The organism is Crossiella sp. SN42, from assembly GCF_023897065.1.
Taxonomy (GTDB): Bacteria; Actinomycetota; Actinomycetes; order Mycobacteriales; family Pseudonocardiaceae; genus Crossiella.
In genome coordinates this window covers 57672-113692 of record NZ_JAMHIV010000018.1, presented here as the reverse complement: position 1 = coordinate 113692, position 56021 = coordinate 57672, and the positions used below count along the sequence as shown (strand labels likewise).

Genomic DNA, 56021 nt, shown 5'->3' with positions numbered 1-56021 from the left:
CGCGTTCAGTTCTGTTTCGTGGCAACGGTTTGCATTGTTCAGTCCGGCTGCGCGTCGAGCTCGGCGATGAGGCGGCGCAGCGCGGGCAGCGCGTCGGTGATGGTGTCCAGCTCGGCCGCGGACATCCGGTCCATCGCCTCGCCGACCACCCGGTTGCGGTGCCCGTCGAACTCGGCCAGGCGGCCCAACGCGAGCTCGGTCGGCCGCAGCCGGGCGCTGCGCCGGTCCGTCGGACAGACCCGCCGTTCCAGCAGGCCCTCCGCGCTCAGTGCCGCGACCAGTGTGCTCACCGTGTTCGCGGCCAGCTGGAGGGTCTGCGCGGCCTCGCGCACGGTCAGGCCGGGGCTGGCCGCGACCGTGCGCAGCAGGTTGGCCTGGGCCTCGGGCAGCGGCGGGTGCGGGAAGTGCCGCCGGGTGTTGCGCAGCACCGCCATCCGCAGCCGCGGCAGCACCGCGAACAGGTCTTCGGCCAGGGCTGACCGGTGGTCGGCGGGGCGGGCGGGATCACGTTTCCCCGGCGCGGGCATTCCCGTATCTTAACCCCTATATATCGTTCGCAGAGGTAATGAGCTGGGGAGCTTCCGTGGTTGACCTGCAGACCGCACCGGCGACAGCGAAGTCCAGGGCGGCGACCGCCTTGCTGGCGGTGCTGTTAGGTGGCTGCACCGCCTTCGGGCCGCTCACCATCGACATGTACCTGCCCGCGTTCCCGCAGATCGCGGCGGATCTGGGCAGCACGGCCGCGCAGGTGCAGCTGACCCTGACCGCCTGCCTGATCGGCCTGGCCCTGGGCCAGCTGGTGATCGGCCCGCTCAGCGACATCCTGGGCCGCCGCCGTCCGCTGCTGGCCGGGCTCGCGGTGTACGCGGTGACCTCGGTGGCCTGCGTGTTCGCCAACAGCGTCGGCCTGCTGGTGGGCCTGCGGTTCATCCAGGGCGTGGCGGGCGCGGCCGGCATCGTGATCGCCAGGGCGATCGTGCGGGACCTGTACTCCGGCGTGGCCGCGGCGAAGTTCTTCTCCAACCTGATGCTGATCTCCGGCCTGGCCCCGATCCTGGCCCCGGTGATCGGCGGCCAACTGCTCAAGGTGGCCACCTGGCACGGCGTCTTCGCGGTGCTGGCGGCCTTCGCGGTGCTGCTGTTGCTGGGCGGCCTGTTCGGCCTCCGCGAGACCCTGCCGGTGGAACGCAGGCACGGCGGCGGCCTGGGCCAGACCTTCCGCTCCATCCGCACCCTGCTCCGCGACCGGGCCTTCGTCGGCTACGTGCTCACCTCTGGCCTGACCATGGCCGCGATGTTCGCCTACATCTCCGGCTCGCCGTTCGTCATCCAGGACCTCTACGGCGCCTCCCCGCAGGTCTACAGCCTGATCTTCGGCGCGAACGCGATCGGCATCGTCGCGGTCGCCCAGCTCAACGGCCGCCTGGCGCACCGGGTGCACTCCAGGACCCTGCTCGCCATCGGCGTCCAGGTGGTCGCCCTGGCGGGCCTGGCCCTGCTGGCCGTGGTCCTCATCGGCGGCACCGAACTGGGCCTGACCGGCTTCCTCATCCCGCTGTTCGTCCTGATCGCCAGCATCGGCATGATCCTGCCGACCACCACCACCCTGGCCATGGCCGACCACCCGGAAGCCGCGGGCGCCGCCTCGGCGCTGCTGGGCTCGGTCCAGTTCGTCATCGGCGGCCTCACCGCGCCGTTGGTGGGCCTGGCGGGTCAGGACAGCGCGGTCCCGATGGCCGCCGCGATGGCGCTTATGGGTATAGCCGCGTTCGCGATGTACTTCTTCGTGGCGCGTCCCGCCGCCAGAAAGGCCAACGCGGCCTAGCATCCGGTTCGTGCAGTGGAACCACAACCTGGCTCTCGCGCTGCTCGGACGGGACTGGCTGGGTAACGAGCGCCTCAAGGCATTGGCCTGCGCCGAATCCCTGCCCAACGGCAGATTCCACGTCAAAGGCCTGGACAACCACGGAATCCCCACCACCCGCTCCCGCGCCCGCGCCGCCACCTGGTCCGACGACGACATAGCGGCGGGCCGGGGCGCGGCAGTCCACGCCCGCCAACCCGACAGCCCAGCCGTGCGCCTGTACCGAGCGGTGCAAGCCCCCGAGGCCTGTTGGCTGGCGTTAGGCACGGAACGGATCGCGGTACTCCGCATCCGGGACACCGCGGTGCGAGCTGAACCGATCGTGAGCCCCACCGCGCAACGGTTGGTGCGGCAGAAGTCGGTGGGCAAGGTGCTGCGCGGAGTCGGCAGGCTGGTGCGTGACGTGGCAACCGGATTACAGGAGGACATCGGCCGTCCGCCACTGCACGAACGACCGGAGGACGCGGTGCTGGAGTTCGAGTTCGAGGCACCGAGGTCGGAACTGCTGCGGGTCGAACGGTGCAGGCAGCTGGCGGTGGGGTCGGCGAGCAGACAGGTCCGGCTGCACTTCAGCGACGGGTCGTGGGCACGGATCAGGACGGATGTCGACGGTGTTGAGGCACTGACGCTGCCTTATTGACCGGGGCTCGCGACCAGGGACCAGCAGCCGGTGTGGCTTTTCAAACGTCCATCGAGTCTTGAGGTTCCCCATGCCCGTCAACCTGGAGACATCGCACCACATCCCAGCGAGCAGACGCTCACAGCAACCGCCGCCAAGGCCACGCCACGTGACGGCGGCTGCTCGCTGGGATGTGGTTCGATTTCGGAAGGTTGACGGGCATGGGGAACCTCAAGACCTGCCTGCGTCTCTGCCTTTGACTTTGACTTTCCCCCCCATGCTTTGATCTCTGCCCGTCCGGCGAGGACGCTCTTGATCTTCGCCTGAAACCCCGAAGATCAAAAGAATGTCCTCGGGCGGGGAAGCGCGGTCAGCAGTCTCCAGGCCGTACGGAGAAGACGAGAGCTGGGTTGGCAGCGCGTTGTCGTCCCCGCCGGATATGTTGGTGTGTATGGGAGAGCGGCGTTACTGGGCCCGGATCGGCGGGTTCGTCCTGGTCGGCGGACTGACCATCATCTTCGGCTGTCTGCTGTTGTTGCTGCTCACCGGGCACTTCCGGGTGCACTACACCGCCGACCACGACGACACCCTTCCGCTCTGGCTGCTCATCGTGCCCGCGCTGCTGGCCATCGTCGTCACCCGGGTCGTCCCGCCCAAGGTCAAATGGCACAACCCCTTCCGCGTCGAGCCCGAGCGGACCCGGCTGGAAGCGGGCTGGCTCGCCGGTATCGCCCTGCTCTACGCGGTCATCATGGTCTTACCGGGTGGGCCGGTCTGGTTCCTGACCGTCAAACCGTTGTTGCTCATCGTGGTCCCGCTCATCCTGTTCTGGTACCTGCGGCGGCACGGTGGCAAGCGGGAGCGCTGGTTGCCCATGACGCCGATGCGGTGGGTCGCGCCGCTGGCGCCTGCGGTCGTCTTCCTCTCGCTGACCTACCTCGTCGGGGCCTATCCCGAGTCCCGGATCATTCCCTCTGTGCCGGTCATGGTCCTGGTGTTCCTGTTCAACGCCGTGATCGAGGAGTTGTTCTACCGGCGCTGGTTGCAGACGCGGCTGGAGGCCGTGCTGGGACTGTGGCCCGGGATTGTGCTGGCCGCCGTGCTCTGGGCGGTGTGGCACATCGGGATCCAGTCCCACCACGGCATCGGCCTCGGTCTGCTCACCGTGCTGGCTGGGCACGGGGTGCGCGGGATGTTCCTCGGTTACCTGTGGGCGCGCTATCGCAACTTCCCGGTGCTGTTGCTGGTGCACGGGCTGATCAACGCGCCCTTCCTGCTCACCTCACTGCTCTGAGCTCACACCACCGCGCCGGAGTCGACGCGCCTGCGGGTCTGCTGGCGGGGCTTGGCGCGCTGGCGGCCCGCGCCCGGTGACTTCCGGTCCAGCAGCACGGCCATCGGCGAGGCGGTGGCGACTGTGGAGATGGTGCCCGCGACCACGCCGATCAGCACCGCCAGGGCGAAGTCGGCCAGGGAGCCGTCGCCCAGGAACAGCAGGCACAGCAGCACCGCGAGCACGCCGACGCCGGTGTTCACCGTGCGGGGCAGGGTTTGCAGGACCGCGGTGCCGGCGACCTGGTGGAACGGTTCTCTCGGGCGCAGGCCGCGGAGTTCGCGGACCCGGTCGAAGACCACCACCGAGTCGTTCACCGAGTAGCCGATGACGGTCAGCAGGGCGGCCAGGAACACCGCGTCCATGGTGATCCCGAGCCAGGAGAACAGGCCCAGCAGCACGATCACGTCGGTGAGCAGCGCGGCGACCGTGGCCAGGCCCAGTCGCCAGTCGAAGCGGATCGCCAGGTAGGCCAGCTGGGCGGCGACCGCGATGGCCAGGGCGATCAGGGCGTTGGCGCGCAGCTCCTCGCCGAGGCTGGGGCCGATCAGCTCGCTGCGCACCTGTTCCGCGCCGCCGCCGAGCCCGGCCAGCACCTCCTTGACCTTCGCCGTCTGGGTCTCATCCAGCGGGGCGGTCTTGACCGTCAGCTCCTTCTCGCCACTGGTGGAGACCGTGGTGCGGTCAAAACCCGCTGCCTGCAAGGCATCCCTGGCCGTATCGGCGCTGACCTGCTGGGTGGTGGTGTACTCGATCAGCCTGCCGCCGGTGAACTCCACGCCCAGCTCCGGGCCCCGGATTACCAGGCCCAGCGCGATCAGCAGGGTGACCGCGCCGGTGGCCAGCAGCCAGCGCTTCGGGTTGGCGTACAGGCCACTGAACCGGCCGGAGAGCCAGGTGCGCACCCGGCCCAGGTTGCCCAGGCCGGTCAGCCAGGGCCGGTTGGCCACGAACTCGTTGTCGCACACCGCGATCATCAGCACCCTGGTCAGCACCAGCGCGCTGAACAGCGAGGCCAGCACACCCACCGACAGCGTCACGCCGAACCCGCGCACCGGCCCGGTGGCCAGGAAGAACAACAGTCCGGCGGCGAGCAGGGTGGTCACGTTGGAGTCCGCGATCGCCGACACCGCGCCCTTGAACCCGCCTGCCATGGCCCGGCTCAGCCGTTGCCGTGGCGGGAGCCCCTTCCTGGCCGCGAAGTCCTCTCTCGCCCGCTCGAACACGAGCACATTCGCGTCCACCGCCATACCGACCGCCAGCACCAGCCCCGCCAGACCGGGCAGGGTGAGGGTCGCGCCGATGGCCAGCAGCGAGGCATAGGACAGTGCCGCGTACCCGGCCAGCGCGAGCACCGCCAGGAAACCGACCAGCCGGTAGACGAAGGTCAGGAACAGCCCGGTGATCGCGATCCCGATCAGCGCCGCCCACGCGCTGGCCTCGATCGCCTGCGCGCCCAGCGTCGGCCCCACGGTCCGCTGTTCGAGGACCTCCACCGGCAGGGGCAGCGCGCCGCCGCTGATCAGCAGCGACAGCTCCTTGGCCTCGGCCTGGGTGAACTTGCCGGTGATCCGGGTGTTGCCGCCGCCCATCCCGGCCTGGCAGCCGACCGTCTGGTCCACCTGCGGCGAGGAGATCACCTTCTCGTCCAGCACGATCGCCACCCGCCGCTTCGGGTCACCCGGCGGCGAACAGGCGGCCTCCCCGGTGAGCTTGCGCCAGCTCTCCCCGCCCGCGCCGGAGAAGTCGATGCCGACCTGCCAGCCCACACCCTGCGGCACCGGCCCCGAGCTCGCCCCGGACACGTTCTCCCCGGTCAGCGCGGCCGGCGCGAGCCGCAACGGCATCCCGGACTCATCCGGCAGCACCTTCTCGCCCGGTCCGGGCTTGGTCTCCGGCGCGGCCATGCCGAGCACCGGGTGCATGGTCAGCTGGGCGGTGCGGCCCAGCACCGCCACCGCCTCCTTCGGGTCCTGCACGCCGGGCAGTTCGACGATGATCCGGTTCTCCCCTGACCGGACCAGTCCCGGTTCGGCCACGCCCAGGCTGTCCACCCGGCGGCGGATCACCTCAAGGGCTCGGTCGGTGGCGTTGGCGTCGGCGGTGACGGTCGGGGTGGACTTGGCTTCCAGCACGATCTGGGTGCCACCGCGCAGGTCCAATCCGAGGCGCGGGGCGGTGCTGAGCACGAGGTAGGTGGCGGTGACCAGCACGGCGAGGGACAGCAGCCCGCGCACGAGAAGTCCCCGCCACGCCGAAGGGCGTGACATGGGCGAGTTTCCTCCAGGAATGAGGTCCGTCCACAGTGGACGGCGAGTGGGTCAGATTCCTGGAGTGGCCGGTGGCCCTCTGGTGGGCGCCTGCGGCGGACCGGCCCCGTCGGCGGCGGCGAAGACCGCCTGGTCGGCGGTGGCGTCGAGGCTGAGCCGCGGATACCCGGGCTCGGCCACCGGCAGACCGGCGGGCAGCTCGGCGAAGTGCTGGTGCGCCTGCGGGTTCGCGATGGCCACCCGGTCGGCGGTGAGCCGGACGTCCCGGTGGTCCGAAGTGGACCCGCCGAGATGGGTGGAGACCGCGACCTCGTTGTCCGCCAAGGCAACCGGCGCCGCGGTGGCCACCGGCGCGGCCACCAGCACCAGCAGCGCGGTGAGCAGCACGGCCTGGAGGAAGCCGAGCAGCGCGAACCGGGGCGGGACACCGTGCGTGCGCACAGTCCACCTCCAGTGCTCGGCTGCCGACCCGCCCAGTCTAGAGGACTCAGTCCGGGATGAGCACCGTCATGGACTCCTCCACGTGCCTGAACCCCGCCTTCTCGTACACCCAGCGCGCCGGGTTGCCGTCGGTGACCGCCAGTCCGACCGCGGGCAGCCCGGCCTGCGCGGCCAGCGCGACCGCCCGCCGCAGCAGCACCATGCCCAGTCCCCGGTAGCGCGGCGCGGGGTCCCGGTAGATCTGCCCGATCCACGGTCCCAGCAGCGGCGGGTCCCCGGCCCGGTCGTTGACCACCACGACCCCGACCACCTCCTCGCCGTCCCGGATGAGGCCGCTGCACGGCAGCACCGGGCCGAGCACCTCCCCGGCCAGCAGCTGGGCGAAGTTCGCCCGCTCGCCCTCGGCGTCGAGCACGTGGTCCACGTGGCCGGGCGGGAAGGCGCGCTGGTAGGCGGGGAAGATCTCCTCCAGGGTGGCGGTGAACTCCTCGGCCCGCAGCCCGTCGGCCAGCGGCGGGTTCAGCCAGTCCGGGTCGGCCTGCTGCTCGCGCAGGTCGAAGCTGTAGGCGTGCGCGTGCCGGACCACCGTGCCGCCGTTGGCCTTGGCCGGCAGGCAGATCTCCGGGCCCGCGCTGAACACCCAGCCCTTGCGCTCGGTGAACAGCAGCCGCACCAGGTCCTCGGCCGAGATGTCCACCGGTTCCAGTTCGGCGGCGTAGGGCAGGTCCAGCCGGGTGCGCCGGTCGTAGTGGGCGACCACCCGGCCCGTGCCGTCGAGTAGTTCCTCACGCATAAGGTGCTCCATTCCTTCGCCACACCGGTGGCCACGCCGACGCGTCCAGCACGCCGGTCACATACGCCCTGGCCACCAGCGCGGTACGGTTGGCCGCGCCGAACCGCTGGCAGAGCCGGGTGAGGTGGTAGGTCACCCCGTCCGGGGTCAGGCCGAGCGCGGCGGCGATCGCCGCGGTGGTGTCCCCCGCCGCGACCCTAGTGATGATCTCCGCCTCCCGGATACTGATTTCCGGTGGCCGCACCACCGGTTCCGGCTGCTCAGGGTCGGCGGCCAGGGTCAGCAGCAGCCCGGTCTCCACGTCCTTGACCAACTGGATGGTCAGCACCCCGGTGCGCTCCCGCTCCGCCCGCCGTGGCCGCCAGCGCACCGCCAGCGTGCGCTTGCCGCGTTTCCCCGAGCTGAACTCGCGCATGAGCCGGTCGTGTTTCTCCTGGTCGCGCGCTTGCATCAGGCTGGTGAGCAGGGTGCCGTGCAGTCGACCGGGGCTACTGCCCAGCAGCGCGGCGAACTCCGGGTTGAGCATGCTCAGTGTGCCGTCGGGCAGGCAGACCGCCGTGGGCACCGAGATCCGGTCCAGCAGGGTGAGGAACCGGTTGCGCCACAACGCCACCTCCCGCTGCGCGGCGCGGAACTCGGTGACGTCGAACAGGATGGTGCCCACGTGCCGGGACCCGTCCGGCTGCGGCAGCGGGAACCGGTACCCGGACCACTCCACCTCTCGGCCGTCCAGTTCGGTGCGCAGCCGCACCTGGCGGCCGGTGCCGGAGAGCAGCACCGCCGCGTTCTGCTCGACCGACTGCTCGGCCAGCTCCGGCGGCAGCACCTCCGGCACCGTACGCCCCACCACCTCGCCCAGCGGGCGGCGCAGCAAGCGGTGCCCGGCCTCGCCGAAGAAGACGTAGCGGTGCCGCTCGTCGGTGATCATGGCCAGCACCGGGGCGTGCGCCACGAACTGGGCCAGCCGCTGCTCGGCCACGGCCAGCGCGGTCCGGTCGGCCAGCCAGTCGCCGACGTCCACCGCGACCATGCCCAGCAACGGTTCCCCACCGGCCGGGTGCAGCAGCAGCTTGTGCCCGGCCAGCCACACCTGCCGCCCGGACCCGCCGGCCAGCGCGGTCGGCGCCGGATCGCCGGCCCGCCAGCGCAGCGGCTCGCCGGTGCGCCAGACCCGCTCGTCCTCGGCGTCCACCGGCGCGGCCAGTTCCGGCCCGATCCAGTCGGCCAGCGTGCTGCCGGCCACCCGGTCGGCGGTGGCCCCGATCAGGTCCAGGTAGCTCGGCGAGGCCCAGGTGAACCGGCCGGCGCGGTCCCGCAGCGCGGCCAGCGCGCCCGAGGCGGCCAGCAGCTCGGCCAGGCCGAGCCGGGACAGCGGATCGCTCACAAGGCGGAAACGCTAGCCGAGTACTACAAGATTGTGTAGTGCGTTCGCCCTGGCGTGCTCCTCGCCGGTGCCAGTCTTGATCTAGACAACGACCTGTGGCACAGCGAAATCGGGGATTCGAGATGGGCATTCAGGAAACACCGGACCGAGTGGCGCTCCCGCATCCGGCGAACCGGCTGCCGGTGCTCGGCGATGTGCTGGGCTCGCCGTCGGACCGCCTGGTGCAGAGCGCGATGGACGACGCCCGCGCGCTCGGGCCGATCTTCACCCGCAAGTTCTTCGGCACCGAGGTGGTGTTCGTCTCCGGCGCCGACCTGGTCGCCGAGCTCGCCGACGAGGACCGCTTCGCCAAGCACGTGGGCAACTCGCTGGTCACCATCCGCGGCCTCACCGGCGACGGCCTGTTCACCGCGTTCAACGAGGAGCCCAACTGGGCCAAGGCGCACGACATCCTGCTGCCCGCCTTCGCCATGTCCTCGATGCGCACCTACCACCCGACCATGCTCGCGGTGGCCCGCAAGCTCATCGCGCACTGGGACGCCAGGGTGGGGGAGTCCACTGTGGACGTTGGTGCGGACATGACCAAGCTGACCCTGGACACCATCGGCCTGGCCGGGTTCGGCTACGACTTCGGCTCCTTCGACCGGGAGGACGCGCACCCGTTCATCACCGCCCTGGTCCGCGGCCTCGCCTTCGCCCAGGCCAAGAACCGGCACATCCCCGGCCTGAACTTCTTGTACCGCAAGGACAGCGAGCAGTTCGCCGCGGACGTGGAGTTCCTCAACGGCGTGGTGGACGAGGTGATCCGGGAGCGCATCGCCAGCGGGGACACCAGCACCGAGGACCTGCTCGGCCTGATGCTCAACGCGCCCCACCCCGCCTCCGGTGAGACCCTGGACGAGGTCAACATCCGCAACCAGGTGGTCACCTTCCTGATCGCCGGGCACGAGACCACCTCCGGCACGCTGTCCTTCGCGCTGCACTTCCTGGCCAAGCACCCGGCCGTGCTGGCCCGCGCCCAGGCCGAGGTGGACGCGCTGTGGGGCGACGCCGCCGACCCGGACCCGAGCTTCGAGGACATCGGCAAGCTGCGCTACGTCCGGCAGATCCTCAACGAGACGCTGCGGCTGTGGCCGACCGCGGCGGTGTTCGCCCGCCAGGCGTTGCGGGACACCGTGATCGGCGGCAAGTACCCGGTGCGCGAGGGCCAGCCGATGCTGGTGCTGACCCCGATGCTGCACCGGGACCCGGTGTGGGGCGACAACGTGGAGACCTTCGACCCGGAGCGGTTCAGCCCGGCGGCCGAGCGGGCCCGCCCGGTGCACGCGTTCAAGCCCTTCGGCACCGGCGAGCGGGCCTGCATCGGCCGCCAGTTCGCCCTGCACGAGGCCACCCTGCTGCTCGGCCTGCTGATCCACCGCTTCCGCTTCCTGGACCAGCACGACTACCAGCTCAAGGTCAAGGAGACCCTCACCCTCAAGCCCGAGGGCCTGCACCTGGGTCTGGCCCGCCGCACCGAGCGCCGCCGGCCCGCGGTCACCGCGACCGGGCACACCACCGCCAAGGCCGCCGGCCGCGCCCGGCAGGGCACCGCGCTGACCGTGCTGCACGGCTCCAACCTGGGCACCTGCCGCGCCCTGGCCAAGGAGATCGCCGAGGCGGGGGAGCAGCGCGGCTTCGCGGTCACCGTCGCCCCACTGGACGCCGCGACCCGCGCACTGCCTGCCGATACCCCGGTGGTGATCGTGGCCGCCTCCTACAACGGCCGCCCCACCGACGACGCCACCCAGTTCTGGACCTGGCTCAACGAAGCCAAATCCGGCGAGCTGGCGGAGGTCCGGTACGCGCTGCTCGGCGTCGGCGACCGCAACTGGGCCGCCACCTACCAGCACGTGCCCACCGCCCTGGACACCCGGCTGGCCGAGCTGGGCGGCACCCGGCTGCTGGCCCGCGGCGAGGCCGACGCCTCCGGCGACCTCGCGGGCGCGGTCACCGACTGGAGCGAACAGCTCTGGACCGCGCTGCTCAACGAGTACGGCGACCCGGACGCGGTGTCCACTGTGGACGCAGCCGACGGCCCCCGGTACGCGGTGCGCACGCTGACCGGCCCGGTCACCGCCGCCCGCGACGCCCGGCACGAGCTGCGGCCGATGACGGTGCTGGAAACCGGCGACCTGGCCGACCTGGCGCACCCGCTCGGCCGGTCCAAGCGGTTCCTGCGGATCGCGCTGCCCGAGGGCCTGACCTACCGCACCGCCGACCACCTCACCGTGCTGCCCGCCAACGATCCGGCCCAGGTCGAGCGCGCCGCCCGGATCCTGCGGGTGGACCCGGACGCGGTGCTGGACATCACCGACCGGCGGCCCGGCCGGGGCGCGCTCGGCCTGGACCGCCCGGTCAGCGCCCGCGAGCTGCTCACCCACTTCGTCGAGCTGCACGACCCGGCCACCCCGGCCCAGCTGGCGGTGCTGGCCGCGAACAACCCCTGCCCGCCCGAGCGCAAGGCCCTGGAAGCGCTGGCCGACCGGCCGGACGGCAGGGGAGTGCTGGACCTCCTGGAAGCCAACCCGGCCTGCCAGCTGACCCTGGAGGCCGCGCTGGAGCTGCTGCCCCCGCTGCGCCCCCGGCACTACTCGATCTCCTCCTCGGCCGCCGCCCAGCCGAACGCGGTCGACCTGATGGTGTCCCTGCTGGACAAGGGTTCCTGCCGCGGCGTCGGCTCCGGCTACCTCACCGGCCTGCGCCCCGGCGACACCGTGCTGGCCAAGGTCCAGCCCTGCCGGGAGGCCTTCCGCATCGCCCCGGACACCGACCGCCCGGTCATCATGATCAGCGCTGGCACCGGCCTGGCTCCCTTCCGCGGCGCCATCGCCGACCGACTGGCGGCCGGGAACACCACCCCCGCGCTCTGCTACTTCGGCTGTGACCACCCCGAGGTCGACTACCTGCACCGGAGCGAGCTGGAAGCCGCCGAGGCCGCCGGGGTGGTCTCCCTGCGCCCGGCCTACTCCCAGGCGCCGGTGCAGGACCAGCGGTTCGTGCAGCACCGGATCGCCGCCGAAGCCGAAGAGGTGTGGCGACTTCTGGACAGCGGTGCCGCGGTCTACGTCTGCGGTGACGGCGCCCGGATGGCGCCGGGCGTGCGCGCCGCCTTCCTGGACCTGCACCGCAAGCACACCGGCGGCACGGCCGAGCAGGCCGAGTCCTGGCTGGCCGGGCTCATTGCGGAAGACCGCTACATCGAGGACGTCTACGCGGGGTGATTATGCCCCGCGCGAAGCGCACAATGGCTGTCCACAGTGGATTGATGAAGGAGCAGGTCTGATGGGTGTCGTAGCGGGGATCCTGGTCGGATTGGTCGCGCTGATCCACGTGTACATCCTGGTGCTGGAGATGTTCCTGTGGACCACTCCCCGGGGCCAGAAGGCGTTCGGGCTGACCCCGGAGTTCGCCGAGCAGACCAAGACCCTGGGCGCGAACCAGGGCCTGTACAACGGGTTCCTGGCCGCCGGGCTGATCTGGTCGCTGATCGCCAGTGACCCGGTCGGCTACCAGACGAAGATCTTCTTCCTGGTGTGCGTGTTCGTCGCCGGGGTCTACGGCGCGGCCACGGCCAGCAAGAAGATCCTCTACGTCCAGGTGGTGCCCTCGGTGCTGGCGCTGGCCGCGGTGTTCGCCGCGGGCTGAGTCACCAGGTGGGATAGCAGTGCAGGAACCCGCTGGAGGTCGGCGGGTTCGCGCTGTACTCCGCGACGGCGTCCCGGCTCAGCAGCTCGGTCGCCGCGCGGAGCTCCAGCTTGGCCAGCCAGTCCTTGGGCAGCGCGCCGACCCCGTGCGCCGCGCCGAAGAGGTTCCCGGCGATCGCGCCGGTGGAGTCGCTGTCCCCGGTGTGGTTGACCGCGACCCGCATGGTCTCCCGGAAGTCGCCGCCACCGTGCAGGAACGCGTAGAGCCCGATGGCCAGCGCCTCCTCGCCGACCCAGCCGCCGCCCAGCTCGCGCTCGATCCGCTCCGGGGTGACCGTGTCGATCGGCCCGCCCAGCCGCACCGCGCCCTCGATCGCCTCCAGGGTCTCCTCGTGGCCCTCGTGGGTGCGCAGGATCTGCTCGGCCTTGTCGATGGCCACGTTGATGTGCGCGCCGTGGAACAGCGCCCACACCATCACCGCCAGGCACCCGGCGGAGAGGTAGCCGCTGGGGTGGGTGTGGGTCAGCGCCGCGCCGGCCGCGGCCACCCGGAACACCTCGGCGGGGTCGTTGCCCCACAAGGCCACCGGGGCCGCGCGCATCACGCCGCCGCAGCCCTTGGAGTTGTTGATCTTGTTGGTGAAGGAGCCCGGCGCCCGGCCCCTGCCGATGTCCTCCAGCGCGCGCACGCAGGTCTTGCCGGGGGCGCGCCGGTCGAACAGGTCGGGCTCGCGGATCAGCCAGCCGTCCGGCTGCGGGTGCGCCTCGGCCAGCGAGCCCAGCGCGTCCGCCCACGGGTAGCCCTGGGTGTGCATCCAGCGCAGGTAGGCCGAGAGCAGGAAGGGCACCGGATCGGTCGGCCCGTGCTGCCGCTGGTGCACGTGCGCCCTGATCATGCCTTCCAGGGTGAACAGGGTCATCTGGGTGTCATCGGTGATCGCGCCGACCTTGCCGTAGGCCGGGTGCAGCTCGGTGATGCCGCGCTGGCCGTGCCGCTGCCGGATCTTCTCGATCGACTCGAACTCCACGTCCGCGCCGAGCGCGTCCCCGAGCGCGCCCCCCAGCATGCAGCCCAGCACGCGCTCTTCCCAGGTCACCGGCAGCCTCCCCGAATGGTCGCGCCCGGCCCGTCTGCCGGGCTGGCACCGAATGTTGCCAGCCTAGCCCGATCGTCCGGCAGGCGGTGCGCTGTTCGGGGGAATCACGGTTCCACAGTGGAGGGTGGCCCGGGAACGGTTGAGCGGCAACGTCATCGGGCGCGCACCCTGGCCAGGTCGTTGTACAGGGTGGCCCGCGAGATGCCCAGGTGTTCGGCCACCCTGGCCGCCGAGCGCTGCACCGCGAACACCCCGCGCCGGTCCAGCGCGGCGATGATCCGGCGGCGGTCGGCCCGGTCGGCGCGGTCGCAGCCGCCCTCCTCGGCGATCACCGCGTCCACCACCTGGTCCACGTCGTCGGAGAACACGGTCACCGGCGCGGGTTCGAGCGGACCGGCCATCGCGGTGAGGGTGTCGGCGGCCTGGCGCAGCGCGGTGACGTCCAGGTTCACGCACAGCGCGCCGACCACCTGGCCGCGCAGCCGCAGCAGCATGGTGGAGGAGCGCACCAACCGGCCGTCCGGCAGCCGGGTGAGGTAGTTGAGCCGGTCCTCCGCCTCGGGCCCCGCCGCGAGCAGGCCGAGGCCGATCTCGCTCATCGCGCCGCCGACGTGCCGGTTGGTCACCGCGCCGCTGATGGCGACCACGCTGGCCTCCGGGTTGCGGTAGTCGTGCAGCACGATCTCGGCGGTGGGGCCGTAGGTGGCGGCCAGGCCCGCGACCAGGGGCCGCACCGACTCGAACAGGTCATCGGCCTCAACAGTGGTGCTCACCACCTCAGGCTATCTCGACTTGACAGTCTGTCCAAGTTTTCTAGACGATCAGTCCAGTCGAGTTGTGGAGGAACCGTGTCCCACCAGCTGCCGCCGCTGCGCTGCACCCGTTGCCACACCGAGTTTCCGGTGCAGAGCCTGGTCTGGCACTGCCCCTGTGGCGGTGTCCTGGACGTCGCCGACTTCGGCGCCCGGCTGCCTGCCCGGTCGGAGCTGGCCACCCGCCCGGCCACCCTGTGGCGCTACGCCGAGGCGCTGCCGGTGCCGGAGCTGGCCGAGGTGAGCCTGGGGGAGGGGATGACCCCGGTGGTGCCCGCGGTCGGCCTGCCCGATGCCAGGGTGAAGCTGGAGTTCCTCTCGCCCACGTTGTCGTTCAAGGACCGCGGCGCGGTCATGCTGGCCACCCTGGCCAAGCTGCTGGGCGTGCGCAGGCTGATCGCGGACAGCAGCGGCAACGCGGGCACCGCGCTGTCGGCCTACGCCGCCCGCATCGGCGTGCCGTGCGAGATCTACGTGCCGGCCAGCACCTCACCCGGCAAGCTCGGCCAGATGCGCGCGCACGGCGCGGACGTGCACCTGGTCGAGGGCAACCGGGAGGACGCCGCGCGCGCCGCCAAGGCCGCGGCCGAGGCCCCGGACGCCAGCTACGCCAGCCACATGTTCCACCCGTACTTCCTGCACGGCACCAAGACCTTCGCCTTCGAGCTGTGGGAACAGGGCATGCCGGAGACCGTGGTGCTGCCGGTCGGCCATGGCACCCTGCTGCTGGGCGCCTACCTCGGCTTCCAGGAACTCCTGGCGCAGCAGCTGATCCCGCGCCTGCCGGTGATCATCGGCGTGCAGTCGGCCAACTGCGGCCCGCTGGCCGCCGCCGCGGACGCCGGCAGCCCCAGCCCCGCGGTCATCACCCCGGTGCCGACCAGGGCCGAGGGCATCGCCATCGCCGAACCGGCCCGCGGTGAGGCCATCCTGGCCGCGGTCGCCGCCACCGGCGGCACCATCCTCGGCGTCACCGACGACCAGGTGCACACCGCCCGCGCCGAACTGGCCGCATCGGGGTTCTACGTCGAGCCGACCTCCGCGGTCTGCTGGGCCGCCATCCAGGCCGCCCGCACCGGCACGGCTCCGGCCAGTCCGGCCTGGGCCACCGCGACCCCGCACCTCACCGGCCCGCTGACCCTGGCCCTCTCCGGCGCGGGCCTGAAGTCCCCGAACTAGTTCGCGCGGTCAGCGGGCCAGCTGCGGCAGGATCGCGGCCTCGGGCGCGGCGTCGTAGGCGAACTCGTGCGCCTTGGCGACCTCCCTGGCCAGCTCGGCGAACAGCACCGCGGTCGCGTGTGCCGCGCGCAGCGCGCTGTCACCGTCGAACCCGCCGAACAGCCCGGGCAGCCGGTCCCACACCCCGGGTGCGGCCCACCGCCGCATCCGGGTGCCCGCGTGCCACACGTCGTGCCCGGGCCCGTGCACCGCTTGGGCGTGCCACTCGATCATGGCTTCGAGCAGCTCCTTGGTGGTGGCGTCCCGTGACTTGACCACCCACAGCTCGCCGCGGGCCACATACCGGGGCAGGTGCGCGATCTCGAACCAGAACTCCGCGCACAGCTCCTGGAAGTCCTGCTCCGCCAACGGTTCCGGCCGCGGCCGGCCACTCGGCGCGGGCAGCCGGGCGGCCAGGCCGTCGGGGTCGTGCAGCACCTCGTAGCCGCGCTCGTGCAGGTCGTCCAGCTCCTCGGCCAGTTCGTCCACTATGGACAGTGGCAGGAGCTGGAAGTCGGCCTTGGTGCCGTCGGTGAACAGGACCAGCCGCGCCGGGTTCTCCCACGGCCCTTCCAGTCCCACGCTGACCAGCACCGGGCCGAACCCGGCCAGCCAGTCCGCGTTGTCGGCGTAGGCCTCGGGATCGGTGGTGAACAGCTCGATGTCGTGGTCGGAGAAGGCGTCCACACTGCCGTCCCGGCGTGCCCGGGAACCGGTACGCAGCACCAGCCTGATGTCCGGCCTGCCCGCCGCCCACGCGGCCAGCCCTGCTTCGGTGATCACCCGGCCAAGCTACCCGGCCCAGGCCAGCAGCGGGTCGTGCCTGCTCGGTTCGCGCAGCTGCCGCAGCGCCTGCTTCTCCAGCTGCCGGATGCGTTCCCTGGTCAGCCCTACCTGATCGGCCACTTCCTGGAGCGTGTGCGGCCTGCCGTCGTGCAGCCCGTACCGCAATGTGATGATCATCGCCTCCCGCGGCGGCAGCGTGTCGATGAGCGAGCGCAGCTCCCTGGCGAAGGACTGGTACTCCACCACATCCGCGGCCTGCAACACGTCCTCGTCGGTGATCAGGTCGCCCAGCCTGGTGTCGCCCTCGGCCCCGACCGGGGAGTCCAGGCTGACCGACTCCCTGGCCAGCTGCCGCAGCTCGGACACCCGCGCCTGGCTGACCTTGGCCGCCTCGGCCACCTCGGCGATGGTCGGCTCCCGGTGCAGCCGCAGCTGGAGCTGACGTTCGGTCTTGGCCACCTTGGTCAGCTCCTCCACCACGTGCACCGGCAGCCGCACACCCCGGCTCTGCTGGGCGATGCCGCGGTCCATGGCCTGCCGGATCCACCAGGTGGCGTAGGTGGAGAACTTGAACCCCTTGGCGTAGTCGAACTTCTCCACCGCCCTGATCAACCCGAGGTTGCCCTCCTGGATGAGGTCGAGCAGCGAGAGCCCGCGCCGGGAGTGCTTCTTGGCGATCGAGACGACCAGGCGCAGGTTGGCCCGGATCATGTGGTCCTTGGCCCGCTGCCCATCAGCGGCGACGGCGGCCAGCAAGGCCCGGTCACCCCGGCCGCTCTCGCCCTGGCCGACCTCTCCCCGGCGCAGCAGCTCGCCGGCGTAGACCCCGGCCTCGATCCTGCGCGCCAGGTCCACCTCCTCCGACGCGCTGAGCAGCGGAGTGGCCGCGATCTGCCGCAGGTACTGCGTCACCAGGCCACGTTCATCGTCCAGTTCGCGCGGTTCAGCCCGACCGACCGTTCGGTTGGTCATCACGGTCACCTCCATCACCTTGGGTAACCGCCCAGCGCCGGAACACACCAGTTAGTTGTCAGCGCACCCGGGTAGCCGGGGGCGGAGGAGGTGACGACCATGAGTCAACACGTGGACATCCGGCCGATGGCGAGCCACGAGTTCGCCGCCACCGTGGAGGAGGGCCACACGGTCACCCACCACCGCGTGGTCCTGCCGCCTGACCTGGCCGAAGAGGTGCGGCTGCGCGCCGACCAGCTCACGATCCCGGACTACCGGATCGTGTCGGAGTCATTGGACTTCCTGCTGGCCGACCACCCCGGCACAGCATTGCCGCACGACATCGACCTGGCCCGCCTGAGCAGCCAAAACGACCGGTATCTTGCCGAGTTGCACGACCGCTTGGTCGCCATGGCCTGACCCGGAGCGGTGACTCTCCCCGTGGCTGTGGATTCGATTACCGGTTGACCGGGTATCTCCACCGCAGCCACGGGGAGGAGTCAGCCATGGGGCGACACCGCTTGAACAAGTACGACGACCAGCAGTGGAGCGCGGCCACGCTCACCGGCGGCGGTGAGGAGGCCGGCTCACCCGAACCGGTGGAGGGCCAGACCGCGGCACAGGACTGACCGGGCGGGCGAGAATGTGCCGGTGAACATTCTCGCCGGAGTCATCGGAGCGGTGCTCAGCCTCATCGGGGTGCTGTTGGGCGTGTGGCTCAACGGTCGCCGCGAGGAGCGCAGGTGGCTGCGCGACAACAAGCTGGCCAGCGCCACCGACTACATCGCGGCCGCGGGCAACCTGTACAACTTCCGCCGCAAGCAGGCCGACGCCCGGCCGGAGGTGGACGAGCAGACCCGCGCCGAGTGGACCGACCGGATGCAACGCAGCCGCGCCGCCATCCACCTGCTGTGCGAGCCGGAGACGGTGCAGCGGCTGGAGGAGCTCTCCGCGATCATCTGGCGCACCAAGCCCGCGGACGACCGGTTCGAGGACAGCACGGCGGCGCTGAGCGAGTTCACCAAGGCCGTCCGCGCGGAGCTGACCGGCCGGCCCAGCCGGTGACCGGTGTGGTGGTGGCCGGTGGCGGTCCCGGCGGCATGGTGCTGGCCTACCTGCTGGGCCGCGCCGGGGTGCCGGTGACCCTGCTGGAGGCGCAACCGGACTTCGACCGCGACTTCCGCGGCGACTCCCTGCACCCCTACACCCTGGAGCTGCTGGACACCCTGGGCCTGGCCGAGGACCTGCTGCGCCTGCCGCACCACCCGGCCCGCAGCTTCCGCTTCCACACCCCGCGCGGCACCATCACCGCCGCCGACTACCGCGGCCTGGACTCCCGGTTCCCTTACGTGGCCCTGATGCCACAGGTCCGCTTCCTCAACTTCCTTGCCGCCCAAGCGAAAACCCTCCCATCCTGCCGGATCCTGATGGCTGCCAAGGTGATCGGCCTGCTCCGCGACGGCGAGCAGGTCACCGGCGTCCGCTACCGCGACGACCACGGCGAACATGACCTGCCTGCCACCCTGGTCATCGGCGCCGACGGCCGCTTCTCCCGCCTGCGACGCCTGGCCGACCTGCCGGTCGAGTCCCTCGGCGCCAGCAGCGACCTGCTCTGGTTCCGCCTGCCCCGCCACCCGGAGGACCCACCCGAGGCCGACGTCGACCTGTACTTCGGCCGCGACCACTACGTGGCCCTGCTCGGCGGCGTCGCTGACTGGCAGGTCGGCTACACCCTGCCCAAGGGCGGCTACCCCGCCGCGAAGAAGGCGGGCGTCACCCCCATCCAGGACTTCGTCCGCACCCACGTGCCCTGGCTGTCCGACCGCATCCAGACCCTGACCGACTTCGACCAGATCACCCTGCTCTCGCTGGAGATCGCCCGCGCCCCGCGCTGGCACCGGCCGGGCGTGCTGCTGCTCGGCGACGCCGCGCACGTCATCTCCCCGGTGGGCGGCAACGGAATCCTGATGGCGGTGCAGGACGCGGTGGAAACCGCCAACCAGCTCATCCCCAAGCTCCGCACGGGCCGGCTCACCGAGTCTGACCTGGCGGCGGTCCAGCAAGCCCGCGAACCCGCCATCACCGAGGTCCAAGCCGACCAGGCCCGGGTAGAACGCCGAGTGGCCACCGCCCGCGACACCGGCAAAACCCTTGCCCCGCCACCATTCCTGCGCCTGCTCACCGCCCTGCCCTGGATCCGCACCCGCACCGCCCGCCGCAACGCCTACGGCCCCCAGCCCCCGATCCTGGACACCACCCTCCTGACACACCCCGCCCCCGCCCCGGCCCGAACGCCGAAAGACTGAACCTTCGGGCAGCGCTGACCGGACTTTGGTACCGGAACCGTTGTCAGAACATGATTACCGCCCATACTCGAACCACGACAGACCACCGCTCCGCCGGGCGACGTGACGGCCCCACCCCCGAAGTAGCCGTCGCGCTCGACACCCAACCCGGCACGCAAGCGGGGTCGGCGGCACACCCCCCAGCCGCCGACCCCGCGCGCCAGCCCCACTCTCGCCGCGCCCGCCTCGCTCTCCCCGTGCCAACCCCGCCCCCGCCGCGCCGGCTCTGCTCTCGCCGCGCCAACCCCGCCCGCGCCGCGCCCGCCCCACGACTCGCCGCCTGCCCCGCTCCCGCCGCGCGAGCCGCGCGCGCGGCTCGCGCCCCGCCTCGCACCTGCCCCGCACCCGGCGCGCGCCAGTCGCGCCCCGCCGCGCCCGCCCCGCACCCGGTGCGCGGCAGTCGCGCCCCGTCCCAGTCCCGCCCCAATCGCGCGCCCGCCCCACGACTCGCCGCCCGGTCGCCGTCCCAGTCCCGCCCACGCGGCACCCCAGCCCCACCCCCGTCGCGCGAGCCTGCCCGCCCCGCGCGGCCGTCGGGCGTGCGTCCAGGCCGGTGGTCCAGTGGCGCGACGCCAGAGTCGACTGCCGAGTGGCAGTCCCAGACCGAGAGCAGCGGCCGAGTGGCACGGCGGGCGGAGCGGGGGCGGCGACCCCGGTGGCGAGTTGTGGGGCCGGCGCGCGACTGTGGCGGGACTGGGCGCGACTGGCGCGCGGCGCGGGCGGGGCCTGTGTGCGACGGGAGCGGGACTTGCGCGACGGCCGCGCGACGCGGGCAAGGCTTGCGCCCGACGTGCGGGCAGGGCTTTCATGGCTTGCGGCGCAGTGGAATCCGCCCCCGCTTGGTCGCCGCCGTCTTAGCGGTTGTCTTGCAGGGCTTGTGCTCGTGCGGCGAGGGTGGGCATGCCCAGGGCGGCGGCTTCCTGTTCGGCCTGGCGGGCCTGTTCGTGGGAGTGGGGGTTGTCGCGGGAGCGCAGGAACTCCGCGTAGTCCGTGCGTGCTGTGGCCAGCCAGGGTCGGGCGCCCATGCGGCGGGCTTGGTCCACTGTGGACTGGAAGTGGGACTCCGCTTCCTCGGGGCGGTCTTGTAGGACAGCCAGGTTGGCCAGGGCGTGGGAGATCAGGCCTAAGGGGTTGCCTGCGGAGGTGGCGACCAGGCCGGCGTAGGGGCGTAGCGCCTCAGCCAGGGTGGCGGCGTGGTCCTTGGCGCGGGTGAGGTGGGCGACCTCGGCCAGGAGTAGGACGACCGGTACGCCGACGGTGGTTTCGGCCAGGGGTTTGGCGCCGTCGGCGAGCAGGCGGTCCAGCTGGGACCTGGCTTCCAGGTGGTGGCCGAGGCGGGCGCGCAGCCAGACCGTGACGCAGCGCAGCGCGGGGGACAGTTGGGGCACCGCGTTGATCAGGTCGGTGTAGGCCTTGGTGGCGGCTTCGGCGGTGGGCAGGTCGCCGCGGTCCAGGGCCAGGCGGGCCAGGTGGTGGTGGAAGGAGGCCTCGGCCAGTGGGTGGTTGGCCTGGCGGCCGTGGGTCAGGGCCTGCCTGGTCAGCGACTCGGCCTCGGCGAAGTCGCCGTCGGCGTGCCGGATCGTGGCCGCGCACAGCCGCTGGTAGTACAGCCACAGCGGGTGTCGCAGCCGTTCGGCCAGCCTGCCGGTGGTGGCCAGCGACTCCTCCACGGCGTTGCGCTCGCCCAGGTCCAGGTTGGCCACCAGGCACCACATGTGCGCCTCCATGGCCAGCAGGTCCGCCCCGGCCCGCTCGGCCGCGGACGCCGCCTCCGCCGCGACCACCAGCCGCTCGCGCGCGTTGTGCGGCGACCACATGGCCTGGTGGTACGCGCTCAGCACCTCGGCCAGCGTGGCCGGATCACCCGGTTGATCCGGACCGCACAGCCTGCGGGCCATGGCCAGTGCCTGTCCGGCCACCAGCCCCCGGCGTTCCCTGCTGGTCTCGGCCGGGTCCAGCTCCTTGGCCAGCCGGGCCAGCACCCTGGCGCGCAGCTCGCCGTCGCCCGGCGGCAGCCCGTCCAGGGCCAGTTCCAGGCGTCGCACCAGCTGGGGCTCGTGCAGCGCGAGCTGGTTGCCCACGCAGCAGCCCAGCGCGGCCCGCGCCGCGGTCTCGCCGTCACCGACCGCGCGAGCCAGGTCGAAGGCCTGTTCGTACCCGGACACCGCCGCCGGCAGCGCGCCCGAGTGGAACCGTGCCTCAGCCAGCGCCAGCAGGATCCGGGCCCGTCGGACCCGGTCGCGGTCGTCGTCCCCCAGCAGGTCCAGGGCCTGCTGGAAGCTGACGGCCGCGTCCTCGTAGGCCAGCGCCCGGAACGCGGCCCGGCCCGCGCGCACCCGGTGCACGGCGGCCTCGTCCCCTCGCTCGCCCAGGGTGAGGTGCTCGGCAAGCCGGCTGGAGGCCTCATCGGCGCGAGCGCACGCGGCGATCGCCGTGGCGGCCCGGCGATGCGACGCGGCTCGCTCCGGTGCGGGTATCCGGTCGGCTACCGCCTCCTGGAGCAGGCTGTGCGGGAAGCGTAGCAGGTGCTCCGCTTGTTGTGAAATCAGGCCTTGGCGGAGGGGTTCGGCGAGCCGGGAGCAGGTCTCTGACGTGCTCAAACCGGCCATGTGGGCCAGTTCCCGGATGTCCACGGTCAGCCCGAGCACCGCGGCCTGGCAGAGCAGGTCCACCGCGTCCGATGGCAGCTCGGCCAGCCGCAGCGCGGTCACCTGCCGCACCCCGGCGGGCACGGTGGCCAGTGCGACCGGCGCCGCGGTGTGCCGTAGCAGCCGGGCCAGCTCGGTGGCCAGGAACGGGTTGCCGCCGCAGCGCTGGTGCACCGCGGCGAGCAGCTCCGGCTCCGGCGCGGTCCCGGTCACCTGGTTCAGCAGGGAGCCGGTGGCCGCCGCGTCCAGCCCGGTCAGCTCGATCCGCTCGCCCAGCCGCGCCAGCTCGCCCTCCGGCGCCTCCCGGCATGCCCCGACCACCAGCAGTGGCGCCGAACGCAGCTGCGGCACCAGGAACTCCAGGCAGCGCACCGTGCCCTCGTCCGCCCAGTGCAGGTCGTCGAGCACCACCAGCGTTGGCGCCCGGTCCGCGGTGAGCAGCCCGGCCAGGTCGTCGAAGAGCCGGAACCGCGCGAGCTCGTCCGGCCGGGGGGCGACCGGCAGCGGCCGCAGCCACGGGTGTTCCCCGCCGGTGCCCAGCTCGGCGTGGTGCTGCCGCAGCACCTGGATCCACGGCCAGAACGCGGGTCCGCCGCTGCTGCCCCAGCGGGTGCGGAACCCGCGCGCCGCCGCGGTCCCGGTGACGTGCTCGGCCAGCGCGGTCTTGCCGATGCCCGCCTCGCCGGTCAGCAGCACCAGCCCGCCCCGCCCGGCCTCGGCCCGCGCCAGCGCCCCGGCCAGCTCGGCCACGGGTAGCTCCCGGCCGAGAAGTGTCCGCATAACGCCCCCCTTGATCCACCTTCCAGCATTCCGCGTGCCGGCCTGGCACCGCAATCAGATGGAACGGAGGTCGTCCCTCCGGACCGCCCGGCCGGTCGTTGACAGCCCGGCCGGGCGGGCGTTCGGGGGCTAGTTCATGTTGGCCCGGTACAGCTGTTCCGCGGTGGCGCCGAAGACCACGCCGATCGCGGTGGCCCCGGCCCCTGCCGAGTGGTTGGCCCACAGGTATCCCAGCCCGGTCGGCGTGCTCGCCCCGGTGATGTACCCGCCGCCGCTGCTGCCGCCCTCGGTGTCACAGGCGGTCCGCACGCTGGACCCGCTGACCCGCGTCGGCTGGTCGCAGTAGGTCAGGTCCCGCCCGGTCCAGATCCGCGCGGCCGGGTAGCCCCACACCGTGGTGCGCCCGCCGATCGGCCCGGTGAACCGGATCCCGTTGGCGCCCACCACATCCTCCAGGTTCTTGCCGCCGACCTGGGTGACCACGGTGAGCGCGTGGTCGTTGCCGCTGGTGGCCACCTTCCGGGCGGGCCAGCGCCCGTACGGCGCGTCCCCGGTGCCCGCGGAGTTGTAGGCGGGCACGAACATCACGTTGGTGGTGCCGGACAGGCAGTGCGCCGCCGACCACACCATCGACCTGTTCGGCGCGGTGACCACGCTCGCCGAGCACCAGCTGTTCCGGCCGCCCTTGGTCCAGAACACCTTGCCGTGCACCCGGGTGCCGGGCGCGGTGTAGGGCCGGGGGGCCTTGGTCAGCTCGGCGCGCACGCCGAGGGCCTGGTCGCCGGTGTCCGGGGAGGTGGCGGTGGCCATCCGTTCCGGGGTCCAGTAGTCGAGGGTGTCCGACGGTGCGGCGTTCGCGGCGGGGGAGAGCAGGCTGGCCGCGAGCAGCAGGGTGAGCAGGGGGATCGATCTTGTGGCCATGACGAACTCCTTACTGTGCAAGGGTGAGTTCGTCGCCGGTGATATCAGCGCGGCCGGGTCTGGTCGTCGCGGTGGCGGCAAGACGTCATGGCCGGGGCGCAAACTGCCGCTGGCCGGCTGCGGTCCAGTCTTGGGGCGTACGGCCGCGGCTACGGACAGTAGCGTCGGTTCATCGTCGCTCCACGACAGGTTATCCCTCTGCTCGATGGTGTTCGACGTGTATAGGCGTAGAGCTGGGCGGGGTAGCACTGGTGGGCCGAGCCCATAGGAAGAAGGACAATCATGTTGATGCGTCCAGCATTCACCGCTCTGCTCGCCATCGTCGCGGCCGGGACATTGACCGCGCCGGCCGCCGGCGCGGACGAACCAGGCAGCTACGTGATCGAGTCCGCGAACGGCACGGAACGGGTCTGGCACCAGGCCGGTGAAGACCGCGCGCCCACCATCACCGCGGACCCTGGCGATGACGACGGCCAGCGCTGGGTTTTTCGGTCGAACCGCACCATCCGGAACGTCGCGACCGGCCTGTGTGCCACCGCCGACGGGGGTCGGGTCATCGGCGCGAAGTGCGATCGCGACGACCCGGGGCAGCGGTGGCGCATCCGTGGCGCGTACAACCAGAAACAGCTGCGCAACGTCGAGACGGGCCTCTGCGCGACCTATGAGGGCGACGGGGCCCAGGTGAGCCTGCACACCTGCGACTGGGACCGCGTTGAACAGCGCTGGTACCTCAACGCCTGAGCAGGCACACCGCCGCAGGTCCTGCGAACCAACTGGTCGCTGGCCGAGACGCCTGACGGGGTGCCGAGCATGGTTCCGGACTCGGCGGGGTCCGCTGGGTTGTTGAACGCGCTTCCGCCAAGACCATTGCGAAACCACCTCTAAGACGACCGGTCATATTCGCGTCGCCGCGAATGTGACCGGCCGTCTTGGGCCGCGGGACGCGGACCTCGCTCTGGCCGCGGAGCGTGGGGCGTCATCAACGCGTGCGGCGAATCGAGCGGTCCATGGCGGAAGTGGTGGTTCGCTGGCTGAGCGCGAACCAAGGTGGACGCCAGTCCGGGCTGTCGACGGCGGCGGCGTTGCCTGGTCGGGGCCGCACCTGCGCCGGCGCCCGGCTGCTGGTGCTGGAGGGGCCGCACTCGGTGGCGGAGGCGGAGATCGTCCTGGTGCCCGGCCCGGAAAACGAGTGATCCCACCTGGTGCCGCAGGTGGGATCTGGGGGGCAGGCTGGTCAGTCGATCAGGGCGCGCAGCTCTTCGAGGCTCATGGTGAGGGTGTCCTCCATCGGCTGTGGCGCGGGGATCGGGGCGTCGGGGTGCGGGCTGGGAACAGGCTGTGACATGGCGTGCACTTTATGACGTTCCGGCCGCCTGCGGAACCGGCTGCCCGGATGGTGTGACAGACGGGATCATCACCGTTTCCAAACAGGACCCAAACAGTGGTCCGTGACGATCTCCGGGCATGACGAGACTCAACTTCCGTTGCCGCGGACGAGGTGCTGGTGCATGAGCTGGCCCAGTCCGCCGCCGAGCAGCAGGCGGTGCGTGACTACTGGACGCCGGAGCGGATCGCCCGGATGGCGGTGGGTGACCCCGGATCGGGTGGTCCGCCGGAGAACGGACCGGACGGGGCTAGCGTCGCGCCGGGGACCGCGTTCACCGGGATGCGACTCGCGCGGTGCTGGGGCACGCCGCTGCGGGACCGGGGCAGCGCGGAGTTCCCGGCCTCGCCGGATGAGTGGGGCGTGGGCTGCGACATGGGCGGCGGGGCCAGCGGCGGGCCGCGGATCGCGCTGCTCAACCGGGAACTGGGCCTGGGCACGGTGGTCGGGGTCAACGTGCACGGCGGCTACCTCGACGCTAGCGGCAACCGGTGCCCCACGCCGAACCCGGGGGCGCAGCCGCGGCCCGGTTGCTCGCGGCACCTCACCGGGCCGCAGTTCACCGCCAAGATCACCGGCAGGCTCTACGCCCGCGCCTCGGCCCGCTGAAGGCGCTTTCCGTGATCGGATACGGGTGCGAGGATCTGCTGGCGACGCGGTGACTCACGAGCAGTGCGGAGAGGGGTCCGATGGCCAGGTGTGACGGGGAGATCGTCCAGCTCCGCGCGGCAGGGGTCGGCGTGGTGGTGGACCTGACCGGCGAGCTCCCGGTGCTGCTGCACTGGGGCGCGGACCTCGGCGAGCTGACCGCGTCCGGTCTGGCCGCGCTGGCCTCCACCGCGACCGCGGCGGTGCTCAACAACGCGCCGGACCTGCCGCGCACGCTCACCGTCTGGCCCACCGAGGCCGACGGCTGGTCCGGCACCCCCGCGCACCAGGGCCACCGGGCCGGTCGCCGCACCACCCCGCGCCTCCGGCTCACCGAGGCCGAGCTGGCGGAGAACCTGCTGGTCATGCGGCTGACCGACGAGATCTCCGAACTCGACGTCGAGCTGCGCTACCACCTGGACGAGGACGGGGTGCTGGCCGTGCGGTCCAGTCTGACCGGCCGGTCGGCAGGACAGCCGTACGACCTGGCCGGGGTCAGCACGCTGCTGCCGCTGCCCCGGCGAGCCGGTGAGCTGCTGGACTTCACCGGCAAGTGGTGCCGCGAACGGACCCCGCAGCGCACCCCGCTGGTCTTCGGCAGCCACGTCCGCGAGGTCCGGCGCGGCAAGCCCGGTCTCGACTCGCCGCACCTGCTGCTGGCCGGCACCCCGGGCTTCGGCTTCGGCTCCGGCGAGGTGTGGGGCCTGCACGTGGCCTGGAGCGGCAACCAGCGCTACCTCGCCGAGCAGCTCCCCGAGGGCGCGGGCGCGCACGCCGCGGTGCTCGGCGGCGGCGAGCTGCTGACCCCCGGCGAGGTCCGGCTGGGCGCGGGTGAGGTGTACGAAAGTCCGGAGTGCCTGTTCGTCTTCTCCGACCAGGGCCTGGACGGTGTCGCCGACCGGCTGCACCGCCGGCTGCGGGCCCGGCCGCAGCATCCGGCCAACCCGCGGCCGCTGGTGCTCAACACCTGGGAGGCCGTCTACTTCGACCACGACCTGGACCGGCTGCGCGAGCTCGCCGACGCCGCGGCCCAGGTCGGCGTCGAACGCCTGGTGCTGGACGACGGCTGGTTCGGCAGCCGCCGGGACGACACCCGCGGGCTCGGTGACTGGGAGGTCTCGGCGGAGATGTGGCCGCGGGGTCTCGGTCCGCTGGTGGAGCACGTGCGCGGCCTGGGCATGCAGTTCGGGCTCTGGGTGGAACCCGAGATGATCAACCTGGACTCGGACCTGGCCCGCGCGCACCCGGACTGGCTGCTCGGCCCCAGCGCCGGGCTCGGCGCGCCCTCGCGGCACCAGTACGTGCTCAACCTCGGCCACCCCGAGGCCTACCGGCACATCCTGGGCAGGCTGGTCGCGCTGGTCGAGGAGTACCGGATCGACTACCTCAAGTGGGACCACAACCGGGAGCTGCACGAGGCCGTGCACCGCGACCCGGCGGGCGACCGGCCCGGCGGCCGGGCGCAGACCCTGGCGCTGTACCGGATGCTCGACGAGCTCAAGGCCCGCTTCCCCGCGCTGGAGATCGAGAGCTGCGCCGGTGGCGGCGGCCGGGTCGACCTGGGCATCCTGGCCCGCACCGACCGGGTGTGGGGCTCGGACTGCAACGACCCGGTGGAACGCCAGCAGATCCAGCGCTGGACCGCCCAGCTGATCCCGCCGGAGCTGATCGGCGCGCACGTCGGCGACCGGCACAGCCACACCACCGGCCGGGACACCGACGACTCCTTCCGGTTCGCCACCGCGCTGTTCGGCCACGCCGGGATCGAGGCCGACCTGACCAAGCTGCCCGCCGAGCAGCTGGCCAAGTTCACCGCCTGGGCCGGGCTGTACCGGGAGTTCCGGCCGCTGCTGCACGGCGGCCGGGTGGTGCGGGCCGACCTGCCCGGCGAGCAGACCCTGCTGCACGGCGTGGTCGGGGCGGACTCGGCGCTGTTCTGCTGGGCGCGGCTGGCCAGCTCGCCGGAGGGCCAGTCCGGGCGGGTCCGCTTCCCGGGGCTCGACCCGGCCGCGGCCTACCGGGTGCGGGTGCGCACCGAGCTGGGCCTGCCCTCGACCAGGCAGGTCGCCCCGCCGGCCTGGGTGGCGGAGGCGGTGCGGGACTGGGTGCGGCTGCCCGGTGCGGTGCTGGCCACGGCCGGGGCGCCGCTGCCGTCCCTGGACCCGCAGCAGGCCATGCTGTTCGAGCTCCGGCGGGACTGACCGGGAGGGCGCGGGACCGGCTGCCGGCTCGACTCTCCGGGCGGGACCGGGCCGCCCGACCATAATGGACCCGTGTGCGCCCACATCGTCGTCGCCGAGGACGATCCCCGGCAGGCCGAGCTGCTGACCTTCCAGCTGACCAGGGAGGGGCACACGGTGGACGTGGCCGAGGACGGGCCTGCCGCGATGCGCGCGGTCCGCGCCCGGCGGCCCGACCTGCTGGTGCTGGACCTGATGCTGCCCGAGGTGGAGGGCGTGGAGGTCTGCCGCTCGCTGCGCGCGGAGTTCGACCTGCCGGTGCTGATGCTCACCGCACGGTCCACAGAGGACGATCTGCTGCGCGGGTTCGCCGCGGGCGCCGACGACTACCTCACCAAGCCGTACAGCCCGCGTGAGCTGATGGCCAGGGTGCGCGCGCTGCTGTGGCGCGGCAGGCACACCGCCGCGCCGCCGGAACCGCGGTACCGGGTGGGCGAGCTGGTGGTGGACCCGGTGCGGCACGAGGTGACCATGCGCGGACAGCGGGTGGACTGCGCGGCCGCGGAGTTCCGGCTGCTGGCCGCGCTGGCCGAGCGGCCGGGGCGGGTGTTCGAGCGGCGGCAGCTCATCGAGCAGGTGTTCGGGCACGAGTTCGTCACCGAGCGGGCCATCGACGTGCACATCATGAACCTGCGCAAGAAGATCGAGCGCTCCCCGCGCAACCCGGCCTACCTGCTCACCGTCTACGGCGTGGGCTACAAGCTCGCCGAGCAGCCCGCCGATGCGTGAGGTCCGCCTGCGGCACCGGATGTTCACCCGGCTGCTCGCGGCCACCGTGCTGGTCGGCGCCTGCACGGTCGCGGCCACCGCCTGGCTGGCCGCGCGCAACACCAGCCAGGCCATCCGCGCCGAACAGGGCCAGACCCTGGCCGAGGACACCGTGATCTATGAGGAGCTGCTCGGCTACGCGGCCACCCACCCGCGCTGGGACGAGGCCGCGCCACTGGTCACCGACCTGGCCCAGCGCACCGGTCGCCGGATCGCGCTGACCACCAGGGACCGCAACGTGATCGTGGACTCCGCGCCCGGCACCCCGTTGCCCGCCAAGGCCGCCAGCACCGTGGACGCGCTGGAGGTGAACCCCGCGCTGGCCGGCGCGGACGACCAGGACGGCATCGACCCGCGCGCCGCCGGGCCGTTCCGGCTGGGCGAGGAGGAACGCAAACAGTCCGCACGCCGGGCCGAGCAGGTGGTGGACTGCCTGCGCCGCAACGGTTTCCGCACCACGGTGGAGACGCTGGCCAGCGGCCGTGCGGTGGCCGCGGACTTCTACGCCGACGCCGAGGACCCCTGCGGCGCCGCCGCGCTGCGCACCCCCAGCGCCACCGAGAACACCGCGCTGGCCGCGTTGTCGGAGATGGTGCAGAACTGCCTGCGGCAGCGGGGCGCGCCGCCGGTGCGGCTGGAGCTGGACGGCGACGGCTCGATCACCACTCCGGCCGAGCGCAACGAGGAGGAGGAGCTGCTGGGCTGCGTGGCCGAGAGCAGGCGGCACCAGCTCACCGGGTTCGTCGCCCCCGCCGCGCTGCTGTTCCTCGTCGAGCCACCCGGCGTCGGCGGGCTGACCGCGGCCGGGACCTGGCCGCTGGTGCTCGCCGGTGGCCTGGTGCTGCTGGTGGTGATCCTGGTCAGCGCCTACCTCGCGGCCCGGCTGCTGCGCCCGGTGCACGCGCTGGCCGCCACCGCCGAACGCATGCGCGACGGCGACACCTCGGCCCGGGTCGCGGTCACCGACGCCGGGGAGATCGGGCGGCTCTCGGAGGTCTTCAACGAGCTCTCCGCGCACCTGGAACGGGTCGAGCGGCAGCGCAAGGACATGATCGGCGACATCTCGCACGAGCTGCGCAGCCCGCTGACCACGCTGCGCGGCTGGCTGGAGGCCGCCGCCGACGGCCAGCGCCCGATGGAACCCGAGCTGATCACCGTGCTGCTCACCGAAACCCTGACCCTGCAACAACTCATCGACGACCTGCAGGACCTGGCGCTGGCCGAGTCCGGTCAGCTGAGCCTGCACCCGCAACGGCTGACGGTGGCCGAGACCCTGCTCAGCGTCGCGGTGGCCAACCAGGCCCAGGCCGCCGGGCTCGGCGTCGAGCTGACCGTGGACGCGGGGGAAAGCCTTGTGGTGCAAGCGGATCCGGTGCGGCTGCGGCAGGCGGTGGCCAACCTGGTGAGCAACGCGCTGCGGCACACCCCGCGCGGCGGCCGGGTCACCCTCTCCGCGAGCGCTCAGGCCGGGGAGGTGCTGATCACGGTGGCGGACAACGGATCGGGCATCGCGCCGGCCGAGCTGGACCGGGTGTTCGACCGGTTCTGGCGGGCGGAGAAGTCGCGCAGCAGGCGCACCGGCGGCAGCGGCCTCGGGCTGGTCATCGTGCGCAGGCTGATCGAGGCGCACGGCGGCACGGTCACCGCGACCAGCACCCCCGGCCAGGGCTCGGCGTTCACCCTGCGGCTGCCCTCGGCCACCGGGCCAGGTACTCCCGCCGCGCCGCCAGGCTGAGCGTGATCTCGCCCAGCAGCGGGTGGAAGAACGCGTCGCGGTACTTGCCGTCGGTGAAGACCGCGGTGGTGAAGTACAGCGCGGAGAACACCGCCAGGAACATCGAGGCGTGCACCAGCTCCTGGGACACCGGCAGCAGCACACCGAACAGCTTGCCGCTGGTCGGGTCCTTGGTCAGCCACATCTTCACCACCTCCGGCCGGATCGCCATCGACCCGAGCGTGAGGAAGAAGGCGAACACCAGCACCCCGAACACCGCCGCCTGCAACGCCTGGGCCAGCGCCAGCACCGTCACCAGGTTCGCGTTCTCCCTGCGCCGCAACGGAACCCGCTCCGGCCCGGTCTCCGCGGCCAGCTCCCGCAGCTCGTCCTGGGCCACCGCGAACAGGAACAGCAGGCCCACCGCGGAGAACAGCCCGAGCACACCCCACAGCGCCGGGCGCGGCAGGGTGGAGGTGATCTGCCAGATCTCGGCGTTGAAGAAGAAGAACGTGACGAACAACAGCAGCAGCGGCAACGCCCTGCTGGCCAGCAGTCCCAGCACCCGCAGTTGCCGCAGCGCCACCCGCAGCGCCCACAGGAACACCGCGCCTGCCCCGGCCGCGGCCAGCAGCCCGAACACCAGCACCCAGCCCAGCCCGTGCAGGACCGCTGGCCAGTCGCCCTCGGCGAAACCGGCCAGGTAGTCCACCGCGGGCACGCCGAACACCTCGGCCAGGCACAGCGCGAGCACCAGCGCGGTGCTGCCCGCGCTCGGCTCCCGGTTCCGCGTCCAGTGCAGCACCTGCCACGCGCCCAGCACCGGCACCAGGTAGATCAGCGCGAAGTTGCTGTAGTAGAGCAGGGCCAGCAGCGGGTCGGTGATGAAGGTGCCGAACTCCTCGTCGGTGTCGGGCACCAGCAGGCTGAACTCGGTGGTCATCAGGTCGTAGAGCACCAGCGCGGTCACCGCGGGCGCGACCCGCAGCAGCACCTGGCCGAACCCGTCCCGCTCGTGCACCAGCCAGGGCAACCCTTGCCGCCGGAACCACAGCTCCATCCGCCGCCGTTCCCGATCTGCCATTCGCCGCGCTCCGTTCGTCCCCGGCACATCGTGAGTCAACCGGGGCGATCGCGCAGAACTTGTTCGACTCCTGTGCCGAACTTGTGAGAGATCGGCCCTCGACCTGGATCCAGCCCCTGGGCCTGCACAGACTGGGCTCGTGGACACCAGCACCATCGAACACGCCGTCGCCGCCTGGGGCCGCTACACCGTGGAGACCAGCACCGACCCCGACCTGCCAGCCGCCCTGCTCGCCGACCTGCGCGCCGCCGCCGGAGCCGATCCCGTCCCCGCCGAGACGACCCCCGGCCTGCTGGCCACCGTGGTCGCCAGGGACGGGGAGCGGGTCGCGGGCTGGGCGGTGCTCACCGACGAGGGCGCGCCGGCGGCCACCGTGCGCTGGACCCTGACCGAGCGGCAGACCGACCGGCTGGTGGACGGGTTCCCGCTGTTCATCGGGCTCAGCGACCAGGAACTGGCGCTGCTGGCCGCCCTGATCGACGCCGCCGCCACCCTGGCCCGCGACCAGGACCGCACCGCGCTGCTGTGGTCCAGCACCGACGACGAGATCGACTACCAGCTGGCCCTGGCCCTCGGCGCCACCGAGGACCGCGAGCTGTCCCGCCAGTGGCTCATCCCCGGCCTGCCGATCTGGGCCCCGCCCGCCGACATCCCCACCGCCCGCACCGCCTGCGTGGCCACCGAACCGACCGGGCCGGACCTGGCGGGCTACGCCGACCTGCGCGCCGCGGTCACCGGCCACCCACACCGGCCCGATGACCTCCGGCTGGAGCTGGCTGCATTGGAGGCTGACCTGCGCGCGGACCTGCGGGCGGGCTGCGGCGCGGTGCTGGCCGAGCTCAGCGTGGTCTGCTCGGGCGCCAAGGCGGTGATCGGGCGGGTGTGGCACCACGGCGCGTTCCCGCTGGAGCTGGCCGCGCTGATCGCGCACGCGGTGCGGGAGCTGCGGGCGCGGCATCCGGAGGTGCTGCTGGTGGAGATCACCGAGGAGCGGGACCGGGTGCTGTGGCAGGCACTGGTCGCGCTGGGCCTGCGGGTCTCCACCAGACGGCTGGCCTACCGCCTGCCGCTGCGCGCCTTTCCCTAAAGCCGCTTGGCCTGCTCCACCACGGCCCGCCGGTAGCAGGAGACGTGCGGGCCCAGGGCTTCCAGGGTGATCGCCAGCGCCTCGCGTTCCCGTCCGCAGTCGGCCAGCGCCAGCGCGAGGAAGGCCCGCACCGCGCCGTCCAGCTCGTCCGGGCCGCGGTCGCGTTCCTCGGTGAGCAGCCGCACGCTCTCGGCCGTCTCGCCCAGGTTGCGCAGCGAGCTCGCCAGCTGGATCACCGCGCGCCGCCGCAGGTGCTCGTCCAGGCCACCGGTCAGCGCCTGGCGGTACAGCGGCACCGCGCGGTCGCAGTGGCCGGAGGCCTCCCAGGAGCAGGCCCGCTCGAAGGCGGCCACCGGGTTGTCCGCTGGCAGCTCGGCGGTCAGGTCCTCCACCTCCGCCACCAGCTCCGCACCGTCCACTGTGTACCGCTGGGCCCAGGTCGCGGCCAGCCGGCCCTCCCATTCCGGGTCGGTCATCGGGTGCTCCCGAAGTGGTAGGTCAGGCCGCGGCCGAGTCGCTTGAACGGGGAGGCGAACAGCGCGCGCAGGACCTGCCGCTGGAACCACGGGTAGTGCGCGCGCAGGTCGGCGGGGGAGGGGAACCACCACTCCTCGTCGAAGACCAGCCCCGGCACCAGCCTGGTCAGCTCCCCGGGGTCGTTGATCGCCCAGTCCAGGCGGGCGCCGGAGGCTTTGACCACGCCGGTGCGCTGCTGGACCCAGATGCCGGCCGAGCTGTAGCCGTCGAAGATCAGCGTGCCCGCGGGGAAGTGCTCGATGATGCGGCCGAAGGTGGCCAGGCCCTGCTCGGTGCGCAGGTACAGGGTGACGCCCTCGGCGAGCACCAGCACCGGGCCCTCGCCGGGGATGCCGTCCAGCAGCCCGGGGTCCTCCACCGAGCGGGCGAGCGGGAACAGGCCGGGGCGCTCGGGGTAGAGGCGGCGGCGCAGCTCGATGACCGCCGGGTAGTCCACGTCGTACCAGGACACCGTGGGCGGCGGGTCCAGCCGGTAGACCCGGGTGTCCAGGCCGCAGCCCAGGTGCAGCACGGTCAGCTCCGGCTGCTTCGTCAGCACCTCGCGGGCGCGGCGGTCGAACTCCTTGGAGCGCAGCACCGCGGAGATCCCGTCGCGGGCGGGCAGGCCGGTGCGGCTGAAGTCGTAGTCGATCCGGTCCACCGCGCGCGCCGCGGTCTCATCGTGCAGCACCGAGCCGGCCGAGCGCGCGTCCACCGCCTTGCTGTACAGGGTGGCCAGCATGGTCGCCGGGGCGCCGGTGAGGTCGACCTTCTCGCGGTCCATGCCGGTCAGTATCGACCCGCTTACCGGTGCCCGGCCACTGCTCGCGGACAATGTCGGGATGCCAAGATCCTGTCCCTGCGGGCTGCCCGCGCCCTACCCGGACTGCTGCGGCGCGCTGCACCGCGGCGAGCGCGCCGCGGCCACCGCCGAACTGCTGATGCGCTCCCGGTTCAGCGCGTTCGCCCTGCTGGACGAGGCGTACCTGTTGCGCAGCTGGCATCCCAGGACGCGCCCGGCCGGGGTCGACTTCGACACCGACATGCGCTGGACGCGGCTGGAGATCCTGGGCGGCACCGGCGGCGGGCTGTTCCACCAGGAGGGCACGGTGGAGTTCAACGCGCACTACCGGTACGAGGGCCGGGACGAGGTGCTGCACGAGAACAGCCGGTTCGAGCGGGTGGACGGCACCTGGGTCTACCTCGCGCCGATCGGAGCCTAAACGCACTCCATCCGGTGACATTCGCCCTGATCTGCCGGTTGGCGTCAACCCGGTATCAGGGCAGTGAGCTGGGTAAACGTCTCCGCACGACCGGGTGACCGCGGCCGGGCGGAGGGGTGCTGTGGATCTTTCGGCGGAGAGCGAGTTTGGCGGATCGGAGCAATGGTTAACCCGTCGGAGTGACGCCAAACGTGAACGTAGGGTCGCCACGTGGTCAGCATGCGTCCGTGCTCCGGGTCGCCAACCGTGCGCTCGGGGTAATGCTGTGGGCGGAGCTCTCCGGGCGTGACCGGTTCGAACCCCTGCTCCCCGCCGCTGAGCGCAGCGCCCCCAGCACCCTGCAGGAGCTGGCGGCCGCCCAGGCGCGCAAGGCCGACCAGCTCGCCGACCGGATCGAGGCGGTCCTGGCCAGGGAGAGCGGCGGGCTGTCCTCCGACAGCGCGGTGGGCCCGGCCCGGTTCGTGGTGCACCAGATCCGGTTGTTCGCCCGCCGCGTCCGTCAGGGTCCGCTGCGCTTCGCCACCTTCAACCACGAGGTGGCCCGGCTGAACCGGGTCCTGGACCTGGTCGCCCACCACCTCTCCAGCGCGAGCTCGGTGGTGCGCGCCTGATCACCACAGCACCTCGGCCAGCGCGCGGTAGCCCGGCATCGGGTCGTCCGTGCCGCTGACCGCCACCTGGATGCCCACGTGGTCCGCGCCCGCCGCCACCTGCGCGGACACCGTGGCGGCCAGCTGCTCCGGGCCGCCGCCGGGGACCAGCAGGTCGATCATCCGGTCGCTGCCCGGCCTGGCCACCTCGGCCTCGGTCAGCCCGTGCCGGACCAGGGTGCCCATGTAGTTGCGCAGCCCCAGGTAGAGGTCCAGGAACTCGCGCGCGGTGGCCTTGGCGCGGACCGGGTCGGTGTCCACCACCAGCGTCTGCTCCGGGGCCAGCACCGCGCCGCCGACCAGCTCGCGGGCCTGCGCGGTGTGCGCGGGCGGCATCAGGTACGGGATCGCGCCCAGGGTCCGCTCCCCGGCCAGCTTCAGCGTCTTCGGGCCCAGCGCGGCCAGGATGATCCCCTCCCTGGGCACCCCGGCCTCGGCCAGCCGGTCCAGGTACTCGATCACCTTGGCCAGCGGTTTCTGGTAGGCCGTGGTCACCTCGGGGTGGCCGATGCCCACGCCGAGCAGGAACCGCTCGCCGTGCTTCTCCGCGATCCGGTGGTAGCCGCGGGCCACCGCCTCCGGCTCGTTGGTCCACATGTTCACGATCGCGCTGGCCACGGTGATCGTCCTGGTCGCGGCCAGGAGCTGTTCGTGCTGTTCGAGCTCGCCGAGGGCGGCCATGCCGTGGCCGATCCAGGCGGTGCCGTAGCCGAGGTCCTCGGCCTCCCGGACGTAGTCGGTGAGCCGGGGCGTGTGCTGGGGGCCGAGCCAGACGCCGTGCGTGCCGAGCTGTGCGGTCACGGATCCTCCTTGAGGTGCTGCTATAGTTCGCTCTATAGCAAACATAGCACCCGCTGGGAGTCGCATGCCCTTCGCTGACGAGCTGCTCGGACCCGAGGTCGCCGCCCGGCTGGTCGAGGCCGTCGCCCGGATCGTGCCCGGCAACCGCCTGCCCGCGCTGCGCCGGGCGGCCGACGGCCTGGCCGGGCTGAGCCTGCGCGAGCGCAGCGACCTGCTGGCCGGCGCGCTGCTGGCCGACCTGCCGGGGGACTATGCCGGCCTGGACCGACAGTTCCGGGAGCTGCTGACCGACCCGTCAGCGCAGGGCTGGCTGGTCTGGCCGGTCACCGAGGCGGTCACCGCCCGCGCGCTGGTCCAGGACCCACCCGCCATCACCCCGGCGCTGCACCTGCTGGCCGCGCTGACCCCCCGGCTGACCGCGGAGTTCGCCATCCGCCCGCTGCTGGCCGCCGACCTGGACCAGTGCCTGCCGATCGTGCGGTCCTGGACCGGGCACCCCGACGAGCACGTGCGGCGGCTGGCCAGCGAGGGCACCAGGGCGCACCTGCCCTGGGCGCGCAAGGTCCGGCCGATCCTGGACCAGCCCCACTGCACCATCCCGGTCCTGGACGCGCTCTACCGGGACGACAGCGAGTACGTGCGCCGCTCGGTGGCCAACCACCTCAACGACCTCAGCCGCGCCGAACCCGGCCTGGTGGTGGAAACCGCGGCCCGCTGGCTGGCCGAACCGGACGGCAACACCCCTCGGCTGGTCCGGCACGCACTGCGCACCCTGGTCAAGAAGGGACACCCGGAAGCCTTGGCGCTACTGGGTTTCCGCCCGGTCCCCGGGGTCACCGTGCTCGGCCCGGTGCTCACCGGAGCCACCGTCGCGCTCGGCGCGGACCTGCCGTTCGAGGTGACCCTGGAGAACACCGGCGCGGCGGCGGCGAACCTGGCCGTGGACTACGTGGTGCACCACCTCAAGGCCAACGGCGCGCGCACCCCGAAGGTGTTCAAGCTGACCACCTGCGTGCTGGCCCCCGGTGAGCGGATCACGTTGTCCCGCAAGCACTCCTTCCGCAAGATCAGCACCAGGGTGTACTACCCGGGCGAGCATCTGATCGAGGTGCAGGTCAACGGCACGGCCTTCGGGCGGACCGGGTTCCGGCTGCTCGGCTGAGCGCTACACTTGCTACATGACGGAGAAGCGGCGCGGCGGTGGGGCCAGGGACCGCCTGCTGCGCGCCGCCGCTGAGCTGCTGCACGACTCGCCGGACGGCACGGTCTCCACCAGGGCCGTCTGCGAGCGCGCCGGGGTGCAGGCGCCCACGCTGTACCACCACTTCGGCAGCAAGCAGGGGCTGCTGGACAGCGTGGTCAACTACGGCTTCAGCCAGTACCTGCACGAGCCGGGCGCCCCGGACGGCGACCCGGTGGCCGCGCTGCACCGGGGCTGGGACCAGCACGTCCGGTTCGGCCTGGAGCACCCCAAGTTCTACGTGCTGCTCTACGGCCAGATCGAGCCGGGCGTGCCCTGCTCGCTCACCAGCAGTGCCGAGGCCAGACTGCTGGAACTGCTTGCCGGGGTGGCCAAACAGGGCCGGCTGCGGGTGCCGCCGGAGGAGGCGGCCCGGCAGATCGTGGCCGCCAACATCGGGATCACCCTGAACCTGATCGCCCAGCCCGAGTCCGACCGGGACCTGGGACTCTCCGATCGCCTGCGGGACAACGTGATCGCCGCCCTGCTCACCGACACCCCGGCGGCCACCACGGTGCCGGGCGCGGCGGTGGCGCTGCTGGCCGCACTGGACGGCGACCCGGCGGACCTCAGCGAGGGCGAGGCGCACCTGCTGCGCGAGTGGCTGCGGCGCCTGGCCGCGCCGGTCACGACTCGCTGAAGGTCACCCGGTCCGGGTAGAAGGCCACGTGCTCCTTGATCTCCGCGACCGCCGGGTAGGGGTTCTCGTAGGTCCACACCGCGTTCTCGCCCCGCTGGCCCAGCGCGGGCAGGCTGAAGTAGTTCGCCTCGCCCTTGTACGGGCAGTAGGTCTGGTGCCCGGTGCGCTCGAACTGCTCCAGGCGCAGGTCCGCGCGCGGGATGTAGAGCGCCACCGGATACGTCGACTCCCGCAGCGCCAGGGCGTCGCGGGTGTCGGCGAGCACGGTGTCACCGGCGCGCACCACCACCCGGTCCGGGTGCGGCTCAACGGTGATCGGGTGGGCCGGCCCCGGGGTGAGGACCTTCTTCGCCGCCATGACACACCTCCACAGTCTCTTCAGCGGCAACCCCGGAGCCCTCCGTTTTGTTCCGACGGCTAGTTGCGGGAGGCGGTGGCGTGCAGCTGGGCCCGCAGTTCCGGGGTGAGCTGCGGCCCGACCCGTTCCACCAGCCGGGCCATCGCGTAGCCCACCATGCCGATGTCACAGGTCGGCGCGGCCAGTGCGGCCAGGCAGGAGCCGTCGCTGATGGTCATCAGGAACAGGTAGCCGCGTTCCATCGCCACCACGGTCTGCTTCACCGCGCCGGACTCGAAGCAGCGGGCCGCGCCCATGGTGAGGCTGACCAGGCCGGAGACCACGGCGGAGAGCTGCTGGGCGCGCTGGCCGGGCAGGCGGTTGGAGGTGGCCAGCAGCAGGCCGTCGGCGGAGAGGACCACCGCGTGCGAGACCCCCGCCGCCCGGTTGACGAAGTCGTCGACCAGCCAGTGGAAGTCGTCGAGTTGTTCGGTGTCGGTGCTCACTGCCGCTCCTTGTTCGCCAGAATCCGTTCATCCGCCTGCGGGTCACGGGGACCGTCCGGTTGGCTGGGGATGCCCGGCCGCGGCTCGTGGTGCCCGTTATCGCCAAAAGTCCCGGGCGGGGGAGTGTCCTCTGTGGACTCCCGGCCGTGCCGGACGCCCTTCTGGTAGGCGGAGAACCGGTCCCGCAGCTGCTCCGCCGAGGGGCCGCCCGCCGGTTTCGGCTGCGCCGGTTCGGCCAGCGCGTGCCGTCGCTGCGGCGAGGAACCGGGCACCAGCAAGGACTTCGGCACCCGCTTGGGCAGCCCGGCCTCGGTGGCCGGGTGCTCCACCGGGGTGGACAGCGCGGCCGCGGCCTGCCAGCCGTCGTCGGCGGGGGAGGCCCAGGTCGAGGTGACGCTCACCTGCGGCGTCTCCGGCCGGACCGGGCGCTGCGGCGCGGCCAGCGCCGGGATCTGCGGCTCCTCGGTGCCGCAGGAGGCGCTGAACCACTCCGAGAGGGTGAGCTCCCGCTGCGGCGTGCCGGCCCGGACGGTGGTGTCGCCCCGGCCGATGCGAACCCGGGGACGGGGGAGCGGGTTCGCATCGGTCCCGTTGCGGGGCAACGGATCCGGGACGACCGGGGCATCCTTCTTGTGCAGCAGCGCGGGCGGCAGGATGACCAGCGCGGTGGTGCCGCCCTCGAACTCGTCGTCCTTGAGCTGCACCGTGATCGAGTGCCGCTTGGCCAGCTCGCCGACCACGAACAGGCCCATCGCGCGGGTCACCGAGACGTCCACCTCGGGCGGGTCGGCCAGCCGCTGGTTGAACCGGGCCAGGTCCTCGCTGTTCATCCCGATGCCGCGGTCGCGGATCTTGATGACCAGCTTGCCGGAGCGGGTCATCACCGCGCGCACCGAGACCTTGGTGGTGGGCGGGGAGAACTCGGTCGCGTTGTCCAGCAGCTCGGCCACCAGGTGCGTGAGGTCGGTGACCACCCGGCCCTGGATCAGCGTCTCCGGCACCGGCAGCACCTCGATCCGGGCGTAGGCCTCCACTTCGGACAGTGCCGCGCCGATCACCTCGAACACCGGCACCGGCCGGGTCACCCAGCGCTCCGGGCTGGTGCCGGAGAGCACCAGCAGGTTCTCGCTGTTGCGGCGCATCCGGGTGGCCAGGTGGTCCAGCTCGAAGAGCCGGGCCAGGTGGTCGGGGTCCAGCTCCTCCTGCTCCAGGCGGTCGATCAGGTCGATCTGCCGCTCCACCATCTCCTGGCTGCGCCGGGACAGGTTGGTGAACATCTCGTTGACGTTGGCGCGCAAGGCCATCTCCGCCACCGCCAGCCGCACCGCTTCCTTGTGCACCACGTCGAAGGCGCGGGCCACCTGGCCCACCTCGTCGGTGGTGTGCACCGGCACCGGCGAGACCGCGGCCTCCGCCGAGGCCCTCGGGTCCTTCTCCGCGCGGATCCGGCGGATCGCCGCGGGCAGCCGTTCCCGCGCGATGTCCAGCGCCGCGCCGCGCAGTGCGCGCAGCGGCACCAGCATCCAGCGCGCCACCATGATCATCAACGCGAAGGTGGCCAGCAGCGCCAGCCCGACCAGCGCGGAGTCCCGGTACACCGCGGCCCGCGCGTCCGCGATCACGGTGACCACCGACTTCTCCGCCTGCTGCTGGATCTCGGTGAGCACCTGGGCGATCAGCTCCGCGGTGCGGTCGCCGTCGCGCAGCACCTCGCTGTCGGCGATGGTCACCGACTGTCCGGCCGCGGACTGCACCAGGGCCAGCTGCACCAACCGGTTCAGCCCGTCCACCGGCGGACCGCTGACGGTGTCCAGGTAGCGCTGCCGGTCGGCCAGGCTCGCGGTGGACTCGAACTCCGCCAGCGCCGCGTCGAACCGGGAGCGGGCCGCGCGCAGCGCCGCGGCCTGGCCCGGCGGGAACTCCTCGGCGCGGGCCGCGGCCAGCAGGATCGCGTTCTGCACCGCGAGCTGTTCCTTGGCATCGGCCAGCGCCTTGGTCGCGGAGGCCAGCGGGGTGAGCGTGGGGTCGTTGATACCGGCGGTGGCGGCCCGCTGCACCTGGGTGAGGGAGTCCAGGATCTGGGTGTAGCCGGTGATGGTCGCGCCCACCGGGTACTTGGTGCTCTGCACGGTGCGCCGCAGCGCGGTCAGCTTGTCCAGCGACTCCAGCGCGACGTCGTACGCCCCGCGCACGCCGCCGCCGACCGAGGTGGCGGCCGCGCCGAGCGCGCGCAGCTCGCCCAGCCGCAGGTCCACCGTGGCCATCCGGGAGTTGTGCTCCGGCGCGCCCGCGGCCCTGCCACTGGCCACGAAGGACACCGCGGCCTCGCGTTCCCGTTGCAGCGCGGTGCCGGTGGCCACCACCTTGCCCGCCAGTTGCAGCTCCTGCTGCACCGTGGCGAACCGGTCGACCTCGCCCAGCTGGCTGCTCAGCCGCAACCCGGCCAGGGTGACCGTGCTCAGCGCGGGCACCAGCAGCACCACCGCGAGCTTGCTGCGCAGTGGCCAGTTCCGCGGTGAGTAGCTCCGGCCGGTGTCCTGCTTGGTCCTGGCGTGCTCGCTCATGCCGGGCTCCCGCTGAGCAGCATCGGTTTGATGTCCATCGGCGCCTCTAGCAGTCCGTAGGTGCGCATGAGGTCGGCCACCCGCTGCAACCGGGTGGCTTCCATGCTGATCGGGTAGACCCCGAAGTGCACCAGGGCCGCGGTCTCCGGGTCGGTCTGGGCGTAACCGGGCAGCAGCGCCTCCACAGTGGACTTGCGCGCGGCGTCCTGCTGACCGCGGATCAGCGCCCGCCGGAAGGCCTCCACCGCGCGCGGGTGCGCCTTGGCGAAGGCCCCGGTGGTGGCGTACCCGGCGATCGGGATGTCCGCGGTGGGCCCGCTGGCCGCGTCCAGCACCGGCACCGCGCCCAGGGTGCGCTCGGCCTTGCTGATGAAGGGCTCCACCATGAACGCGGCGTCCACCTTCTTGCTCTGCAACGCCGCCTGCATGTCCGGGAACGGCATCTCCATGAAGGTCACTGTCTTCGGGTCCACGTTGTTGGCCTCCAGGGTGGCCCGCGCGGTCAGCTCCAGGATGTTCTTGAAGGTGTTGATGGCGATCTTCTTGCCCGCCAGGTCCTTCGGGCTCTTGATCGGCGAGTCCGGCCCGGTGAGCATCAGGAACATGTTGGCCCGCGCCTGGTAGCCGTCGGCGGCCAGCTTGATGCCGCCGGCGTTCTTGGCCGCGCCCTTGGCCTCGGTGGCGAAGAAGGACACCCAGTTGCCGAAGGTGAAGTCCAGCTCGTCCTTGAGTAGCCCCTGGATCCCGGCCGCCCCGCCCTGGATGGTGGTCAGCTCCACGGTCAGGCCCTCGGCGGCGAAGTAGCCCTTGGCCAGCGCGATGTGCACCGGGGCCACGTCCACCACGGGCATGATGCCGAGCCGGATCCGCTGCTCCTGCGCCGGAGCCCCGGAACCGCCGGATCCGCCTAGCACACCACATCCGGTGGTGGTGAGCAGAAAAGCCAGCAGCACTAGGAATAATCGCGGTCTGCGGGGTAGCGGGGTCATCTCGGGTTTTCCTAACTCGGCACGGCGACTGTGCGGGCGAAGGGGGGTCCGACGTAGTCCTCGGCGAGACTGGTCGCCGCGGCGGTGGAGCTGACGGTGTGGTGCAGCTGGGAGAGCTGGAGGTAGCGCTGGAACCGGTCGCCGTCCGGCGGGCGGTGCAGCATGTCGGTCATCAGCGAGGAGAACCGCTGCGCCCGCCACACCCGCCGCAGCGCGGTGTCCGAATAGGACTCGGCAGGCCGCTCGTCGTCCTCGGCCAGCAGCGCGGTGAGCGCGTCGGCCAGCAGCGCGACGTCGGCGATGGCCAGGTTCAGCCCCTTGGCGCCGGTGGGCGGCACGATGTGCGCGGCGTCCCCGGCCAGGAACAGCCGCCCGTGCCGCATCGGTTCGGCGACGAAGGCGCGCAGGTCGGTGTGGATGGTCTCCAGCACCTCACCCGGCCGGATCTCCTCGCCGAGCCGCGCGCTCAGCTCGCTCCACACCCGCTCCAGCGGCCAGTCCGCCGCGGTGTCCTCTGTGGACACCTGGAGGTAGAGCCTGCTGATCTCCGGGCTGCGCATGCTGGCCAGCGCGAAACCGCGGTCGTGCGCGGCGTAGACCACCTCGGACCGGGTCGGCGGGGTGCGGGCCAGGATGCCCAGCCAGGCAAAGGGATAGCGGTGTTCCAGCGCGGTCAGCGTGGGCGCGGCCGGGCGGGTGACGCCGTGGAAGCCGTCGCAGCCGGCGATGACCTCGCAGTCGAGCACCTGCGGGCGGCCGTGCCGGTCGGTGTAGTGGATCCACGGTGAGTCGGTCCTCAGCTCGTGCACGCTGACCTGGCTGACCTCGAACCGCAGGTCCCCGCCGTCCCGCAGCCGGGCCGCGATGAGGTCCTTGACCAGTTCCTGCTGCCCGTAGACGGTGACCGCCTTGCCGACCAGGTCGGCGAAGTCGATCCGGTGCTCCACCCCGTCGAAGCGCAGCAGGATGCCGTGGTGGGTCAGGCATTCCCGGTCCAGCCGCTCGGCGAGACCGGCCTCCCGCAACAGTTCCACGGTCGGGGCCTCCAGCACCCCGGCGCGGACCCGTTTCTCGACGTAGTCACGGCTGCGGGTCTCCAGGACCACCGAGTCGATCCCGTTGCGGTGCAGCAGGTGGGACAGGAGCAGACCGGCCGGTCCGGCGCCGACGATGCCAACCCTGGTGCGCACGAGCGGTTCCTCCTTTCCCTTATCGGGTCGCGGACGCTTTGGCCTTCTGGATCTGCTCGTAGACTTCTGTCCGCAGCTCGGCGAAGCGGGCCAGCGCGCGGGTGTGCAGCTGGTCGCGTTCCTCCGGCAGGTCGACGTGGATCTCCTGCTGCACCACCGTGGGCGCGCTGGAGAGCACGATCACCCGCTCGCCGAGGTAGACCGCCTCGTCGATGTCGTGGGTGACGAACAGGATGGTCACGCCCAGGTCCCGCCACACCCTGCGGATCAGGTCCTCCAGGTCGGCCCTGGTCTGGGCGTCCACCGCGGCGAAGGGCTCGTCCATCAGCAGCACCCTGGGCTGGTAGGCCACCGCGCGGGCGATGGCCACCCGCTGCTGCATGCCGCCGGAGAGCTGCCACGGGTAGGCGTCGTGGTCACCGGCCAGGTCCACCGCGGACAGCGCCAGCCTGCCGAGTCGTGCCCGTTCGGCCTTGGGCATCTTCTTCTGCCGCAACGGAAGCTGCACGTTCTCCCACACGGTGAGCCAGGGGAACAGGCTGCGCCCGTACTCCTGGAACACCATCGCCAGCTCCACCGGCGGCCCGGTCACCGTCTTCCCGTTCACCGCGACGGATCCGGCCGTGGGTGGCAGCAGGCCGGACAGGCATTTGAGCAGGGTCGTCTTGCCGCAGCCGGACGGGCCGACCAGGCAGACCAGCTCACCGGGCGCGACCTCGAAGCTGACCTCGCGGACCGCCTCCACCGTCCGGTTCTCCCCGGGGTAGACCTTGTGCAGCTCGTGCACCGTGAGCATGCCTTGCCTCGCCTCCGTGACGTCTCGGCTCATCCGTCGTCCCGCTGGGCGCGACGCAGACCGAGGTACCAGGACAGCGCGCGGCGTTCGGCCACGCGGAACAGCAGGGACAGCGCGACGCCGAGCAGTCCGAGCAGGATGATGCCGCTCCACATCTCCGGGATCGCGAAACCGCGCTGGAAGGAGATGATCGTGAAGCCCAAACCGTTGGTGGCGGCGAACATCTCGCTCACCACCATCAGGATCACCGCGATGGACAGCGCCTGCCGCAACCCGGTGAAGATGCGCGGGCTGGCCGAGCGCAGCACCAGGTGCCACAGCACGGTCCGCCCGGACAGCCGGTAGAGCCGGGCGGTGTCCCGCAGCACCTCGTCGATGCCGCGCACGCCCTCCACGGTGTTGAGCAGGACCGGCCACACCGCGCCCGCGGCGATGACGGTGATCTTCATCGTGTCCTCGATGCCCGCGAACAGCATCAGGATCGGCACCAGCACCGGTGGCGGGATGGCGCGGAAGAACTCCAGCACCGGTTCGGTGGCCAGCCGCACCGTCCTGGACAGTCCGATCAGGACACCCAGGCCGATCCCGGCCAGCGCGGCCAGGGTGAATCCGGCGGCGAGGCGACCGAGGCTGGGCAGCACGTCGTTGAGCAGCCGCTCGGAGAACCACACCTCGCCGAAGGTGGCCAGGATCCGGGAAAGTGGTGGGAGGTAGATGTTCTGGCTGCCTTCGGAGGTCAGCCACCACAGGCCGAAGAGGACTCCCGGCAGCCCCGCCGCGTAGGCGAGGCGTCGGAGCAGTCTGGCGGTCACCGGACCGAGTCACCTCGCACGGCCGGATGCCAGGCCAGCACACGTCGTTCCACCGCCCGGAAAACCAGGTTGAGGAGCATGCCGACCAGACCGGTCACCAGCACCAGCGCGTACAGCGTGGCCACCGCGCCGCTGGACTGGGCCAGCGCGATCTGCCTGCCCAGTCCGGGAGAACCGATGATGAGCTCACCGGTGACCGCGAGCACCAGCGCGACACTCGCGCCCAGCCGCACCCCGGTGAGCACGTAGGGCAGGGCGCTGGGCCACACCACGTGCCGCACCCTGGCCAGCGCGCCCAGCCGGAACACCGTGGCGGTGTCGCGGGCCACCGGGTCCACATCGCGCACCCCGGCGATCACCTGCACCAGCACCTGCCAGAACGCCGCGTACACCACCAGCAGCAGGGTGGAGCGCAGGTCGGTGCCGAACAGCAGCACCGCCAGCGGCACCAGCGCGACCGAGGGGATCGGCCGGAGGAACTCCACGGTGGAGGCGGTGGCCTGCCGCACCACCGGCAGCAGCCCGATCGGCACGCCGAGCAGGATGCCGCCGGCCACCGCGAGCAGCAGGCCGATGGCCCAGCCGCGCAGGGTTTCGTAGAGGGAGAACCAGAACACCGGACTGGCCGCCTCGGCGCCGAGCGCGCCGAGCACCTCGGTCAGCGGTGGCAGGTACACAGTGGACACCAGCCCGAGACGCGGCGCCAGCTCCAGCACGACCGCCAGCCCCGCCACGCCGAGCGCGCCGAGGGTGGTGGCCGAGGTGCCGGCGCCGCGCACCGGGGAGGTGAGGATCATGGCAGCAGGGCGGTCAGGTCGGGCTTTCCGGAGACGAGGCCGTCCTGCGGGGCGAGCTCGGCCAGGGTGGCCACGGACTCGCGGTTCACCTCGGCGGGCCAGTCGGGCAGGGTCAGGCTGGCCACCTGCTCTTTGGTGATCTTGGTGTAGCCGGTGATGGCCTGCCGCGCCTCCTCCGGGTGGGCCTGGGCGTAGGTCGAGGACTCGTTGGCCGCCTCGGTGAACTTGCGCACCAGGTCCGGTTGCTCGCTCCGCAGCTTGGCCGAGGTGAAGTAGGCCGCCACGCTGAGCTTGGGCGCGGTGTCCACGAAGTTCCAGGCCACCACCCTGGCGCCCTGGTTCTTGGCCATGGTGAGGAAGGGTTCCACCACCCAGGCCGCGTCCACGTTGCCCTTGGCCAGCGCCGCGGGCATGTCCGGGAAGGCCAGCTCGGTGAACTTCACCGCCGCCGCCTCGCCCCCGGCCTTGCGCACCGAGGCGCGCACCGTGGTGTCGCCGATGTTCTTCAGGGTGTTCACCGCGACACTGCGGCCGGCCAGGTCCTTCGCGCTCTGCACCGGGGAGTCGCCGCGCACCACCACCGCGCCGAAGTCGGCGCCGGACTTGCCGGTGGAGGAGGTGCCGTTGGCCACCACCTTGACGTCCAGGCCCTTGTCCCTGGCCACCAGCAGCGAGGTCATGTTGCTGAAGCCGAAGGTGAGCTGACCGCTCATCACCCCTGGCAGGATGGCCGCGCCGCCCTGGCCGGTCTCCAAACGCAGGTCGATCCCCCGTTTGGCGAAGAAACCCTTTTCTTTGCCTAGGTAGATGGGTGCCACGTCGATGACCGGCACGACCCCCAGACTGACCGGGGTGGTCGCGCCGCTGGTGCCGGAACCGTCGCCACCACCGGCGACAGGGGAGGCGCAGCCGCTGAGAGCCAGTGCGCCGGATAGTGCGAAAGCAGTGGTACGCAGGGAAAACCTGGTGGTCACAACCTGCCGGGTCGCTGGAATGGGAATTTCGTGTGGGGTTCGCCGCCGCAGCACCCCGGCGATGCTAGGGGTTCCCGCATTTCCGGGAAATCGTCCATCCGGGTCGGACTCAAAACACTGAATGTCCATTGTGGACTGGTTCAGCAGCGTGAAAATCCCATGTGGAATCGGTTGCACGGCAATGTGGAATCGGTTGCGCGACTGGACCGCGGCCGCCGGACTGGACCATGCTGGGGTGTGCTGTTGCGTCAACTGGAGTACTTGGTCGCGCTCGCCAGGGAGCGGCACTTCGGTCGCGCCGCCGCGGCTTGCCACGTCTCGCAACCTTCGCTGTCCTCGGCGATCCGTGCCCTGGAGAAGGAACTGGGCACGCCGCTGGTGGACCGGGGCCGCAAGTTCGACGGCCTGACTGCGGAGGGTGAGCGGGTTCTGCTGTGGGCGCACCGCATCCTGGCCGAACGGGACGCCCTCCAGGACGAGCTGACGGAGATGCGCCAGGGGCTCACCGGCACGGTCCGGATCGGCGCCATCCCCACCGCGCTCACCGCGGTCTCGTTGCTGACAGCCCCGTTCTGCCAACGACATCCGCACGCCAGGGTGAGCATCCGGTCACTGTCCTCTCGGGACATCGCGCACGGCCTGGCCGAGTTCGAGCTGGACGCCGGACTGACCTATTTGGACGGTGAGCCGCTGGGCCGGGTCCGGCGACTCCCCGTATACGAGGAACGCTATCTCTTGCTCGCGCCGAGCGACAGTGATCTTGCTCGTCAGGGTTCGGCGGGCTGGGCCGAGGCGGCCGCGGTGCCGCTGTGCCTGCTGTCGCCGCAGATGCGCAACCGCCGGATCCTGGACGAGCTCTTCGCCGCCGCGGGCGCCACCGTCGCGCCCGCGGTGGAGACCGACTCGGTGGCCGCGCTGTACGCGCACGTGGCCACCCGGACCTGGTACTCGGTCATCTCGCACGCCTGGCTGCACATGTTCGGCGTGCCGGCCGGGATGCGCGCGCTGCCCCTGTACGGCACCGCGCAGACCCCGCGGGTCGGCCTGGTCACGGCGGCCCGCGACCCGGAGGCGCCGATGGCCGCGGCGCTGGCCGAGGTGGCCCGCGTGGTGGATGTGCGCGGCGAGCTGGACCGCGTCGCGCGCGCCCACCTGTCATAGCCCCGGCCTATCGGTTGACAGGGACAAACGCTTTGACCTGCGTCGTTGCCGCACTGAACGCTCGGTAGGGCAAGGGAAACCTACCCAGTGCGAGGAGAAGGCGACATGGCGAAGGTGCTGTGCGTGCTCTACGACGACCCGGTCGACGGCTACCCGACCGGCTATGCCAGGGACGGCTTGCCGCACCTGGACCGCTATCCGGACGGCCAGACCCTGCCCAGTCCCCGGGCCATCGACTTCACCCCCGGCGCGCTGCTGGGCAGCGTCTCCGGCGAGCTCGGGCTGCGCCGGTTCCTGGAGAGCAGGGGGCACACCCTGGTGGTGACCTCGGACAAGGACGGCCCGGACTCGGTGTTCGAACGCGAGCTGGCCGACGCCGACGTGGTGATCTCCCAGCCGTTCTGGCCCGCCTACCTGACCGCGCAGCGGATCGCCAAGGCCGCCAACCTCAAGCTCGCGGTCACCGCGGGCATCGGCTCCGACCACGTGGACCTGGCCGCCGCGATCGAGGCCGGGGTGACCGTCGCCGAGGTCACCTACTGCAACAGCATCAGCGTGGCCGAGCACGTGCTGATGATGATCCTCAGCTTGGTCCGCAATTACCTGCCGTCGCATCAGATCGTCCGGGACGGCGCCTGGCACATCGCGGACGCGGTGGCCCGCTCCTACGACCTGGAGGGCATGCACGTCGGCACGGTCGCCGCCGGGCGGATCGGGTTGGCCGTGCTGCGCAGGCTCAAGCCCTTCGACGTGCACCTGCACTACACCGACCGCCACCGCCTGCCCGCCGAGCTGGAGCGGGAGCTGGGCCTGACCTTCCACCCGGACGCCGCCAGCATGGTCCCGCACTGCGACGTGGTCACCATCAACGCGCCGCTGCACCCGGAGACCGAGGGGCTCTTCGGTGAGCAGCTCATCGCCACCATGCGCCGCGGCGCCTACCTGATCAACACCGCCAGGGCCAAGATCGCCGACGAGCAGGCCGTGGTCCGGGCACTGGAGTCCGGCCACCTGGCCGGTTACGCGGGTGACGTCTGGTACCCGCAACCGGCCCCCGCCGACCACCCGTGGCGGAGCATGCCGCACCACGGCATGACCCCGCACATCTCCGGCTCCTCGCTGTCCGCGCAGACCCGCTACGCCGCGGGCACCAGGGAGATCCTGGAGAACTTCTTCGATGGTTCCCCGATCCGCGAGGAGTACCTGATCGTGGAGGGCGGCAGGCTGGCGGGCACCGGCGCGCGCTCCTACTCCACTCGCTGAGCCCCCTCGGGCACGATGCGCCCATGGCCACGTTCGAATACACCGCCAACCCGGCCCGGATCCTCTTCGGCCCCGGCACCCTGGCTCGGCTGCCCGAGGAGGTCCGCGCGCTCGGCGGCAGCCGGGTCCTGCTGATCGGCTCGCCCCGCTCGGCCGACCGGGCGGCCGGGCTGCTCGGCCCGCTGCTGGCCGCCCGCTTCGAACGCCCGGTCCCGCACACCCCGGTCGGGGTCACCGGGACCGCGCTGGCACTGGTGCGGGAGCACGGCGTCGACTGCCTGGTCGCCATCGGCGGCGGCTCGGCCATCGGGCTGGCCAAGGCCCTGGCCCTGCGCACCGGCCTGCCGCAGGTCGTGCTGCCCACCACCTACGCGGGTTCCGAGGTCACCGCGGTGCTCGGCCAGACCGACCAGGGCGGCAAGACCACGCTGACCTCGCCGGAGGTGTTGCCCGAGACGGTCCTCTACGACGTCGAGCTGACCCTCGCCCTGCCGCCCCGCCGGTCGGTCACCAGCGGCGTCAACGCCCTCGCGCACGCCGTGGAGGCCCTGTACGCGCCGCAGGCCAACCCGGTCACCGACCGGCTGGCGGTGGAGGCGATCACCCGTCTCGGCCGCGCCCTGCCCCGCATCGCCGCAGACCCGGCCGACCTGGCCGCCCGCGCCGAGGCGTTGCAGGGCGCGTGGCTGGCCGGCACCTGCCTCGGTTCGGTCGGCATGGGCCTGCACCACAAGCTCTGCCACACCCTCGGCGGCGCCTTCGACCTGCCACACGCGGAAACCCACACGGTGTTGCTGCCGCACGCCATGGCCTACAACGCCCCGGCGGCCCCAGCCGCGATGAGCCAGGTCGCCGAGGCCCTCGGCGTCACCGACGCGCCCCGCGGCGTGCACGAGCTGGTCCTCCGCCTCGGCGGCCCCACCTCGCTGCGCGAACTGGGGCTGGCCGCCGCCGATCTGCCGCGTGCGGTCGAGCTGGCCACCGCCACCCCGTACCCCAACCCGCGCCCGCTCACCGCCGAGGGCATCGCCGCCTTGCTTGAGGACGCCTGGCACGGTCGCGCCCCGGCCGCAGCAGGCCCGCCCGACCTGCGCCCCGACGGGGGAGTGGCCTGAGCGAAGTCACCGCCGGGCCCGCAGGTCCTCCTCGATCCCCTTGCAGGCCACCAGCAAGCGCGGCAACAACTCCGCCTCCATCGCCCCCGCCGACACCCGGCTGGCGTGCGTGGCGATGTTCGCCGCGGCCACCACCCGCCCGGCCCGGTCCCGGATCGGCGCGGCGACCGACCGCAGCCCCTCCTCCAGCTCCTGGTCCACCACCGCCCAGCCCTGTGCCCGCACCACCCGCAGCTGCTCCCGCAACCGCTCCGCCGAGGTGATCGTCCGCGAGGTCAGCCGGGTCAGCCCGCTGGCCGCCAGCGCCGCGTCCAGCTCCGGTTCGTCCAGCTCCGCCAGCAACACCTGGCCCATCGAGGTCGCGAACGCCGGGAACCGGGTGCCCACGCTGATGCCGACCGTCATGATCCGGGACACCGCCGCCCGCGCCACGTACACGACATGGCCGCCGTCGAGCACCGACACCGAGCTGGACTCGCCGACCTCGGCCGACAACCGCTCCAGGTGCGGCTGCGCCACCTCCGGCAGCGACTGGCTGGACAGGTAGGCGTACCCCAGCTCCAGCACCCGGGCGGTCAGCGTGAACTGCTTGCCGTCGGTGCGCACATAGCCCAGGTCCACCAGCGTCAACAGGAACCGCCGGGCCGCGGCCCTGGTCATCCCGGTCTCCCTGGCCACCTCGCTGAGGGTCAGCTCCGGCCGGTCGGGCCCGAACGCGGTGATCACCGCCAGCCCGCGCGCCAACGACTGCACGTGGTGCGCGCCCCACTCCGCCTGCTCCATCTCACTCCTGCTCACGCCTGCAACACCACGGCCAGGCCCTGCCCGACCCCGATGCACAGTGTGGCAAGCCCCCAACCGCCACCGGCACGCCGCAGCCGGTAAGCCAGCTGCGCGAGCAACCGCCCGCCCGAGGCGCCCAGCGGATGACCCAGCGCGATCGCCCCGCCGTCGGCGTTGACGATCTCCGGATCCAGCTCCGGCCAGGCGCGCAGGCAGGCCAGCGCCTGCGCCGCGAACGCCTCGTTCAGCTCAACCGCGGTCAGGTCCGACCATCCGATCCCGGCCCGCCGCAACGCGATCTCCGCCGCCCGCACCGGCCCCAGCCCGAACACATCCGGATCCACCCCGGCCGCGCCCCGCCCCGCGATCCTCGCCAACGGCGTCACGCCCAGCCGTCGTGCGGCCGCCTCATCGCCCAGCAACAACGCCGAAGCGCCGTCGTTCAGCGGCGAGGAGTTCCCGGCCGTGACTGTCCCTTGTGGACGGAACACCGGCTTCAGCCCGGCCAGCTTGGCCGCCGTCGTGTCGGCCCGGATGCTCTCATCCCGAGCCAGCTCGACGCCCGGCACCGGCACCACGTGGTCGTCGTAGTGCCCCGCGTCCCAGGCCGCCGCGGCCAGCCGGTGACTGCGCAACGCGAACTCGTCCTGGCTCGCTCTGTCCACTTCGGACCGTTCGGCCAGGATCTCGGTGCTCTCGCCCAGCGACACCGTCCACTGCCGCGGCATCGCCGGGTTCACCATCCGCCACCCCAGCGTCGTGGAGTGCAGGGTCGCGTCGGCGGCCGGGAAACCCTTGGTGGGCTTGGGCAGCACCCACGGGGCCCGGCTCATCGACTCCACCCCGCCGACGGCCACCAGTGACGCGTCACCCACCGCGATCATCCGCGAGGCGTGCATCGCCGCGTCCAGGCTCGACCCGCACAAGCGGTTCACCGTGGTCCCCGGCACCGAGGTCGGCCACCCGGCCAGCAGCGCGGCCATCCGCGCCACGTTCCGGTTGTCCTCGCCGGACTGGTTGGCCGCCCCGAAAACCACCTCGTCGACCTCGCCAGGGTCAAACCCGGTCCGCTCGGTCAACGACCGCAACACCAGCGCCGCCAGGTCATCCGGCCGAACTCCCGACAGCGCACCGCCGTGCCGCCCGAACGGGGTCCGCAGACCGTCCAGCAGGAACACCTCGGTCATGACCGCCCCTTCAGCTCCCGCAACGCCGCCAGCTCCGCCGCGGTCGGCGCGGGCGTCTCACCCAGCTCGGGGGAGACCCGCAACTCCCACCCGGTGGCCGCGCGCACCTGCTCCACCGACACACCCGGGTGCACCTGCGTCAGCGTCAGTTCCCGCGTCTCCGGATCCGGCCGCATCACCCCGAGATCCGTGATCACCGTTGTGGGACCGGCTCCAGTCAACCCCAGCCGCTCCCGATCACCAGCGCCACGCCCGTGTCCGACCGAGGTCACGAAGTCCACCCGCTCGACGAAGCTGCGCCGGGTCTGCCGCACCACCACGAAGACCTCCCGGCAGGACGCCGCGATCTCCGGCGCGCCACCGGCTCCCGGCAGCCGCACCTTGGGGTCCTGGTAGTCCCCGACCACGGTCGTGTTGATGTTGGCGAACCGGTCCAGCTGCGCCGCCCCCAGGAAGCCCACGTCGATCCGTCCGGGCTGCAACCAGTAGTTGAACACCTCGGGCACGCTGATCACCGCATCCGCAGTCTCGCCGAGGATGCCGTCCCCGATCGAGGCGGGCAGCCGGTCCGGCTTGGACCCCAGGGTGCCCGACTCGTAGATCAGCACCAGTTCCGGCGCGTGCGTCAGGCGCGCCAGGTTCGCGGCGGTGGAAGGAAGTCCGATCCCGACGAAGCACCGGACGCCGTCCCGCAACGCCCGCGAGGCGGCCACCGTCATCATCTCATCCGCGGTGTACCCGCTCATCCGATCCTCCCGGCCGGGGCGAAGACGTTGTCCCGCAACCACTCCTGGAACCGTTCCCGGTCCCGCGAGATCGGGTCCCAGTCCTGGTACCACTGGTTGTCCCGCTCGGAATAGCCTTGCGCGTAGGAGGGATGGGCTCCACCGGGCACCACCGCCACCCGGCTGACCACCCAGGACGGCAGCACGATCGCCCCCGGCACCGGTGTCAGCTTCTCCACCACCTCCTCAACGGTGACCAAGCTCCGCCGAGCCGCCAGCACCGCTTCTTTCTGCACCCCGAGCAGCCCCCACAGCTGCACGTTGCCGCGCCGATCGGCCCGCTGCGCGTGCACCACGGTCACATCCGGGTTCAGCGCGGGCACCGCGGCCAGCCGCTCCCCGGTGAACGGGCAGTCGATCGCCCGGATCGTCGAGGTCACCGAGCCGAGATCGGTCCCGGAATAGCCGCGCAGCACCGCGAACGGCAACCCGGAAGCCCCGGCGACATAGCGGTTGGCCATCCCCGCGTGGCTGTGTTCCTCCAGCTCCAATGCCCGGGGCCACGCGTGCTCCACCGCGTCCCGGAACCGGTGCAGCGACCCCACCCCGGGATTGCCGCCCCAGGAGAAGACCAGCTTCCGCGCGCAGCCGGCCCCGATCAGCTGGTCGTACACCAGGTCCGGCGTCATCCGGACCAGGGTCAGGTCGCGCCGTCCCTGCCGGATGATCTCCCGCCCGGCCGCCATCGGGATCAGGTGGGTGAACCCCTCCAGCGCGACGACATCCCCGTCCCGCACCAGCTCGCTGACCCCGTCCGCCAGCGACACGATCTCCGCCATCGCCCGCTCCAATGTTCGCATAGCGCACACAAGTTCTACATCCGAACATAGTCCCGCCCGGAAACCCCGTCAACAACGGCCCTAGGGTGCGGGCGTGGTGACGGTGCGGCAGTTGGAGTGTTTTGTCGGGGTGGTGGACTGCGGCACGTTCACGGCTGCGGCCGAGGTGTTGTTGCTGACCCAGCCCGCCTTGTCGCGCAGCGTGCGCGAGCTGGAGCGGGTGGTGGGCGCGCCGCTGCTGGAGCGGTTGCCGCGCGGGGTGGAACTGACCGCGGTGGGGCGGGCGGTGCTGCCCGCGGCGCGGAGTGCGCTGGCCGAGGCCCGGCGGGTGCGGGAGGTCGGGCGGCGGGCCGCGGGGCTGCTGGCGGGGGAGCTGCACGTGGCGGTGGTGCAGTCGTTGACCCTGGGGGCGTTGCTGCCGGTGGTGCGGCAGTGGCGGGAGGAGCATCCCGGGGTGGAGCTGCGGATCACCGAGTTCACCCATCGGGACCAGCTGGAGCAGGCGGTGCGGGACGGGTTCGCCGACCTCGCCGTCTCGCCCCGGCCGAGGGAGTGGGACGGGCCGGTGCGGGAGCTCGGGGTGGAGGAGTTCGTGCTGGTGCTGCCCGCGGGGGAGCAGGCGCCGTCGGCCGGGCGGCGGTTGCCGGTGGCGGAGCTGGCGGAGCGGCGGTGGGTGCACTTCGATCCGGTCAACGGGCTCGCCGAGGTGGTGGACCGGACCTGCGCGGCCGCCGGGTTCAGCCCGGTGGTGTCGGTGCGGACGGCGCAGACCAGTGCCGCGCCCCGGCTGGCCGCGGCGGGGCTGGGGATCGCGTTGGTGCCGGCGAACATCCTGGCGCCGACCGACGCGGTGACGGTGGCCTTTCCGGAGCCCGCGGTGCGGCGGCCGGTGGCCGCGTTCACCCGGCGGGCGCCGGATCCGATGACCGGGGCCTTCCTGGACCTGCTCGAACGCGCGGCCGAGGTGGTGCCGCCGCACCTGCCCGCGCCCGCCGAGTGCTAAAGCGGCAGGGGCGGGTTGGGGCTGGTCAGAAACTCGGTGGTGATGAACAACAGCGGCGTGGAGCCGATGTTCTCCAGGTCGTGCAGCAGGAAGTGGCCGGCCGGGAAACGCAGGAACCTGCTGTCTCCCGACCGGTAGGTCACCTCGCGGGTGGTGCCGTCGTGGCTGTGCTGACGGCCGAGGCCACTGTGCACGGCGGTCCAGGAGTAGTCGAGCACGTGGCGGTGGGCGGGCAGGCGTTCGCCGGGGCGCAGGTGGATCTCCCACAGGCGGGTCCACCTGGTCTGTTCGATCAGCCGGCCGCCGACGTGGCCGTTGTGCTCGTTGCGCCGGAACTCCGCGTGCAGTTCGGCGGTCCAGCCCTGGTGGTCGGCGAGGAGTGGGGCCGGTTCGGGCATGGCTGCCTCCACGGTCGCTGCGGTGTTGCGGTCGGTGCCAGCTTCCGGGGCGGACCGGGGAGGCGTCCAAGGCCGGTTCTTACTGGTGGTGATGCCTTCCGCGCATACCCCGGCGGGTCAAGGGCGGCCGCCGGGCTTGGGGCCCTGGTAGCCCGGCCGGGAGGAGCTGTCGATGCCGACCTCGTACCGGATACCCGGGCTGACCTTGTTCTCGCGCACGGTCGCGTTGGTGGACTTGATCGCCAGGCCGATCGCCTTCACCGGCGAGGCGGCGAAGGTGTTCCGCTCGATGGTGGCGTGCTGGATGTCCTCGAACATCAGCGCCTGCGCGGCCTTCAGCGTCTCGCAGTAGTTGCCGCGGATGGTGAAGTGGTGCGAGTGCCCGCGTCCGCTGCCTTCCCCTTCGTTCGGGCCCTCGGCCATCAGGCACATGTTGTCGATCTGCTCGCACCGGTTGCCCTCGATCAGCACGTCCTGACTGGCCGGGGTGTTGGTGGCGTAGGTCTGCATGCAGTCGGCGTGCCCGAACTTGTTGCTGGTGCCGGACACCGTGTTGCGCAGGATCTTGATCCCGGTGCCGAAGAACCGGATGCCGTCGCCGTCACCGTTGCGCGGCTTGGTGATCGTGTTGTCCTCGAT

General features: G+C 72.1%; 55 protein-coding genes (1 of these 55 only partly in view). 25 read left to right on the top strand and 30 right to left on the bottom strand.

Annotated elements, in window-relative coordinates:
• Positions 1 to 38: 38 nt before the first annotated feature.
• Complete coding sequence (locus tag M8C13_RS22305) at positions 39 to 527, bottom strand: MarR family winged helix-turn-helix transcriptional regulator (RefSeq protein WP_252482605.1); 489 nt, start codon at positions 525 to 527, stop codon at positions 39 to 41.
• A 56-nt stretch (positions 528 to 583) separates the two neighbouring features.
• Here M8C13_RS22305 and M8C13_RS22300 point away from each other — a divergent pair, with 56 nt between their 5' ends.
• The 3 genes from M8C13_RS22300 to M8C13_RS22290 all read left to right on the top strand — a co-directional run bounded on the left by M8C13_RS22300 (position 584) and on the right by M8C13_RS22290 (position 3777).
• Positions 584 to 1825: a multidrug effflux MFS transporter gene (locus tag M8C13_RS22300; protein ID WP_252482604.1), complete on the top strand. Its 1242-nt coding sequence runs from the start codon at positions 584 to 586 to the stop codon at positions 1823 to 1825.
• 10 nt (positions 1826 to 1835) lie between these two features.
• Complete coding sequence (locus M8C13_RS22295; protein ID WP_252482603.1) at positions 1836 to 2504, top strand: hypothetical protein; 669 nt, start codon at positions 1836 to 1838, stop codon at positions 2502 to 2504.
• 430 nt (positions 2505 to 2934) lie between these two features.
• Positions 2935 to 3777, top strand: a complete 843-nt coding sequence (locus M8C13_RS22290) for a CPBP family intramembrane glutamic endopeptidase (protein ID WP_252482602.1) — start codon at positions 2935 to 2937, stop codon at positions 3775 to 3777.
• A gap of 2 nt (positions 3778 to 3779) precedes the next feature.
• On the opposite strand, the gene secD is transcribed toward M8C13_RS22290, so the two are convergent.
• The 4 genes from secD to M8C13_RS22270 form a co-directional block, all read right to left on the bottom strand.
• On the bottom strand, positions 3780 to 6053 hold the full coding sequence (secD, locus tag M8C13_RS22285; protein WP_308202840.1) for a protein translocase subunit SecD: 2274 nt from the start codon (positions 6051 to 6053) through the stop codon (positions 3780 to 3782).
• Between the two features lie 84 nt (positions 6054 to 6137).
• Positions 6138 to 6527 carry a hypothetical protein gene (locus M8C13_RS22280; protein WP_252482600.1) on the bottom strand — a complete coding sequence of 130 codons (390 nt, stop codon included), beginning with the start codon at positions 6525 to 6527 and terminating at the stop codon, positions 6138 to 6140.
• Positions 6528 to 6573: 46 nt separating this feature from the next.
• Positions 6574 to 7320, bottom strand: coding sequence for a GNAT family N-acetyltransferase (locus M8C13_RS22275; protein ID WP_252482599.1), 747 nt, complete (start codon positions 7318 to 7320; stop codon positions 6574 to 6576).
• The gene (locus M8C13_RS22270) at positions 7313 to 8704 is read right to left on the bottom strand and encodes a PAS domain-containing protein (RefSeq protein WP_252482598.1); all 1392 of its coding nucleotides are present in this window, start codon (positions 8702 to 8704) and stop codon (positions 7313 to 7315) included. Before M8C13_RS22270 ends, M8C13_RS22275 begins: the two co-directional genes overlap by 8 nt.
• A gap of 122 nt (positions 8705 to 8826) precedes the next feature.
• Between M8C13_RS22270 and M8C13_RS22265 the strand changes: the two genes are divergently transcribed.
• Together M8C13_RS22265 and M8C13_RS22260 are read left to right on the top strand one after the other, a co-directional pair.
• Positions 8827 to 11967, top strand: a complete 3141-nt coding sequence (locus tag M8C13_RS22265) for a bifunctional cytochrome P450/NADPH--P450 reductase (RefSeq protein WP_252482597.1) — start codon at positions 8827 to 8829, stop codon at positions 11965 to 11967.
• A gap of 61 nt (positions 11968 to 12028) precedes the next feature.
• Positions 12029 to 12391, top strand: a complete 363-nt coding sequence (locus tag M8C13_RS22260) for a DUF1304 domain-containing protein (RefSeq protein ID WP_252482596.1) — start codon at positions 12029 to 12031, stop codon at positions 12389 to 12391.
• A 1-nt stretch (position 12392) separates the two neighbouring features.
• Here the strand turns inward: M8C13_RS22260 and M8C13_RS22255 are convergent, their stop codons facing one another.
• Together M8C13_RS22255 and M8C13_RS22250 are read right to left on the bottom strand one after the other, a co-directional pair.
• Positions 12393 to 13487 carry an ADP-ribosylglycohydrolase family protein gene (locus tag M8C13_RS22255; protein ID WP_252482595.1) on the bottom strand — a complete coding sequence of 365 codons (1095 nt, stop codon included), beginning with the start codon at positions 13485 to 13487 and terminating at the stop codon, positions 12393 to 12395.
• 152 nt (positions 13488 to 13639) lie between these two features.
• Positions 13640 to 14260, bottom strand: a complete 621-nt coding sequence (locus M8C13_RS22250; RefSeq protein ID WP_252482594.1) for a transcriptional regulator — start codon at positions 14258 to 14260, stop codon at positions 13640 to 13642.
• 75 nt (positions 14261 to 14335) lie between these two features.
• Between M8C13_RS22250 and M8C13_RS22245 the strand changes: the two genes are divergently transcribed.
• A complete protein-coding gene (locus M8C13_RS22245) occupies positions 14336 to 15478 on the top strand; it encodes a pyridoxal-phosphate dependent enzyme (protein WP_252482593.1) in 1143 nt (380 codons plus the stop codon).
• 9 nt (positions 15479 to 15487) lie between these two features.
• Here the strand turns inward: M8C13_RS22245 and M8C13_RS22240 are convergent, their stop codons facing one another.
• Both M8C13_RS22240 and M8C13_RS22235 read right to left on the bottom strand, forming a co-directional pair.
• Positions 15488 to 16300, bottom strand: coding sequence for an aminoglycoside 6-adenylyltransferase (locus tag M8C13_RS22240; RefSeq protein ID WP_252482592.1), 813 nt, complete (start codon positions 16298 to 16300; stop codon positions 15488 to 15490).
• Between the two features lie 9 nt (positions 16301 to 16309).
• Positions 16310 to 17275, bottom strand: coding sequence for an RNA polymerase sigma factor RpoD/SigA (locus M8C13_RS22235; RefSeq protein WP_252482591.1), 966 nt, complete (start codon positions 17273 to 17275; stop codon positions 16310 to 16312).
• Positions 17276 to 17374: 99 nt separating this feature from the next.
• Here M8C13_RS22235 and M8C13_RS22230 point away from each other — a divergent pair, with 99 nt between their 5' ends.
• The 4 genes from M8C13_RS22230 (at position 17375) to M8C13_RS22220 (ending at position 19560) form a co-directional block, all read left to right on the top strand.
• A complete protein-coding gene (locus M8C13_RS22230; RefSeq protein WP_252482590.1) occupies positions 17375 to 17674 on the top strand; it encodes a hypothetical protein in 300 nt (99 codons plus the stop codon).
• Between the two features lie 86 nt (positions 17675 to 17760).
• Positions 17761 to 17883 carry a hypothetical protein gene (locus M8C13_RS44620; RefSeq protein WP_256509479.1) on the top strand — a complete coding sequence of 41 codons (123 nt, stop codon included), beginning with the start codon at positions 17761 to 17763 and terminating at the stop codon, positions 17881 to 17883.
• Positions 17884 to 17905: 22 nt separating this feature from the next.
• Complete coding sequence (locus M8C13_RS22225) at positions 17906 to 18319, top strand: hypothetical protein (RefSeq protein WP_252482589.1); 414 nt, start codon at positions 17906 to 17908, stop codon at positions 18317 to 18319.
• Entirely contained in the window at positions 18316 to 19560 is a 1245-nt protein-coding gene (locus M8C13_RS22220) for an FAD-dependent monooxygenase (RefSeq protein ID WP_252482588.1), read from the top strand. Before M8C13_RS22225 ends, M8C13_RS22220 begins: the two co-directional genes overlap by 4 nt.
• Positions 19561 to 20453: 893 nt before the next feature.
• Here M8C13_RS22220 and M8C13_RS22215 read toward each other — a convergent pair.
• Positions 20454 to 23027 carry an AAA family ATPase gene (locus M8C13_RS22215; RefSeq protein WP_252482587.1) on the bottom strand — a complete coding sequence of 858 codons (2574 nt, stop codon included), beginning with the start codon at positions 23025 to 23027 and terminating at the stop codon, positions 20454 to 20456.
• A gap of 129 nt (positions 23028 to 23156) precedes the next feature.
• Positions 23157 to 23948, bottom strand: a complete 792-nt coding sequence (locus tag M8C13_RS22210; protein WP_252482586.1) for a serine protease — start codon at positions 23946 to 23948, stop codon at positions 23157 to 23159.
• 282 nt (positions 23949 to 24230) lie between these two features.
• Between M8C13_RS22210 and M8C13_RS22205 the strand changes: the two genes are divergently transcribed.
• The 6 genes from M8C13_RS22205 (at position 24231) to M8C13_RS22180 (ending at position 30723) form a co-directional block, all read left to right on the top strand.
• On the top strand, positions 24231 to 24689 hold the full coding sequence (locus tag M8C13_RS22205; RefSeq protein ID WP_252482585.1) for a ricin-type beta-trefoil lectin domain protein: 459 nt from the start codon (positions 24231 to 24233) through the stop codon (positions 24687 to 24689).
• 266 nt (positions 24690 to 24955) lie between these two features.
• On the top strand, positions 24956 to 25141 hold the full coding sequence (locus M8C13_RS22200) for a hypothetical protein (RefSeq protein ID WP_252482584.1): 186 nt from the start codon (positions 24956 to 24958) through the stop codon (positions 25139 to 25141).
• A gap of 311 nt (positions 25142 to 25452) precedes the next feature.
• Positions 25453 to 25941: a hypothetical protein gene (locus M8C13_RS22195; protein ID WP_252482583.1), complete on the top strand. Its 489-nt coding sequence runs from the start codon at positions 25453 to 25455 to the stop codon at positions 25939 to 25941.
• 80 nt (positions 25942 to 26021) lie between these two features.
• Entirely contained in the window at positions 26022 to 28181 is a 2160-nt protein-coding gene (locus M8C13_RS22190) for an alpha-galactosidase (RefSeq protein WP_252482582.1), read from the top strand.
• 72 nt (positions 28182 to 28253) lie between these two features.
• Positions 28254 to 28949, top strand: coding sequence for a response regulator transcription factor (locus tag M8C13_RS22185; protein WP_252482581.1), 696 nt, complete (start codon positions 28254 to 28256; stop codon positions 28947 to 28949).
• Positions 28942 to 30723: a cell wall metabolism sensor histidine kinase WalK gene (locus M8C13_RS22180; protein WP_252482580.1), complete on the top strand. Its 1782-nt coding sequence runs from the start codon at positions 28942 to 28944 to the stop codon at positions 30721 to 30723. The genes M8C13_RS22185 and M8C13_RS22180 overlap by 8 nt, the downstream gene beginning before the upstream one ends.
• On the opposite strand, the gene M8C13_RS22175 is transcribed toward M8C13_RS22180, so the two are convergent.
• A complete protein-coding gene (locus tag M8C13_RS22175) occupies positions 30665 to 31786 on the bottom strand; it encodes a hypothetical protein (protein ID WP_252482579.1) in 1122 nt (373 codons plus the stop codon). The genes M8C13_RS22180 and M8C13_RS22175 overlap by 59 nt on opposite strands.
• 139 nt (positions 31787 to 31925) lie before the next feature.
• Between M8C13_RS22175 and M8C13_RS22170 the strand changes: the two genes are divergently transcribed.
• Positions 31926 to 32873, top strand: coding sequence for a hypothetical protein (locus tag M8C13_RS22170; protein ID WP_252482578.1), 948 nt, complete (start codon positions 31926 to 31928; stop codon positions 32871 to 32873).
• On the opposite strand, the gene M8C13_RS22165 is transcribed toward M8C13_RS22170, so the two are convergent.
• Together M8C13_RS22165 and M8C13_RS22160 are read right to left on the bottom strand one after the other, a co-directional pair.
• Positions 32870 to 33349 carry a tetratricopeptide repeat protein gene (locus M8C13_RS22165; RefSeq protein ID WP_252482577.1) on the bottom strand — a complete coding sequence of 160 codons (480 nt, stop codon included), beginning with the start codon at positions 33347 to 33349 and terminating at the stop codon, positions 32870 to 32872. The two genes, M8C13_RS22170 and M8C13_RS22165, sit on opposite strands and share 4 nt — an antisense overlap.
• Complete coding sequence (locus M8C13_RS22160; protein WP_252482576.1) at positions 33346 to 34173, bottom strand: class I SAM-dependent methyltransferase; 828 nt, start codon at positions 34171 to 34173, stop codon at positions 33346 to 33348. Before M8C13_RS22160 ends, M8C13_RS22165 begins: the two co-directional genes overlap by 4 nt.
• Positions 34174 to 34231: 58 nt before the next feature.
• Here M8C13_RS22160 and M8C13_RS22155 point away from each other — a divergent pair, with 58 nt between their 5' ends.
• Positions 34232 to 34612, top strand: a complete 381-nt coding sequence (locus M8C13_RS22155; RefSeq protein WP_252482575.1) for a YchJ family protein — start codon at positions 34232 to 34234, stop codon at positions 34610 to 34612.
• A 260-nt stretch (positions 34613 to 34872) separates the two neighbouring features.
• The gene (locus M8C13_RS22150) at positions 34873 to 35223 is read left to right on the top strand and encodes a hypothetical protein (protein WP_252482574.1); all 351 of its coding nucleotides are present in this window, start codon (positions 34873 to 34875) and stop codon (positions 35221 to 35223) included.
• On the opposite strand, the gene M8C13_RS22145 is transcribed toward M8C13_RS22150, so the two are convergent.
• On the bottom strand, positions 35224 to 36063 hold the full coding sequence (locus M8C13_RS22145) for a TIGR03620 family F420-dependent LLM class oxidoreductase (protein WP_252482573.1): 840 nt from the start codon (positions 36061 to 36063) through the stop codon (positions 35224 to 35226). It lies immediately after the preceding gene.
• 64 nt (positions 36064 to 36127) lie between these two features.
• On the opposite strand from M8C13_RS22145, the gene M8C13_RS22140 reads away from it, so the two are divergent.
• On the top strand, positions 36128 to 37225 hold the full coding sequence (locus M8C13_RS22140; protein ID WP_252482572.1) for a DNA alkylation repair protein: 1098 nt from the start codon (positions 36128 to 36130) through the stop codon (positions 37223 to 37225).
• 16 nt (positions 37226 to 37241) lie between these two features.
• Complete coding sequence (locus M8C13_RS22135; protein ID WP_252482571.1) at positions 37242 to 37943, top strand: TetR/AcrR family transcriptional regulator; 702 nt, start codon at positions 37242 to 37244, stop codon at positions 37941 to 37943.
• Here M8C13_RS22135 and M8C13_RS22130 read toward each other — a convergent pair.
• The 9 genes from M8C13_RS22130 to M8C13_RS22090 all read right to left on the bottom strand — a co-directional run bounded on the left by M8C13_RS22130 (position 37930) and on the right by M8C13_RS22090 (position 46908).
• Complete coding sequence (locus M8C13_RS22130; RefSeq protein WP_252482570.1) at positions 37930 to 38301, bottom strand: DUF427 domain-containing protein; 372 nt, start codon at positions 38299 to 38301, stop codon at positions 37930 to 37932. The two genes, M8C13_RS22135 and M8C13_RS22130, sit on opposite strands and share 14 nt — an antisense overlap.
• A 59-nt stretch (positions 38302 to 38360) precedes the next feature.
• Positions 38361 to 38786, bottom strand: a complete 426-nt coding sequence (locus tag M8C13_RS22125; RefSeq protein ID WP_252482569.1) for a roadblock/LC7 domain-containing protein — start codon at positions 38784 to 38786, stop codon at positions 38361 to 38363.
• Positions 38783 to 41350, bottom strand: a complete 2568-nt coding sequence (locus tag M8C13_RS22120; protein ID WP_252482568.1) for a nitrate- and nitrite sensing domain-containing protein — start codon at positions 41348 to 41350, stop codon at positions 38783 to 38785. Before M8C13_RS22120 ends, M8C13_RS22125 begins: the two co-directional genes overlap by 4 nt.
• Complete coding sequence (locus M8C13_RS22115; RefSeq protein WP_252482567.1) at positions 41347 to 42264, bottom strand: ABC transporter substrate-binding protein; 918 nt, start codon at positions 42262 to 42264, stop codon at positions 41347 to 41349. Before M8C13_RS22115 ends, M8C13_RS22120 begins: the two co-directional genes overlap by 4 nt.
• Before the next feature lie 86 nt (positions 42265 to 42350).
• Positions 42351 to 43529, bottom strand: coding sequence for a 4-hydroxybenzoate 3-monooxygenase (locus tag M8C13_RS22110; RefSeq protein WP_252482566.1), 1179 nt, complete (start codon positions 43527 to 43529; stop codon positions 42351 to 42353).
• A 19-nt stretch (positions 43530 to 43548) separates the two neighbouring features.
• Positions 43549 to 44358: an ABC transporter ATP-binding protein gene (locus M8C13_RS22105; protein ID WP_252482565.1), complete on the bottom strand. Its 810-nt coding sequence runs from the start codon at positions 44356 to 44358 to the stop codon at positions 43549 to 43551.
• Positions 44355 to 45137, bottom strand: coding sequence for an ABC transporter permease (locus M8C13_RS22100; protein ID WP_252482564.1), 783 nt, complete (start codon positions 45135 to 45137; stop codon positions 44355 to 44357). The genes M8C13_RS22105 and M8C13_RS22100 overlap by 4 nt, the downstream gene beginning before the upstream one ends.
• Complete coding sequence (locus M8C13_RS22095) at positions 45134 to 45934, bottom strand: ABC transporter permease (RefSeq protein ID WP_252482563.1); 801 nt, start codon at positions 45932 to 45934, stop codon at positions 45134 to 45136. Before M8C13_RS22095 ends, M8C13_RS22100 begins: the two co-directional genes overlap by 4 nt.
• Positions 45931 to 46908, bottom strand: a complete 978-nt coding sequence (locus M8C13_RS22090; protein ID WP_374213116.1) for an ABC transporter substrate-binding protein — start codon at positions 46906 to 46908, stop codon at positions 45931 to 45933. Before M8C13_RS22090 ends, M8C13_RS22095 begins: the two co-directional genes overlap by 4 nt.
• A gap of 237 nt (positions 46909 to 47145) precedes the next feature.
• Between M8C13_RS22090 and M8C13_RS22085 the strand changes: the two genes are divergently transcribed.
• The 3 genes from M8C13_RS22085 to M8C13_RS22075 all read left to right on the top strand — a co-directional run bounded on the left by M8C13_RS22085 (position 47146) and on the right by M8C13_RS22075 (position 50447).
• Positions 47146 to 48069: a LysR family transcriptional regulator gene (locus M8C13_RS22085; protein WP_252482561.1), complete on the top strand. Its 924-nt coding sequence runs from the start codon at positions 47146 to 47148 to the stop codon at positions 48067 to 48069.
• A gap of 105 nt (positions 48070 to 48174) precedes the next feature.
• Positions 48175 to 49332, top strand: coding sequence for an NAD-dependent formate dehydrogenase (locus tag M8C13_RS22080; protein WP_252482560.1), 1158 nt, complete (start codon positions 48175 to 48177; stop codon positions 49330 to 49332).
• A gap of 23 nt (positions 49333 to 49355) precedes the next feature.
• Positions 49356 to 50447 carry a maleylacetate reductase gene (locus tag M8C13_RS22075; RefSeq protein ID WP_252482559.1) on the top strand — a complete coding sequence of 364 codons (1092 nt, stop codon included), beginning with the start codon at positions 49356 to 49358 and terminating at the stop codon, positions 50445 to 50447.
• Positions 50448 to 50453: 6 nt separating this feature from the next.
• Here M8C13_RS22075 and M8C13_RS22070 read toward each other — a convergent pair whose 3' ends face one another.
• From M8C13_RS22070 to M8C13_RS22055, 4 genes are read right to left on the bottom strand one after another with little or no spacing between them, the layout of a single operon-like run.
• On the bottom strand, positions 50454 to 51230 hold the full coding sequence (locus tag M8C13_RS22070; protein WP_252482693.1) for an IclR family transcriptional regulator C-terminal domain-containing protein: 777 nt from the start codon (positions 51228 to 51230) through the stop codon (positions 50454 to 50456).
• Positions 51231 to 51241: 11 nt separating this feature from the next.
• Entirely contained in the window at positions 51242 to 52417 is a 1176-nt protein-coding gene (locus M8C13_RS22065) for a thiolase family protein (protein ID WP_252482558.1), read from the bottom strand.
• Complete coding sequence (locus M8C13_RS22060) at positions 52414 to 53163, bottom strand: CoA-transferase subunit beta (protein ID WP_252482557.1); 750 nt, start codon at positions 53161 to 53163, stop codon at positions 52414 to 52416. Before M8C13_RS22060 ends, M8C13_RS22065 begins: the two co-directional genes overlap by 4 nt.
• Positions 53160 to 53981: a CoA transferase subunit A gene (locus M8C13_RS22055; protein WP_252482556.1), complete on the bottom strand. Its 822-nt coding sequence runs from the start codon at positions 53979 to 53981 to the stop codon at positions 53160 to 53162. The genes M8C13_RS22060 and M8C13_RS22055 overlap by 4 nt, the downstream gene beginning before the upstream one ends.
• A gap of 94 nt (positions 53982 to 54075) precedes the next feature.
• Here M8C13_RS22055 and M8C13_RS22050 point away from each other — a divergent pair, with 94 nt between their 5' ends.
• Positions 54076 to 54984: a LysR family transcriptional regulator gene (locus M8C13_RS22050; protein WP_252482555.1), complete on the top strand. Its 909-nt coding sequence runs from the start codon at positions 54076 to 54078 to the stop codon at positions 54982 to 54984.
• Here the strand turns inward: M8C13_RS22050 and M8C13_RS22045 are convergent.
• Positions 54981 to 55382 carry a hypothetical protein gene (locus M8C13_RS22045; RefSeq protein WP_252482554.1) on the bottom strand — a complete coding sequence of 134 codons (402 nt, stop codon included), beginning with the start codon at positions 55380 to 55382 and terminating at the stop codon, positions 54981 to 54983. The two genes, M8C13_RS22050 and M8C13_RS22045, sit on opposite strands and share 4 nt — an antisense overlap.
• Positions 55383 to 55499: 117 nt before the next feature.
• Positions 55500 to 56021 carry the 3' portion of a right-handed parallel beta-helix repeat-containing protein gene (locus M8C13_RS22040; RefSeq protein WP_252482553.1) on the bottom strand. The gene runs 255 nt beyond the window's last position, so the window shows 522 of its 777 coding nt (coding positions 256-777); its start codon lies off the right edge, out of view; its stop codon occupies positions 55500 to 55502.

Coding starts and splice junctions, on each gene's coding strand:
- M8C13_RS22205 (WP_252482585.1), top strand. CDS start 24,231: ATGTTGATGCGTCCAGCATTCACCGCTCTGCTCGCCATCGTCGCGGCC.
- M8C13_RS22045 (WP_252482554.1), bottom strand. CDS start 55,382: ATGCCCGAACCGGCCCCACTCCTCGCCGACCACCAGGGCTGGACCGCC.
- M8C13_RS22055 (WP_252482556.1), bottom strand. CDS start 53,981: ATGGCGGAGATCGTGTCGCTGGCGGACGGGGTCAGCGAGCTGGTGCGG.
- M8C13_RS22190 (WP_252482582.1), top strand. CDS start 26,022: ATGGCCAGGTGTGACGGGGAGATCGTCCAGCTCCGCGCGGCAGGGGTC.
- M8C13_RS22200 (WP_252482584.1), top strand. CDS start 24,956: ATGGCGGAAGTGGTGGTTCGCTGGCTGAGCGCGAACCAAGGTGGACGC.
- M8C13_RS22210 (WP_252482586.1), bottom strand. CDS start 23,948: ATGGCCACAAGATCGATCCCCCTGCTCACCCTGCTGCTCGCGGCCAGC.
- M8C13_RS22130 (WP_252482570.1), bottom strand. CDS start 38,301: ATGGCGGCGAAGAAGGTCCTCACCCCGGGGCCGGCCCACCCGATCACC.
- M8C13_RS22230 (WP_252482590.1), top strand. CDS start 17,375: ATGAGTCAACACGTGGACATCCGGCCGATGGCGAGCCACGAGTTCGCC.
- M8C13_RS22235 (WP_252482591.1), bottom strand. CDS start 17,275: ATGACCAACCGAACGGTCGGTCGGGCTGAACCGCGCGAACTGGACGAT.
- M8C13_RS22175 (WP_252482579.1), bottom strand. CDS start 31,786: ATGGCAGATCGGGAACGGCGGCGGATGGAGCTGTGGTTCCGGCGGCAA.
- M8C13_RS22060 (WP_252482557.1), bottom strand. CDS start 53,163: ATGAGCGGGTACACCGCGGATGAGATGATGACGGTGGCCGCCTCGCGG.
- M8C13_RS22265 (WP_252482597.1), top strand. CDS start 8,827: ATGGGCATTCAGGAAACACCGGACCGAGTGGCGCTCCCGCATCCGGCG.
- M8C13_RS22180 (WP_252482580.1), top strand. CDS start 28,942: ATGCGTGAGGTCCGCCTGCGGCACCGGATGTTCACCCGGCTGCTCGCG.
- M8C13_RS22075 (WP_252482559.1), top strand. CDS start 49,356: ATGGCCACGTTCGAATACACCGCCAACCCGGCCCGGATCCTCTTCGGC.
- M8C13_RS22140 (WP_252482572.1), top strand. CDS start 36,128: ATGCCCTTCGCTGACGAGCTGCTCGGACCCGAGGTCGCCGCCCGGCTG.
- M8C13_RS22135 (WP_252482571.1), top strand. CDS start 37,242: ATGACGGAGAAGCGGCGCGGCGGTGGGGCCAGGGACCGCCTGCTGCGC.
- M8C13_RS22120 (WP_252482568.1), bottom strand. CDS start 41,350: ATGAGCGAGCACGCCAGGACCAAGCAGGACACCGGCCGGAGCTACTCA.
- M8C13_RS22215 (WP_252482587.1), bottom strand. CDS start 23,027: ATGCGGACACTTCTCGGCCGGGAGCTACCCGTGGCCGAGCTGGCCGGG.
- M8C13_RS22275 (WP_252482599.1), bottom strand. CDS start 7,320: ATGCGTGAGGAACTACTCGACGGCACGGGCCGGGTGGTCGCCCACTAC.
- M8C13_RS22305 (WP_252482605.1), bottom strand. CDS start 527: ATGCCCGCGCCGGGGAAACGTGATCCCGCCCGCCCCGCCGACCACCGG.
- M8C13_RS22260 (WP_252482596.1), top strand. CDS start 12,029: ATGGGTGTCGTAGCGGGGATCCTGGTCGGATTGGTCGCGCTGATCCAC.
- M8C13_RS22160 (WP_252482576.1), bottom strand. CDS start 34,173: ATGGACCGCGAGAAGGTCGACCTCACCGGCGCCCCGGCGACCATGCTG.
- M8C13_RS22065 (WP_252482558.1), bottom strand. CDS start 52,417: ATGACCGAGGTGTTCCTGCTGGACGGTCTGCGGACCCCGTTCGGGCGG.
- M8C13_RS22290 (WP_252482602.1), top strand. CDS start 2,935: ATGGGAGAGCGGCGTTACTGGGCCCGGATCGGCGGGTTCGTCCTGGTC.
- M8C13_RS22155 (WP_252482575.1), top strand. CDS start 34,232: ATGCCAAGATCCTGTCCCTGCGGGCTGCCCGCGCCCTACCCGGACTGC.
- M8C13_RS22165 (WP_252482577.1), bottom strand. CDS start 33,349: ATGACCGACCCGGAATGGGAGGGCCGGCTGGCCGCGACCTGGGCCCAG.
- M8C13_RS22150 (WP_252482574.1), top strand. CDS start 34,873: ATGCTGTGGGCGGAGCTCTCCGGGCGTGACCGGTTCGAACCCCTGCTC.
- M8C13_RS22105 (WP_252482565.1), bottom strand. CDS start 44,358: ATGAGCCGAGACGTCACGGAGGCGAGGCAAGGCATGCTCACGGTGCAC.
- M8C13_RS44620 (WP_256509479.1), top strand. CDS start 17,761: ATGGGGCGACACCGCTTGAACAAGTACGACGACCAGCAGTGGAGCGCG.
- M8C13_RS22080 (WP_252482560.1), top strand. CDS start 48,175: ATGGCGAAGGTGCTGTGCGTGCTCTACGACGACCCGGTCGACGGCTAC.
- M8C13_RS22095 (WP_252482563.1), bottom strand. CDS start 45,934: ATGATCCTCACCTCCCCGGTGCGCGGCGCCGGCACCTCGGCCACCACC.
- M8C13_RS22070 (WP_252482693.1), bottom strand. CDS start 51,230: ATGGAGCAGGCGGAGTGGGGCGCGCACCACGTGCAGTCGTTGGCGCGC.